This window comes from Candidatus Poriferisodalis sp. (assembly GCF_965237655.1).
GTDB lineage: Bacteria > Actinomycetota > Acidimicrobiia > Acidimicrobiales > Poriferisodalaceae > Poriferisodalis.
The window spans coordinates 511,787-568,628 of record NZ_CBDEGB010000002.1 but is presented as its reverse complement, the minus strand read 5'-3'; the positions used below and the strand labels follow the sequence as shown (position 1 = coordinate 568,628).

Annotated in this window: 53 protein-coding genes, 1 tRNA gene and 4 pseudogenes (2 of these 58 cut by a window edge); 21 read left to right on the top strand and 37 right to left on the bottom strand. The window is 66.9% G+C overall.

Annotated features, from left to right (window positions below):
- From ACPXYO_RS10670 to ACPXYO_RS10640, 7 genes are all read right to left on the bottom strand, one after another.
- A protein-coding gene (locus ACPXYO_RS10670) for a hypothetical protein (protein ID WP_420621508.1) crosses the window boundary here: on the bottom strand, positions 1–898 show its 5' portion. 179 nt of this gene lie to the left of the window's left edge; only the first 898 of its 1,077 coding nucleotides appear in the window; it begins with the start codon at positions 896–898; the stop codon falls past the left edge of the window.
- A 97-nt stretch (positions 899–995) separates the two neighbouring features.
- On the bottom strand, positions 996–1,253 hold the full coding sequence (locus ACPXYO_RS10665; RefSeq protein WP_423920042.1) for a type B 50S ribosomal protein L31: 258 nt from the start codon (positions 1,251–1,253) through the stop codon (positions 996–998).
- A gap of 72 nt (positions 1,254–1,325) precedes the next feature.
- Positions 1,326–2,732, bottom strand: coding sequence for a hypothetical protein (locus ACPXYO_RS10660; protein WP_423920039.1), 1,407 nt, complete (start codon positions 2,730–2,732; stop codon positions 1,326–1,328).
- 255 nt (positions 2,733–2,987) lie between these two features.
- Positions 2,988–5,561 carry an RCC1 domain-containing protein gene (locus tag ACPXYO_RS10655; protein ID WP_423920036.1) on the bottom strand — a complete coding sequence of 858 codons (2,574 nt, stop codon included), beginning with the start codon at positions 5,559–5,561 and terminating at the stop codon, positions 2,988–2,990.
- Positions 5,562–6,126: 565 nt separating this feature from the next.
- Positions 6,127–7,527: a threonine synthase gene (thrC, locus tag ACPXYO_RS10650; protein ID WP_423920033.1), complete on the bottom strand. Its 1,401-nt coding sequence runs from the start codon at positions 7,525–7,527 to the stop codon at positions 6,127–6,129.
- A 24-nt stretch (positions 7,528–7,551) separates the two neighbouring features.
- Positions 7,552–8,832, bottom strand: coding sequence for a homoserine dehydrogenase (locus tag ACPXYO_RS10645; protein WP_423923810.1), 1,281 nt, complete (start codon positions 8,830–8,832; stop codon positions 7,552–7,554).
- Between the two features lie 325 nt (positions 8,833–9,157).
- Positions 9,158–9,466, bottom strand: coding sequence for a glycerol-3-phosphate dehydrogenase C-terminal domain-containing protein (locus ACPXYO_RS10640; RefSeq protein WP_423920031.1), 309 nt, complete (start codon positions 9,464–9,466; stop codon positions 9,158–9,160).
- Between the two features lie 147 nt (positions 9,467–9,613).
- Between ACPXYO_RS10640 and ACPXYO_RS10635 the strand changes: the two are divergent.
- Positions 9,614–9,768: pseudogene (locus ACPXYO_RS10635) on the top strand (IS982 family transposase); the annotation flags it as partial.
- Positions 9,769–9,805: 37 nt separating this feature from the next.
- Here the strand turns inward: ACPXYO_RS10635 and lysA are convergent.
- Complete coding sequence (gene lysA, locus ACPXYO_RS10630) at positions 9,806–11,194, bottom strand: diaminopimelate decarboxylase (RefSeq protein WP_423920028.1); 1,389 nt, start codon at positions 11,192–11,194, stop codon at positions 9,806–9,808.
- A 21-nt stretch (positions 11,195–11,215) separates the two neighbouring features.
- Positions 11,216–12,925, bottom strand: coding sequence for an arginine--tRNA ligase (argS, locus tag ACPXYO_RS10625; protein WP_423920026.1), 1,710 nt, complete (start codon positions 12,923–12,925; stop codon positions 11,216–11,218).
- A 209-nt stretch (positions 12,926–13,134) separates the two neighbouring features.
- Here argS and ACPXYO_RS10620 point away from each other — a divergent pair, with 209 nt between their 5' ends.
- Positions 13,135–14,025 (top strand): ABC transporter permease, encoded by an 891-nt coding sequence (locus tag ACPXYO_RS10620; RefSeq protein WP_423920023.1) that lies wholly within the window; start codon positions 13,135–13,137, stop codon positions 14,023–14,025.
- Between the two features lie 48 nt (positions 14,026–14,073).
- Positions 14,074–14,145 (top strand) — tRNA-Arg (locus tag ACPXYO_RS10615).
- A gap of 39 nt (positions 14,146–14,184) precedes the next feature.
- Here the strand turns inward: ACPXYO_RS10615 and ACPXYO_RS10610 are convergent.
- Entirely contained in the window at positions 14,185–14,601 is a 417-nt protein-coding gene (locus ACPXYO_RS10610) for a TIGR03668 family PPOX class F420-dependent oxidoreductase (RefSeq protein ID WP_420621525.1), read from the bottom strand.
- 117 nt (positions 14,602–14,718) lie between these two features.
- On the opposite strand from ACPXYO_RS10610, the gene ACPXYO_RS10605 reads away from it, so the two are divergent.
- Positions 14,719–15,903 (top strand): Coenzyme F420 hydrogenase/dehydrogenase, beta subunit C-terminal domain, encoded by a 1,185-nt coding sequence (locus ACPXYO_RS10605; RefSeq protein WP_423920018.1) that lies wholly within the window; start codon positions 14,719–14,721, stop codon positions 15,901–15,903.
- A 23-nt stretch (positions 15,904–15,926) separates the two neighbouring features.
- Here the strand turns inward: ACPXYO_RS10605 and ACPXYO_RS10600 are convergent, their stop codons facing one another.
- Complete coding sequence (locus ACPXYO_RS10600; protein WP_423920015.1) at positions 15,927–16,562, bottom strand: hypothetical protein; 636 nt, start codon at positions 16,560–16,562, stop codon at positions 15,927–15,929.
- Entirely contained in the window at positions 16,528–17,277 is a 750-nt protein-coding gene (locus ACPXYO_RS10595) for a uracil-DNA glycosylase (RefSeq protein ID WP_423920013.1), read from the bottom strand. Before ACPXYO_RS10595 ends, ACPXYO_RS10600 begins: the two co-directional genes overlap by 35 nt.
- A gap of 84 nt (positions 17,278–17,361) precedes the next feature.
- Here ACPXYO_RS10595 and ACPXYO_RS10590 point away from each other — a divergent pair, with 84 nt between their 5' ends.
- From ACPXYO_RS10590 to ACPXYO_RS10580, 3 genes are read left to right on the top strand one after another with little or no spacing between them, the layout of a single operon-like run.
- The gene (locus tag ACPXYO_RS10590) at positions 17,362–18,000 is read left to right on the top strand and encodes an MSMEG_4193 family putative phosphomutase (protein ID WP_423920010.1); all 639 of its coding nucleotides are present in this window, start codon (positions 17,362–17,364) and stop codon (positions 17,998–18,000) included.
- Positions 17,997–18,545 (top strand): DUF3090 family protein, encoded by a 549-nt coding sequence (locus ACPXYO_RS10585; RefSeq protein ID WP_423920007.1) that lies wholly within the window; start codon positions 17,997–17,999, stop codon positions 18,543–18,545. Before ACPXYO_RS10590 ends, ACPXYO_RS10585 begins: the two co-directional genes overlap by 4 nt.
- Positions 18,546–18,554: 9 nt before the next feature.
- Entirely contained in the window at positions 18,555–19,328 is a 774-nt protein-coding gene (locus ACPXYO_RS10580; protein ID WP_423920004.1) for an SCO1664 family protein, read from the top strand.
- A gap of 30 nt (positions 19,329–19,358) precedes the next feature.
- Here ACPXYO_RS10580 and ACPXYO_RS10575 read toward each other — a convergent pair whose 3' ends face one another.
- Positions 19,359–20,321 (bottom strand): electron transfer flavoprotein subunit alpha/FixB family protein, encoded by a 963-nt coding sequence (locus ACPXYO_RS10575; protein WP_423920001.1) that lies wholly within the window; start codon positions 20,319–20,321, stop codon positions 19,359–19,361.
- 74 nt (positions 20,322–20,395) lie between these two features.
- On the bottom strand, positions 20,396–21,175 hold the full coding sequence (locus ACPXYO_RS10570) for an electron transfer flavoprotein subunit beta/FixA family protein (RefSeq protein WP_423919998.1): 780 nt from the start codon (positions 21,173–21,175) through the stop codon (positions 20,396–20,398).
- Positions 21,176–21,235: 60 nt separating this feature from the next.
- Between ACPXYO_RS10570 and ACPXYO_RS10565 the strand changes: the two genes are divergently transcribed.
- The 9 genes and pseudogenes from ACPXYO_RS10565 (at position 21,236) to ACPXYO_RS10525 (ending at position 32,593) form a co-directional block, all read left to right on the top strand.
- On the top strand, positions 21,236–22,174 hold the full coding sequence (locus ACPXYO_RS10565) for a diacylglycerol/lipid kinase family protein (RefSeq protein WP_423919996.1): 939 nt from the start codon (positions 21,236–21,238) through the stop codon (positions 22,172–22,174).
- A 454-nt stretch (positions 22,175–22,628) separates the two neighbouring features.
- On the top strand, positions 22,629–24,161 hold the full coding sequence (locus tag ACPXYO_RS10560) for a hypothetical protein (RefSeq protein ID WP_423919993.1): 1,533 nt from the start codon (positions 22,629–22,631) through the stop codon (positions 24,159–24,161).
- Positions 24,162–24,193: 32 nt separating this feature from the next.
- A complete protein-coding gene (locus ACPXYO_RS10555; protein WP_423919990.1) occupies positions 24,194–24,433 on the top strand; it encodes a hypothetical protein in 240 nt (79 codons plus the stop codon).
- A 1,016-nt stretch (positions 24,434–25,449) separates the two neighbouring features.
- Complete coding sequence (locus ACPXYO_RS10550; protein WP_423919987.1) at positions 25,450–26,670, top strand: hypothetical protein; 1,221 nt, start codon at positions 25,450–25,452, stop codon at positions 26,668–26,670.
- Positions 26,671–26,702: 32 nt separating this feature from the next.
- Entirely contained in the window at positions 26,703–27,074 is a 372-nt protein-coding gene (locus ACPXYO_RS10545) for a hypothetical protein (protein ID WP_423919984.1), read from the top strand.
- Between the two features lie 137 nt (positions 27,075–27,211).
- Positions 27,212–27,923: pseudogene (locus ACPXYO_RS10540) on the top strand (protein adenylyltransferase SelO family protein).
- A gap of 394 nt (positions 27,924–28,317) precedes the next feature.
- Entirely contained in the window at positions 28,318–30,552 is a 2,235-nt protein-coding gene (locus tag ACPXYO_RS10535; protein ID WP_423919982.1) for a hypothetical protein, read from the top strand.
- A gap of 29 nt (positions 30,553–30,581) precedes the next feature.
- On the top strand, positions 30,582–30,815 hold the full coding sequence (locus ACPXYO_RS10530; RefSeq protein WP_423919979.1) for a hypothetical protein: 234 nt from the start codon (positions 30,582–30,584) through the stop codon (positions 30,813–30,815).
- Between the two features lie 683 nt (positions 30,816–31,498).
- Positions 31,499–32,593 (top strand): IS630 family transposase, encoded by a 1,095-nt coding sequence (locus ACPXYO_RS10525; RefSeq protein ID WP_423919977.1) that lies wholly within the window; start codon positions 31,499–31,501, stop codon positions 32,591–32,593.
- Positions 32,594–32,603: 10 nt separating this feature from the next.
- Here ACPXYO_RS10525 and ACPXYO_RS10520 read toward each other — a convergent pair whose 3' ends face one another.
- From ACPXYO_RS10520 to ACPXYO_RS10495, 6 genes are all read right to left on the bottom strand, one after another.
- Entirely contained in the window at positions 32,604–32,816 is a 213-nt protein-coding gene (locus ACPXYO_RS10520; RefSeq protein ID WP_423919974.1) for a hypothetical protein, read from the bottom strand.
- Positions 32,817–32,948: 132 nt separating this feature from the next.
- Positions 32,949–33,902 (bottom strand): DDE-type integrase/transposase/recombinase, encoded by a 954-nt coding sequence (locus tag ACPXYO_RS10515; protein ID WP_423919972.1) that lies wholly within the window; start codon positions 33,900–33,902, stop codon positions 32,949–32,951.
- A gap of 104 nt (positions 33,903–34,006) precedes the next feature.
- Complete coding sequence (locus tag ACPXYO_RS10510) at positions 34,007–34,330, bottom strand: hypothetical protein (RefSeq protein ID WP_423919969.1); 324 nt, start codon at positions 34,328–34,330, stop codon at positions 34,007–34,009.
- A 74-nt stretch (positions 34,331–34,404) separates the two neighbouring features.
- Positions 34,405–35,124: a transposase gene (locus ACPXYO_RS10505; protein ID WP_423919966.1), complete on the bottom strand. Its 720-nt coding sequence runs from the start codon at positions 35,122–35,124 to the stop codon at positions 34,405–34,407.
- Positions 35,037–35,360 (bottom strand): hypothetical protein, encoded by a 324-nt coding sequence (locus ACPXYO_RS10500; RefSeq protein WP_423919963.1) that lies wholly within the window; start codon positions 35,358–35,360, stop codon positions 35,037–35,039. The genes ACPXYO_RS10505 and ACPXYO_RS10500 overlap by 88 nt, the downstream gene beginning before the upstream one ends.
- Positions 35,357–35,800, bottom strand: a complete 444-nt coding sequence (locus ACPXYO_RS10495) for a hypothetical protein (protein ID WP_423919960.1) — start codon at positions 35,798–35,800, stop codon at positions 35,357–35,359. The genes ACPXYO_RS10500 and ACPXYO_RS10495 overlap by 4 nt, the downstream gene beginning before the upstream one ends.
- Before the next feature lie 313 nt (positions 35,801–36,113).
- Between ACPXYO_RS10495 and ACPXYO_RS10490 the strand changes: the two genes are divergently transcribed.
- Positions 36,114–36,458, top strand: coding sequence for a hypothetical protein (locus ACPXYO_RS10490; RefSeq protein ID WP_423919958.1), 345 nt, complete (start codon positions 36,114–36,116; stop codon positions 36,456–36,458).
- 293 nt (positions 36,459–36,751) lie between these two features.
- Here ACPXYO_RS10490 and ACPXYO_RS10485 read toward each other — a convergent pair whose 3' ends face one another.
- Positions 36,752–38,350, bottom strand: a complete 1,599-nt coding sequence (locus tag ACPXYO_RS10485; RefSeq protein WP_423919955.1) for a sensor histidine kinase — start codon at positions 38,348–38,350, stop codon at positions 36,752–36,754.
- A 7-nt stretch (positions 38,351–38,357) separates the two neighbouring features.
- Positions 38,358–38,588 (bottom strand): DUF3107 domain-containing protein, encoded by a 231-nt coding sequence (locus ACPXYO_RS10480; RefSeq protein ID WP_419554170.1) that lies wholly within the window; start codon positions 38,586–38,588, stop codon positions 38,358–38,360.
- Positions 38,589–38,764: 176 nt separating this feature from the next.
- Between ACPXYO_RS10480 and ACPXYO_RS10475 the strand changes: the two genes are divergently transcribed.
- Entirely contained in the window at positions 38,765–39,889 is a 1,125-nt protein-coding gene (locus tag ACPXYO_RS10475; RefSeq protein WP_423919952.1) for an AAA family ATPase, read from the top strand.
- A 118-nt stretch (positions 39,890–40,007) separates the two neighbouring features.
- Positions 40,008–40,733 (top strand): recombinase family protein, encoded by a 726-nt coding sequence (locus tag ACPXYO_RS10470; RefSeq protein WP_423919949.1) that lies wholly within the window; start codon positions 40,008–40,010, stop codon positions 40,731–40,733.
- 58 nt (positions 40,734–40,791) lie between these two features.
- On the opposite strand, the gene ACPXYO_RS10465 is transcribed toward ACPXYO_RS10470, so the two are convergent.
- Together ACPXYO_RS10465 and ACPXYO_RS10460 are read right to left on the bottom strand one after the other, a co-directional pair.
- Positions 40,792–40,986: a hypothetical protein gene (locus tag ACPXYO_RS10465; protein ID WP_423919946.1), complete on the bottom strand. Its 195-nt coding sequence runs from the start codon at positions 40,984–40,986 to the stop codon at positions 40,792–40,794.
- Between the two features lie 77 nt (positions 40,987–41,063).
- Positions 41,064–41,318: a hypothetical protein gene (locus ACPXYO_RS10460; RefSeq protein WP_423919943.1), complete on the bottom strand. Its 255-nt coding sequence runs from the start codon at positions 41,316–41,318 to the stop codon at positions 41,064–41,066.
- A 325-nt stretch (positions 41,319–41,643) separates the two neighbouring features.
- Between ACPXYO_RS10460 and istA the strand changes: the two genes are divergently transcribed.
- Together istA and istB are read left to right on the top strand one after the other, a co-directional pair.
- Positions 41,644–43,128: an IS21 family transposase gene (istA, locus tag ACPXYO_RS10455; protein ID WP_423923808.1), complete on the top strand. Its 1,485-nt coding sequence runs from the start codon at positions 41,644–41,646 to the stop codon at positions 43,126–43,128.
- The gene (gene istB, locus ACPXYO_RS10450; RefSeq protein WP_423916039.1) at positions 43,125–43,889 is read left to right on the top strand and encodes an IS21-like element helper ATPase IstB; all 765 of its coding nucleotides are present in this window, start codon (positions 43,125–43,127) and stop codon (positions 43,887–43,889) included. The genes istA and istB overlap by 4 nt, the downstream gene beginning before the upstream one ends.
- 820 nt (positions 43,890–44,709) lie before the next feature.
- Here istB and ACPXYO_RS10445 read toward each other — a convergent pair.
- The 13 genes and pseudogenes from ACPXYO_RS10445 to ACPXYO_RS10385 all read right to left on the bottom strand — a co-directional run.
- Positions 44,710–44,961, bottom strand: a complete 252-nt coding sequence (locus tag ACPXYO_RS10445; protein ID WP_423919940.1) for a hypothetical protein — start codon at positions 44,959–44,961, stop codon at positions 44,710–44,712.
- A gap of 566 nt (positions 44,962–45,527) precedes the next feature.
- Positions 45,528–45,809 carry a hypothetical protein gene (locus tag ACPXYO_RS10440; protein WP_423919938.1) on the bottom strand — a complete coding sequence of 94 codons (282 nt, stop codon included), beginning with the start codon at positions 45,807–45,809 and terminating at the stop codon, positions 45,528–45,530.
- 32 nt (positions 45,810–45,841) lie between these two features.
- On the bottom strand, positions 45,842–48,022 hold the full coding sequence (locus ACPXYO_RS10435; protein ID WP_423919935.1) for a hypothetical protein: 2,181 nt from the start codon (positions 48,020–48,022) through the stop codon (positions 45,842–45,844).
- Between the two features lie 439 nt (positions 48,023–48,461).
- Positions 48,462–49,604: an ATP-binding protein gene (locus ACPXYO_RS10430; protein ID WP_423919933.1), complete on the bottom strand. Its 1,143-nt coding sequence runs from the start codon at positions 49,602–49,604 to the stop codon at positions 48,462–48,464.
- A 191-nt stretch (positions 49,605–49,795) separates the two neighbouring features.
- A pseudogene (locus tag ACPXYO_RS10425) lies at positions 49,796–50,014 on the bottom strand (hypothetical protein); the annotation flags it as partial.
- Positions 50,008–50,145: a hypothetical protein gene (locus tag ACPXYO_RS10420; protein WP_423923931.1), complete on the bottom strand. Its 138-nt coding sequence runs from the start codon at positions 50,143–50,145 to the stop codon at positions 50,008–50,010. The gene ACPXYO_RS10420 and the pseudogene ACPXYO_RS10425, both read right to left, overlap by 7 nt.
- Before the next feature lie 29 nt (positions 50,146–50,174).
- Complete coding sequence (locus tag ACPXYO_RS10415) at positions 50,175–51,356, bottom strand: hypothetical protein (protein WP_423919930.1); 1,182 nt, start codon at positions 51,354–51,356, stop codon at positions 50,175–50,177.
- Positions 51,357–51,960: 604 nt separating this feature from the next.
- Positions 51,961–53,319: a hypothetical protein gene (locus ACPXYO_RS10410; RefSeq protein ID WP_423919927.1), complete on the bottom strand. Its 1,359-nt coding sequence runs from the start codon at positions 53,317–53,319 to the stop codon at positions 51,961–51,963.
- A 157-nt stretch (positions 53,320–53,476) separates the two neighbouring features.
- Positions 53,477–53,734, bottom strand: a complete 258-nt coding sequence (locus tag ACPXYO_RS10405) for a hypothetical protein (RefSeq protein WP_423919924.1) — start codon at positions 53,732–53,734, stop codon at positions 53,477–53,479.
- Positions 53,735–54,133: 399 nt separating this feature from the next.
- Positions 54,134–54,478 (bottom strand): hypothetical protein, encoded by a 345-nt coding sequence (locus ACPXYO_RS10400; protein WP_423919921.1) that lies wholly within the window; start codon positions 54,476–54,478, stop codon positions 54,134–54,136.
- Positions 54,479–55,385: 907 nt separating this feature from the next.
- Positions 55,386–55,889, bottom strand: coding sequence for a hypothetical protein (locus ACPXYO_RS10395; protein ID WP_423919919.1), 504 nt, complete (start codon positions 55,887–55,889; stop codon positions 55,386–55,388).
- A 96-nt stretch (positions 55,890–55,985) separates the two neighbouring features.
- Positions 55,986–56,471, bottom strand: a pseudogene (locus ACPXYO_RS10390) (transposase); the annotation flags it as partial.
- A gap of 86 nt (positions 56,472–56,557) precedes the next feature.
- A protein-coding gene (locus ACPXYO_RS10385) for an IS110 family transposase (RefSeq protein WP_423919916.1) crosses the window boundary here: on the bottom strand, positions 56,558–56,842 show its 3' portion. It continues 906 nt past the right edge of the window; the window shows 285 of its 1,191 coding nt (coding positions 907–1,191); its start codon lies beyond the right edge, outside the window — the gene reads right to left on this strand; it ends in the stop codon at positions 56,558–56,560.

Here is a 56,842-nt window from a genome sequence, read left to right as displayed (position 1 = left end):
CGTCCAGGTCGATGCCGACGCACACCACCACCACCAAGCGGCGGCCGTCGGGCGTCAGGCCGTAGGCCACAGCGGGCGCCGGGTCCTTTGGACCCCCTCGAGGCAGCGGCGACGACGCCGCTCGCAGCCTGCCTGCACCCACGAGATCCGGTCGCCGTATCAGCAGCGAGCGAAGCCAGCGAGCCGCACCCATGCGGTTGAGCGGGTGGGGAGACGCTCCCGGCGTGCGATGGCTCCGCACTATGTCGGCGACGCGACGGATGGCCTCGGTTGTCGGCTCATCTGCGTGCAGCAACGAGAAGGCCTCGCGATCGTGAGCACCAACTCCGACCTCGATCTGCCACTCCGCCGAGGTTTCGCGTACATCGCCCGAATCGCCGTCGTCGTCGCTGGCTCCCGTGTCGCCGCTGGAGGGCACAGCGACGATGCGGGCCACTTCGAGACCCTCCACCTCGCCCGTGATCACGCCGTGCTCGACCGTGACCTCGACACCGGCAGCGCCGAGCAGCGCTACCAGCTCAGGCGCACGCGGAGGTGGGGGCTCGGTCGACCGCGGCGCCGCCTCGGCGATGGTGGCACCGGACCCTTCGATCTGCCACACGATCGGTGCTGGGACAAAGCACGCTGCCCGCCGAGCGAGCACGTCGCTGTGGTTCTCAGCAAAGACATGCACGCCGTCGCAACCAGAGCGCACCGCCAGCGCCAACGCGCCACCCAACGCTCGCTGCGTTCGCTCCTGGGCAAGGCACACCACTGCCGGCTCGGCATCGGAGGCAACGGCCAGGGCTCCGTCATCGGTGCCCGAGACCTCAGCCAGATCCACGTCAAGCACGGCACGGGCCAGGGCTCGCAGCTTCGCCGCGTGAAGGGCCCGGATGCGATCAGCGTCGAGCGCCATGGTGGCTGCCGTCAGGCGTGGGGCGTTTCGAGACTGCGGTGCCGGCCCATCGGTGATGCTCGTAGCACCCGCCGGCCGCGCCGAACCGGTGGCCCGTTCAGCTCCGCCGCTTCCGTTGGCCGTAGCGGCGCTCGAAGCGCTCCACGCGGCCCGCCGTGTCGACGATCTTCATCTGCCCGGTGAAGAAGGGGTGGCTGGCGCTGGACAGCTCAACGTGGGCCAGCGGGTAGGTGTTGCCATCGGTCCACTCGATCGTGTCGTTGGTCTCGACCGTGGACTGGGTGAGGAACGCGAAGTCGGCGCTGGCGTCGCGGAACACCACGGGCCGGTAGTTCGGATGGATGTCGCTCTTCATCGTGTTCCCTGATTCGAAGGTTCCGGGGCAATCAGTCTAAGGCGCCGGGGGTGCAACCGCATCGAGTGCAGATCAACGGTGCTCACCGAGGCTGAAGCTGCGGTCGCGGTCCAAGGAGATCTCGCCGGCCTCCAGATCAGCGACTCCGGGCAGGCCCCCAGTGAGCGCTATCTCGAGGTTCGCCGCCTCGCGCAGCCGCGCCGCAACCAGGTCGTCGACCTGGTTGCCCGTTGACGTACGCACCGTTGCCACCATGGTGATGGAGCCGGCGTCTTCCAGGTTCCGGGCGCCTCCGAAAAACCGCAGCGTCGACGTGATGGCTGCGCCCACGGTGTCGGCGGGCTGGTGTCGCCCATTCCCACCTGCCGCGTAGGCACGTGCAAGCCGCGTCAATCCCTTGAAGAGGATCACGACGTCGTCTCCAGACTCCGCCATGCGCTTCGTGCGCTCCAGCGTGAGCTCCGCCACGGCGAGGTGCTCTTCGGGCGGCCGGTCGAACGTAGATGCCAGAACCTCGCCCGAGGTCTCCAGCCGGCGGGTCAACTCGGTGACGTCCTCGGGCCGCTCCTCGATGAGCAGCACGATCAGGTGGATGTCTGGATGTTGGTCGCCAATGGCAGCGGCCATTGCCGCCACCAGTGGTGATGCAGAGCGCGTCCCGCTCGCCGTGATCAGGCCGCGAGAGCCCATTCCGATCAGGGCGAGGTCGTCGATGGCCGCAAGCGTTCCTGCGCTCTGTCCGCCCGCGAGCGGCAATGCGTCCGTGGGCAGCACCGGCGTGAGGTCATCAAACAGCGGTCGGTCAGGTTTTTCGGGCGGCGACTCGCCATTGAGCGTGTCGAGACGCAGCAGCGCAGGGTTGCGCTCGCTGCGGGCCGCTGGACGGCTGACGCCGGTGATCCGGTCGCCGCGTCGCAGGTCGTGCTGACGCACTTGCCGGGCCGCGACATAGACATCGTCGGCCGAAGGCAGCGGACCGTTGGTGCGCAGGAAGCCGTAGCCCTCGTCTCGCAGGTCCAGCAGGCCATCGCAATGCACGGTCTCGCCGACAATCGGTGCGTCGTCGCGGCCTCGACCGCGGCGGCGGCTGCGGCGATTGCCCTCCTCGGCCACCGGCACATCGGGCCCGGATCCCTCATCGTCGGGCTGCGTATCGCTGGCATCCGCTGCTGGCGCGCCCCGATCATCGACGGCCGGTGGCGAATCGGCATCGGCATCGGCGCCGGCATCGCTCGAAGCGACAGGTTCGGGCGGCGGTGTTGGGGTACGGGTGCGTGTCGTGACCACGGGAGCTTCGGCGTCGGCGTCGGCGGGATCCTCTGTCTCGTCTCCGCCAGCATCGCTGGCACCTTCGGGCGCAAGGATGGCGCTGATGATCGTGCTCTTGTGGGCACGGGGTGTTACCTCGATGCCGAGCGCCGCGGCGATCTGAAGCAGTTCGTCCCGTTCTTTGGCCTCCAGCAAGGCACGATCCGGCATGTCCGACATGGCTACCTCAGAAGCTCCGGCCTGCTTTCGCGACGCCGCTCGGGCCGCGAAATGAGTCTGCGTTTCCTGTGCCGGGCCTTGGCGCCCGACACAGCGATCCGGTCCCGTGACGCCCGAGCGAGCCCTGCACTGAGGAACCGTCGATCAGTGCTGACGCTACCGGCGACGATTCCCGACGGCTACCAGTGGCTGTTGGAGGCAATGCAGTCGTTTGGATTGCCACCTCGGGCAGAAGCGGTGCGGGGGCTATGAGAACCCTTTGCCCCAGCACACGGCAGATCTGTCGGCTTGCAGTGCGCACGTGCGGTCACCCATGGACGCCAGTGCAATGAAATTGCCGCTGGGCGCCTTGGTCTGTCCTTGGTCGTTGTCGCCCCAGCACACCAGCGTTCGATTCGGCCTCAGACCGCAGGTGTGATCCTGCCCAGCAGCAATCGCGATCAAACGGTCGTCCGGCGGGCGCCCTCTTGGGAACGACCCGTTGCCCCAGCACTCGGCGTCGCCTGTTGCTCGCAGCGCGCAGACGTGATTCCGGCCGATGGCGAGCTGCGTATAGCGACCGTAAGGAACCCTGGTCCGGCTGAAATGGTCATCACCCCAACAGGCGACGGTCTGATTCTCGCGGATGCCGCACGCCAGAACTCCGTCCGGTCCGACCGAGACTGTCGTAAACGGTCCCGCCGGTGGGTTGACCTGATTGAGGCCATTCTCCGTCGACAGGTAATCCCAGCAATCCACCGAACCGTCGTCACGAATCCCGCAGCCAGATTGGTGCCCGACCGTGACGAAGACGAAGGTGCCGCCGGGCGCGGCGATGTGAGATCCCCGATCCTCACGGGTCCAGCAGGCGACCCCGCGGTCGACGCCAAGCGCACACAGCATGGACGTCCCGGCCGAGATCGACCGGTAGCGACGACCTCCGCCGTCGAAGGCGATCTCGCTGAGCGCTCCCGTGCACGTCATGGCGCCATTGGCGCGCAGGCCACAGGAGAACCCGTCGCCTACCGCCAGCGTCGAGAACTGCGATGACGGCGGCTGAGCATCGACGTTTCCCCAGCACGTCATCGTTCCGTCACCGTCCAGCCCGCAGGCATGGGTGAGACTGACATCTATCAGCGCGCGTGCGCCGGTCAGTGTCGTTGCCGACGCTGCAGCCTCTTGGGCGGGCGCGAATCTGCCGCGACCGCCGTTGCCCCAGCACTCCGCGGTGCCCTGCGGGCGCATCGCACATGCGAAATTACGGCCAATCGCGAGATGAGCGAAGTTCCCTTCTGGCGCCTCGAGTTCTCCGTCGTTGTTGTCGCCCCAGCACACGATTCCGCCGTCGGGGCGGAGGGCGCATGCGTGCCAAGCTCCTGCAACTACCTGGGTGAAGTGACCCGCGGGCGCGTTCGTCTGTCCCCATTGGTTCCAGCCCCAGCAGGTCACGGTGTGGTCGGTGCGCAACCCGCACGACAGCCCTTCGCCCGCAGACACCGACGAGAACTGCCCCGAAGGCGGCTCGGCTTGGCCGCGGTCATTGAAGTCCCAGCACTCAATCTCGCCAGCGGTCAAGACTCCGCACGAATGCCCCGCGCCGACGGAAATGGACGAGAATTGCTTCGAGGGCGCGTCCACCGGGCCCCTATCGTCCCAACACAGGACCGTCCCACTGGCGCGAAGGCCGCACGCGCGGCTACCTCCAGAGTCGAGAGAGTCAAACGATTCCTCCGGGCTGTAGTAGCCGGGGGCTTCTGGAGTGCCGAACTCGCCCCAGCAGGTGGCGCTTCCCTGAACAGTCAGCGCGCACGTGTGGTAGCTGCCGCCGCTGACCGAGGTGAAGTGGCCTTCGGGCACATTGAGTTGTCGTGCAAAGTTCCACCCCCAGCACTCGACTGCGCCGCCGTCACGTACTCCGCAAGCGTGCCAGTCGCCTGTGCCGATCGACTTGAACCTGCCCCCAGGCGCGATATCGCGGCGGTCGTAGCCCGCGCCCCAACACACAGCTGCACCATCGATGCGCAGGCCGCAGTTCTGGTCCCACCGGGAAGTGACGTCGGTGAACTGCCCGGCCGGAGGCTGGGCCTGGGACTCCTTCACATTCCCCCAGCAGAAGACGGCTCCGTCCACGCGCACAGCACATGAATGATCGTTGCCCACGGTGATCGCCTTGAACCGTCCTGCCGGTGCTGAGGCTTGGCCAAGGTCGTCGTCGCCCCAGCAGTTGACCGTGCCGTCGACACGGAGCCCGCACGCATGAAATCCGCTCGCCTCGATCGTGGTGAACTCCCCCGATGGCGGGTTCGAGACGCTCGCGTAGTCGCGACCCCAGCACTCTGCCGTGCCGTCGTCGCGCACTCCGCAAGCCACACCGCCGTCATCACTGACCGACATGACTGAGAACGGCCCGGCGGGTGCCCCCCTCCGCCCGATGAAGTTGCCTCCCCAGCACTCAATCTCGCCGCGGATGGTCAGGCCGCACGTTGCGTCCCAGACGGCCTCAACGGCTGTGAATCGTCCGACTGGCGCGTCCGCCTCGCCACTGTCGTTGTCGCCCCAGCATCCGACCGTGCCATCGACTCGCAAGCCGCAGGAGTGTGCAGGGCCTGAGGACACGGTGGCAAACGCACCATCGGGAGGTTCCGATTGGCCCTGCTTGTTCCAACCCCAGCACGCGAGGGTGCCGTTAGTGCGAACGGCGCACGTGTGACTGCCGCCTGAAGCGAGCGACCGGAACGTGCCTAACGGAGCATCGGTCTGGCCGACACCGCTCGAACCCCAGCAGCCGATCGTCCCCTCGACTTGCAGGCCGCAGGCATGCGAGCCGCCAGGCGCCAGCATGATGTACTTCGCGGTTGCGGGGTCGGGTCTGCACGGGTTAGGCGCGTGTGTGCCGTCAGATCGATGAGTACGGCAATCATCGTTCTCAACCGTGTGATCGTTATGGCACCACGCACTGCCCGTGTAAATGTGCGTATGGCGGCCGTCCGCATGGGTGCCGTCAGGCCGATGAATACGGCAGTCACCGTTCTCGGCTGTGTGATCGCTATGGCACCACGGGCTGCCCGTGTAGGTGTGCTCGTGCTGATCGTCCGGACACGCGAACGAAGGAACTGTGTTCGACGGCGACGTTGAAGTTCGGCGACGTTGAAGTCTCCGGCGCAGGACCACTGTCGGATTGAGCGCCCGACGCCACCGGCATCAGCACACCCAGCGCCACGAACAACACCCCAACTCCAAACCCGAGCCTTCGCATCGCACACCCTCTCTCTCGCAGGCACCCCACGATCGAAGCGAGCATCACGCTATTTCATGAATCTCCCACGGCCTCCGTGGCTTCTTCATCGCCATCACAACCCCGTCAAATCTCCGCAGAAGCCAGCAGTTCCGCCGATTCCGAGCACCATCAAGGTGTGCAGCGGGCGGTGACGAAATCGCGGAGGGTGGCGAGGTCGTTCGGGAGGGCGGTGAGGTGCTCGTCTCGGTCGGCAAGGGCGGCCAGCGACGGTGGCAGCTCGGGTTGCCGGCCGGTGGCTTCGACTACCGCCTCGCCGAACTTGGCCGGATGGGCGGTGGACATGACGGCGATCGGAGTGGTCCATCCGCCGGGCGGAGCGTCACGGCGCGCCACCGTGAGTGCCACTGCGGTGTGCGGGTCGATGAGCCGGCCGTCGGTTTCGTCGACGGCGGCAATCGTGGCCGCCACCTCGTCCTCGCTCGCGGAGCCGGCATCGAAGCCCGCACGCAGGCCAGCAAGTACATCAGGCGCCAATGCCAAGGAATCCTTTGCACGGAAGTGAGCCATGTCGGCTGCGAGTGCAGCGCCGCGGCGGCCGCCCAGCTCAAACAGCAGTCGTTCGAAGTTGCTGGACACTCCGATGTCCATGGCCGGGCTGGTGGAGGGCCGCACCTCGCTGATGGCCATATCGCCGGTGCGGTGGGTGCGAGCCAGGATGTCGTTGTGGTTGGTGGCAACCACGAGCCGGTCGATCGGGACGCCCATGCGGCGGGCCACGTCGCCCGCAAGAACGTTGCCGAAGTTGCCGGTCGGAACGCAGAACGACACGGCCCGTTCGGGTGCGCCCAGTCTCACCGCAGTGGTCACGTAATAAACGGTCTGCGCAGCCACGCGGGCCCAGTTGATGCTGTTCACCGCTCCGAGCCGCATCCGCTCGCGCAACGGTCGGTCGCCAAACAGCGCCTTCACCAAGTCCTGGCAATCGTCGAAAGTGCCGTCGATGGCCACGTTGTGAATGTTCGGGCTGTCCACCGTGGTCATCTGGCACCGCTGGATCTCGGTGACCCGGCCAGCCGGATGCAGCATCACCAGCTCGATGCCCTCACGATCGCGGCACGCATCGATGGCTGCCGATCCGGTGTCTCCTGAGGTGGCGCCCACGATCGTCATGGTCGTGCTGCGCCGGGCGAGCTCGTGTTCGAACAGACGGCCCAGCAGCGCCAGCGCTACATCCTTGAACGACAGCGTCGGCCCCCAATACAGCTCCACGAGGTATTCACCCGCCGCCAACCGGCTGTTCGGCACTACGTCGGGATGGGTGAAGGTGGAGTACGCGTCGAGGGTCAGTGCGGCCAGATCATCGACACTGAGTGACGGCGCTACGAACGGAGCCAGCACCCGTGCTGCCACCTCGTGGTACTCCAGACCTGCAAAGTCGGCCAAGTCGCTCGCGTTGATCGCCGGCAGTTCAACGGGCACATACAGCCCGCCGTCGGAGGCCAGGCCCTCGAGCAGCACATCGCCGAATTCCAGGATCGGGGCGTCGCCCCGGGTGCTGATGTAACGCATGCTTAGGCCAGTCAATCCCGCCGGCTACTCGCCGATCACACGGATCGCGTTGCCGATGCTCCGTACGGCGTCGAGGTTGCGCACGTCGCGCAGCGTTGACGCCACGTCGGCTTCGCGAGCGCGGTGGGTGATGAACTCCAAGTGCGCGATGCCGTCGGCGGCACCGCCCCGTGTGGTCTGCTCGACCGAGCGGATTGACACCCCGTGCTGGCCGAAGACGCCAGCCACCGCGGCAAGCACACCGGGCTTGTCGGTCACGTCGAACTGCAGGTGATACGCGGTGTAGGTCTCGTCGATGGGCCGCAGCCGCGCCGCGGCCAGCGGGCCGAAGCCATCGCAGACACCCCGGCGCAGGTTCTGCGACACCGTGATGAGGTCGCCCAGCATGGCGCTGGCGGTCGGGAAGCCGCCCGCTCCCCGCCCGTAGAGCATGAGATCTTCGACGGCTTCGCCCTCGAGGAAGACTGCGTTGAAGGCGTCACGCACCGAGGCCAGCGGATGGTCGATCGGCACCATCGCCGGATGCACTCGCACAGCGATCTCGCCGTTCTGACGCTCAGCGACTGCAAGCAGCTTGATGACATGGCCCATCCGGGCCGCCGCGGCGATGTCATCCTTGCCGATCCCGCTGATGCCCTCGGCGTAGACGTCGCCGGCCACGACCTTGGCGCCGAATGCTGTCATCGCCAGGATCGCCGCCTTGGCACCGGCATCGAATCCCTCGACGTCAGCCGTCGGGTCGGCCTCGGCATAGCCCAGGCGCTGCGCCTCGCCCAGGACCTCCGCGTAGTCGGCCCCGTCCTCGGTCATCCGGGTGAGGATGTAGTTGGTCGTCCCGTTGACGATGCCCATCACCCGGGTGATGCGCTCGCCCACGAGCGAGTTGCGCAGCACGCCGATGAGCGGGATCCCGCCCGCTACGGCCGCTTCGAACGCCAAGTCCACGCCGTTGGCCGCGGCCGCGGCGAACAGCTCCTCACCGACATTGGCGATGAGCTCCTTGTTGGCGGACACGACGGGCTTGCCCGCATTGAGGGCGGCGGCAACCAGGTGCCGGGCAGGCTCGATGCCGCCCATCGCCTCGACAACCACATCCACGTCATCGGCCACCACCAGCGATTCGCTGTCGCGGGTCAGCACTCCAGCGGGCAGTTCCACCGATCGCTCGGCACTGAGATTGCGAACTGCTACCCGGGTGACCTCGAAGCCCAGCGACGTGCGGCCAACGAGATGGTCGGCGTCGCGCTGCAGCAGCGACACCAGCGCTGCCCCGACATTGCCGCAGCCCAAGATGCCGACGCGCAGCGGGTGCGGCGCGCCCGGATCATCGGCGGGAGTGGTGCATGGGCTCGGCGGCTGTTTCGGGCACGGCCGAAACGGTACCGGCAGTGTGCGTGCGCTCCCGCAGCATTTTCGGCTCTGGAGCTCCCGGCGTGGCGCTCCCTGCCCTGCACATCCGGCCTCGCAAGCATCGCCCTCAGTCACGTGTGAGGCCTATTTCACGATTGAGCCTTATGTAGCTAAGGCCTAATCGCACGGTGGCCACGTCCCTACCGCGATTGGCGGGCGACTACCTACGCTGCAATGCCTTAGGTCGGTGGGCTAACGGCTGACGGCTCATCGGTCGTTCTCAGGCGTCGTTGTCAGCGGCCCGAGAGAATTCCAACTCTCCGGCGAATCGTTGCTGGACGGAATGAACCTGTTCTTCGCGCTGCTGGGGGCTCCACGCCAGCAATTCCGTCATGCGATCGGCGACGGCTGCAGCCAGTTCAGCTCGGTGATGCGGCTGGAACCAGGCGGCCAGTGTCCTGCGGTAGATGACGTCTTCCACCGTCATGGCGGCCTCGACGCCTACCGCCCAGTCGACCTCCCCGGAGAGCACCGGTGCGCCGTCGACCAGCCGTCCGGCGCCCACTCGCAGTTCGGCCTCGCGTGACATGGAGACCGACTTGCGCGAGCGACGCCTCGCCCCGCCGCGACGACACAGGGCTCACCGCACCGGAATGGCTGCCCGTCGTCGTCGCTGTCGCGAGCCCCTGCCGCCTCCGCAGCGGGCGCACCTCCGATGCGACCCCTACGCCATCGTCTCGAATGCGGCCGCAGCCGCGACACCGCCAAGCGCTCCGATCTCGCGGGATGGGCACAATACGGTTACTGCTGGTCCCACTCGCGCTGTTCCTGGGGGCTGCGACTGCACCTGCTCGCCACCCCGCAGAACTTCCGGCCGCGTTCGCGCTCACTCGTCGCATACGACCGCCAAACCCTTGGAACCAATCATCTAGTGGATGTCCAGCGCCACCATGTCGTCGATGGTCTCTCGGCGGACAACCAGCCGGGCATCGCCGTCGGCTACGAACACCACGGCGGGTCGGCCGATGCGGTTGTACGGGGCACCCATCGAGTAGCCGTAGGCACCCGTGACCGGCGTGGCCACCAGGTCGCCCGCAACCAATCCCGCCGGCATCGGGGCAGAGCGCACGATCACGTCGCCCGATTCGCAGTGCTTTCCCACCAGGCGCACGCGGTCGGGGCGATGCTCGGCGGCCCGGGCGGGCATGAACGCCGTGTAGTCGCTGCCGTAGAGCATCGGGCGCGGGTTGTCGCCATAGCCGCCGTCGACCGCCGCGTACGTCCGGACGCCCGGCACTTCCTTGAGCGCGCCCACGGTGTAGAGCGTCACTGCAGCCGCCGCGGCGATGGCGCGTCCGGGTTCGGCCACCAGTCGCGCGTCGAGGCCGTGCCGCTGGCTGAGCGCAGCCCACCTGCTCGACAGGGCAGCTCCCCATTCGGTGATCGTGGGTGCGCGTTCGGATTCCACATACGCGACACCGAGGCCGCCGCCCATCGACAGCTCGTCGAGGCGTCCCGCAGCCGGCCCCGAGCTGCCGAACAGCGGAGCCGCGAATTCGGCGACGACGTCCAGCGCCTTTGCCAAGCTCTCCACGCGGAACACTTGGCTGCCGATGTGGCAATGGATGCCAGTGAGCTCGATCGACGACATCGCTGCCGCCCGCTCGACGGCAGCCGCCGCGATGCCCTGGCCGATGCCGAAGCCGAACTTTGAGTCGGCCTGCCCGGTCGAGATGTACTCGTGTGTCTCAGCCCGCACGCCGGGCGTGACCCGCAGCAACACCCGCTGCACCATCCCGTCGGCACGGTGCAGCTCGTCGAGACGGTCCAGCTCGTCCGCCGAATCGACGACGATGCGGCCCACACCTGCTGCGCGAGCCATCCCCAGCTCCGCGACTGACTTGTTGTTGCCGTGCAGCACGATCCGCTGCGCCAGGCTCTCGGCGGTGTCGCCATCGAACGCCCGCAGCACGGTCGCCAGCTCACCACCGCTCGACACGTCGATGTCCATGCCTTCGGAGATCGCCAACCGCGCCATGGCCGCGCACAAGAACGCTTTGGCGGCATACGCCGCTCCCCCATCGAAGGCCGATACGGCCTCGCGGCAGCGCGCACGCAGGTGCGCTTCGTCATAGACGAACAGTGGCGTGCCGAACTGAGCTGCCAGGTCGACCAGGTCGCAGCCACCAACACGCAGGCGCCCCTCCTCGGAGACCTCGGAGGTCTGCGGCAGCAGCCGGAACGGGATCGGGTCGCTGGGATCGTCGGTGGGCGCATCGGTGCCACCGGCTGCGGTGCTGGGTGAATCAGGGCTCATGGCCGGACCGTCACTTCCTGCTCACATCGCCGACGGCGCGTCCACGCCGAGGAGGTCCAACCCGATCGCCAAGCCGATGCGCGTGCCCTCAGTCAGGCAAAGCCGAGCGTCGCGAACCTCCGGCGGCACGTCGCGGAGCAGGATCGGGCAGTCGTGGTAGAAGCCGTGGAAGGCGCCAGCCAGGTCGCGCACCCATGTCGTCACCTTGTGGGGCGCCCGCTCTCGCTGCGCGATCTCCACCACTGAGGGCAGCACCTCGAGCGCTCGCAACAGCGCCAGCTCGCGCTCGCCGTCGAGCGGCGACAGATCAGTGCCGGCAGGCGGTACGGGCGCGACCCCATCCGATTCAGCCCGTCGAGCCACCGACGCGATCCGAGCGTGGGCGTACTGCACGTAGAAGACCGGGTTCTCCGAGGCCTGCGCCGACAGCAAGTCGATATCGATGGTCTGACGCGAGTCGATCGACTGCAGCAGAAAGGCGAAGCGCGCCACGTCGGGCCCCACCGCGTCGATGAGCTCGCGCACTTCCACCATCGTGCCGGTGCGCTTGGACAGCTCGATGACCTGGCCGTCACGCATGAGCGTCACGTTCTGGCCGACGATCGCCTCGTAGGAATCGGGCGGGTGCCCGAGCATCTGCATCGCAGCGGCGATGCGAGGTACGTAGCCGTGGTGGTCGGCACCCAGGACGTCGATGACGTGACTGCCGCGGCTGAACTTGGCGTCGTGGTAGGCGATGTCGGGCACGAAGTAGGTGGGTTCGCCGTCGCTGCGGTACAGCACCCGGTCCTTGTCGTCACCGTGCTCGCTGGTCGCCAGCCAGACAGCCCCGTCTTCCTCATACACCCACCCGGCATCGCGAAGCCGCCCCATGGCGTCGTCCATGGCTCCGGAGTCCACGAGCGCGGCCTCGCTCTGCCAGCGGTCGAAGCTGACGTTCATGGCCGACAGCGACTCGCCAATGTCGCGCAGGGCGCGCCTCATGCCCGATTTCGCAGCGAATTGAACTTCGATGGGGGTTCCGACAGGAATCGGCGCATGCCCCGCCTCGAGCGCCGCTTTCCGCAACAACTGCGCGACATCGGCTTCTGCCTCCAAACCTGAACGCAGTTCGGCTGTTAGTTCGCTTGCCCACTCACCGACGTAATCGCCGTGGTAGCCGTCGTCGGGCACGGGTTCGCCGGTCATGCGTGCCACCAGCGATTGTCCAAAGAGCTGCACTTGCACGCCGAGGTCGTTCACGTAGTACTCGGTGACGGTCTCGTAGCCGCAGCGACGGAACAGGCGGGCAAGGCTGTCGCCGTACGCACCCCACCGCCCTCCGCCGGCATGCAGCGGTCCGGTTGGGTTGGCGGAGACGAACTCCAGGATCACGGTCTGGGACTGGCCGATGTCGGGGCAGGCGTAGCCCTCGGTCCCCTCGCGCAGGACCGAGACCAGCAGCTCGTGCAGCCACGACGGCGCCAGGTGCAGGTTGACGAATCCTGGGCCGGCGACCTCGGCGCGTTCGAGGTGCGGCAGGTCCGCGAGCTCGAGCTGGGCCACGACGCGTTCCGCCAGCTCGCGCGGAGCCATCTTTGCCGCCTTTGCGTACACCATGGCAGCGTTCGACGACCAATCGCCGTGATCGGCTCGCGATGGACGTTCCAAACGGAGACGTGACCCGTCGGCGTCGATGCCAAGACCCGCAAGGGCACCTGCGATCGCGCCGGTGAGCGCCTGCTCTATCACCGTTGCGAAGCTACCCCTGCTGGACGCTGATCCCGGGTTCAATTGCGGCCGAACAGCCGTGGTTTGTCGTTGCCTTCTCGCCGGCACCGACGATGTACGAGCCTCCAGCGCACCCGGCTCTCGGCGCGGTGTAATTCGCCGCACGGGGTGTCCCCGAACATTCGGCGGCGTGAATGCCGCGCGATTCGGCGGCGTGACAACCTCGCGCTATGGATCTCGACCTGACGTGGGTAAACGTTGCCGCCAGCCTGACTCTGGTGGCCGCTGTCGTAGTGCTATCGGCATGGCTGCGCCTCGGCATCACGCGAGGTGTCGTCGTGGCGGCAGCACGGGCAGCGGTCCAGCTCTCGGTCGTGGGCGGCGTGCTCATCGTGGTGCTGCGACCCGAGGCCGCCCTCGTGTGGTCGTGGTTGTGGGTGGCCGCCATGGTGGTGCTGGCGACCGGTGTGGTGCGGCGCCGCACACGGCGCCTCAAGCCGTTCCAGCCCTCAACCATCTTGATCGTGACGGCCGTGCTTGTGCCGCTGAGCGTCTGCCTCGCAGTGACGTTCGGGCTGGGTGTATTCGACCTGACGCCGACAGCGCTGGTGCCCGTCGCCGGCATCCTGCTCGGCAATTCGTTGCCGACAACGATTGCTGCAGCCGCACGTATTGAGGAACTGCTGTCCGACGAACGCGGTCAAATCGACGCCATGCTCGCCCTGGGCTTTGACGGCAGCTCGGCAATCCGCCCGCAGGTTCGCAAGGCGATCCGATCAGCGCTCGTCCCTCAGGTGGAACGCACCAGCGTGGTGGGCCTGGTGGCATTGCCCGGCGCGATGACCGGCATGATCCTGGCGGGCGCCGACCCGCTCGACGCCGTCGCCGCACAGATGATCGTGATGTTCCTGATCTTGGGGGGCGTCGCGTTCACGGTCGCTGTCGTGGTGCTCGGGACCGCACGCAGGGTGATGACGCCCGACGGTCGCGTGGCACGGCCGCTGTACGCCCAAGCCGTGCCCGACGGCTCGTCGGCGAACCCTCGCAGCCGGCGCGCCAACCTTGTGCGGCGTTGGCGGCTGGACGTCTTCGCCAGAGCGGGGCGCGACAGCGGTCGGTAGCTTTGCCGGACATTGAGTCCGGACATTCGAGTTCAGCCCGGACCTTCAGCCCTCGTAGCTCAGGGGATAGAGCATTGGCCTCCGGAGCCATGTGCGCAGGTTCGAATCCTGCCGAGGGCGCTGCGCCGGCTCCATGCTGGCCGAGGGCGCTGCGCCGGCTCAGCTGTCCGCTGACCACCCGGTCAACTCGGTGCGCTGGATGACGATGGCAGCGCCGACCGGCGGCTGCGTGGCGTACTGGGGATAGCGCTCGCACAGCAGCTTGATCGCATGTCGGTGCTGCGCACCCTCGGTGTGCACCACAGCGCGGCCGCGCAGGCGCACCCACCACAGGCGCTCCCAGTTCATGTCGTCGTAGTGCTCGATCAACATCGTGACCTCGGGAAAGCGTCGAACATTGTCGAGCCGCTTGAGGTCCATGGTCGTCTTGGGCTTGTGGTCGACGGCTGTCACCACGACGTCGTCCTCGAATGCGTACGTGCACGGCACGAGATCGACGCGCCCGTCGGCACGGATCGTCGCTAGCGTCGCCACCCGACCCTCACACAGCAGCGCCAGCAGTTCGGCCTCGGTCACGGCGGGCCACCCTAAAGCACCGCGGCGTCGATCCAGCACTTGAGCGCCAATGTTCCCACGGTCTCCGAACCAGGTCGTCCCGGACCGTCCGCGAGGCACCTGCCATAGTCTTGGGCCATGGCAATGACTGGGGCAACGACTGGGGCTCCCCCGGCATCGGGCGGCGCGCCGCCACGCTGGACCTTCCAGTGGAAGGAGCTGTACGACGAGGTCATCACCACAGGGCTGTGCACGGGCTGTGCCGGCTGCGTGATCTCCTGCCCGCACGACGTCATCGGCTACGAGCACGTCCAGGGCGGCTTCATGCCGTTCCACCTCGAATCCGAACTCGGGCTCGAAGACTGCGGCCACGGCCAGAAAGGCTGCACAAGCTGCACCCGCGCCTGCCCCCGCTTCCGCACTTGGGAAGACGAAGCCGACGACTTCATGTTCGGCCGACACCGCACGGGCGAAGAGCCTTCGGGCGTGTTCAAGGACATCATCCTGACAAGGGCCTCTGACGACTTCGTCCACGAGATCGGCCAGGACGGCGGGCTGGTTTCGGCGATCCTCATCTGGGCGCTCGACCACGGCTACATCGACGCCGCCCTGACGTCCTATGTCGGCGAGGGCGAGGGCAACCAGTGGACAGCCTCGCCGGGCGTCGCCTTCAACCGCGACGACGTGCTGCGTGGCGCTGGCAGCCGCTACACCTATTCGGCCAACACGCTCGCTTACAACGAGGCGATCGAGGCCGGCGCTCAGAAGCTCGCTCTGGTCGGCATGAGCTGCCAGAGCTCGATCGTGCCGGTCGCCAAGTCCCGCAAGGTGGGCAAGGTCGGCAACCGGTTCGTGCTGAACATCGGGCTGCTGTGCTCGAAGTCGTTCGACGAGGCCATCTTCGAGGAGCTGTTCGAGCAGAAGTACGGGCTCGACCGCCATCTCATCCGCAAGACGAACATCAAGGGCGTCTTCCAGATCTGGACGCACGACGGCGGTTACTACGAGATCAACCTCAAGGAATGCCACGCTTGGACCCGCGAGGGATGCAACCACTGCCCCGATTTCGCCGCCGAGCACGCTGACATCTCGACCGGCGGCATCGGCAAGTACAGCGACTGGACCCTCACCATCGTCCGGACCGACATCGGCCGCGAGATCATCATGAAGATGCTTGCGGACGGCTCGCTCATCGGGCGTCCTGGCGACGAAGACCCGGGCGCTATCGCACTCATGCACAAGCTCAGCGAGAAGTCGCGGGCACGCTGGCCGAAGTTCGCCTGGGACAAGCCTGCGCTGCTGCCCGAGCCCACAAAGAGGTAGCCCCCGCCGCAGCCGGCGTCAGCTCACAGGCAGAGGTTGATGAAGTCGACGATGTCGGGTCGGACCTCGGTGCTGGCCATGAAGTGGTTCAGCCGGTGGGCCGGCACCACATCCTGCGCTCGGGCCAGCGAGCAAGCACACAAGCTGCGCAAGCGGTCCGAGCCAGCAGAACACTCGTTGAGGTAGGCCTGCTGCTGGGCCTCGGTCCACTGCGCCGGCGGTCCAGCCTCACGGCAGTCGACGAGCGCTGCGGCAAGATCGGGAGAGAATTCCAGGGCGCCCGACATGCGATCCTCAAAGACCTCGAGATCGATGACAGTGAGGTTGCCCTCCATGCGGTCGGCGGCGCAGTGGCACGGTCCCACGAGCCCAGCGTCGGCGACGCACGCATCCATGAAGGCGATCAGCGGCTCGATTGCGAGCACCCCGGGAGCGCCGTCGCCGGGAACGGTCGGCGGGGCAAGCGTGCCGGGGTTGCCGAGGGGCGCGTCGGAATCCGTTGCGCCATTTCGGGTGGTCGCCGGCGCCACCTCAATCACGGTCGTTGAGCATGCGACAACGCCCGCCAACGCCAACACCGCTGCGACCCGACGCGCGCCCCGCAGCAGCAGAGGCCGCCATGCCTCAGGCGGATCGAAGATTCGCCAGCCGGCGCGCATCGCGAAGCACCGTATCGGCCATGTCGGCGGTGAGGCGGCCGGTGAACGTGTTCTGCTGACTGGGGTGGAACGAGCACACGATGCGGGCGATCCCGCCCAACGCTTCCGAGCCGCTCGATCCTCCGACAGCGGACACCTCGGCGGTCACGCCGTGGCCGAATCGGGGCCGAGGCCGCACACCACCAAGCGTGCACAGCACGCCGTAGGCGAAGGCGCCGAGGGCGACCGCAACGCGGGCATTGACGAGCAGCGCCAGCTCGCGTTCGAGGAACGGCCGGCAGGCATCTCGTTCAGCCGGGGTGGGCTTGTTCGCTGGCGGCGCGCAGCGAACCGCAGCGGTGATGTACGCATCACGCAGCTCCAGTCCGTCGCCTGCGCGCTCAGAGGTCGGCTGATTTGCGAAGCCGCAGCGGTGCAGGGCCGCGTACAGGAAGTCGCCAGAACGGTCGCCGGTGAACATCCGACCGGTGCGGTTCGCGCCATGTGCAGCCGGCGCCAGCCCGACGAACACAATCGCTGCCGCCGGATCTCCGAAGCCGGGCACGCCTCGCCCCCAGTAGTCCTCGTCGGCGAATGCTGCTCGCTTGTCGGCAGCGGTCTGCTCGCGCCACGCCACGAGCCGGTCGCAGCGCCTGCACGCCGCGACCTCGTCGTTCAGCAAGCGCAGCGCTGCGCCGCCAGAGGCGTTACCGGACGAAGGGGATGCGACGCTCATCGCTGCGAGTGTGCCAGTCGCCGGCGCTACGCGCGTGCCGTCTGGCGCCGCTGCGCGGCGACCCAGACAAGTAGCTTCGGCACGGTGCCAGCCCGACCTCGACCCACGCTGCTGCTGTTCGTTCGCCACGGTCTCACCCCGACGACCGGCGTCGAGCTGTACGGCCGTCGTCCGGGAGTGCACCTGTCCGACGCCGGCACCCAGCAGGCGCAGCATGCCGCCGAGCGCATTGCGGCGGGGGGACGCCGCGTCGCGGCGGTGTATGCCAGCCCGCTGGAACGGGCCCAGGAGACCGCCGCCCCGATTGGTGCGGCCCTCGGACGCAGCGTGCGTATACACGACGGCCTCAACGAACTCGACATGGGCCGCTGGACAGGTCGCAAGCTCAGCCAGTTGCGCAAGTTGGCCGCGTGGTCACAGGTGCAGCACTATCCCAGCGGCTTCCGCTTCCCCGACGGCGAGACGTTCCGCCAGATGCAGGCGCGCATCGCTGCGACTGCAGGTGAGCTGGCAGCCCGCCATCGTGGCGCGACGGTTGTCGCCGTCAGCCACGCCGACCCCATACGGGCATTGGTGGCTGACGCCATGGGAACCCATCTCGACCTCTTCCAGCGGATCGTCGTGTCGCCGTGCTCGGTGACTGCGATCCTGTACAGCAATGACGGCCCCGTGGTGCTGGCTACCAACAGCACTGCAGACCTCGCGGCACTCTCACCGGCATGACTGACGACTTCGACCTGCGCAATCCGGACGCCTTCGTGGCGGGAACGGTCGGGCCGGCTGGCCAGCGGATCTTCTTCCTGCAGGCCACAGAAGCCGATCACGTCGTCTCGCTGAAGCTGGAAAAGGGGCAGGTCTGGGCGCTGGCAAACCTGCTCAGCGAACTTCTCGAAGGCGAGAGCTACGAGGGTCCTGCGGCAACCTTTGGCCAGTTGGTCGAGCCGGTGACCGCCGCATGGACGGTCGGCCGTCTCGCGACGGGCATGGACACCGAAGGCAAGGTCATCGTGGTCATTGCCGACGAGCTCGATGACAGCGACGACAACAGCGACGAGCTCGATGACAGCGACGACAACAGCGACGATCCCGACGACGACGAAGATTCGGTCGGCGAGGAACTGGCTGATGACGACGAGCGCACTGGCGGTCGCGCTCGCTTCCACCTCGACTATGCGATGGCGCTCGGATTCGCGCAGCAAGCGCTGCTGCTGGTCTCCGAAGGCCGCGACTTCGGCCAGCGCAATGGGCACCGCCCGCCCCGAGATTGATTGGCCGGCGTGAGCGAACTGGCCCCGCATCACCTGCTGCCGAAGAACGAAGACGGCACACAACTCGAATTGCCGGTCATCTGGGACGCGTCCGTGGCGGATGCCCTGGGTGTGCTGCGCACGGGCGACATCTCGGTGCTGGGGCGGATGCCCTACAGCAGCAACGCCACGTTCCTGGTGCGAATCGACCACCCCACGATGCCGACCGCAGCGATCTACAAGCCCGAGCGGGGAGAGCGTCCGCTTTGGGATTTCCCCTCCGGGTTGTACCGGCGGGAGATTGCCGCGTTCGAGCTGTCGGAGGCGCTTGGCTGGCACGTCATTCCGCCCACCGTCGAGCGGGACGGGCCCTTTGGCGTGGGCTCGATCCAGCTGTTCATCGACGCCAACTTCGAAGAGCATTACTTCACCCTGGTCAACGAAGATCGGCACCATGCCGACCTTCGGCGGATCTGCGCCTTCGACCTCATCGCCAACAACACCGACCGCAAGTCGGGGCACTGCCTGGCGTCGCGCTGGGGACCGATCTACGGCATCGATCAGGGTCTGTGCTTCGCAAGCGATTTCAAGCTGCGGACGGTCATCTGGGACTTCGGCGGCGAACCGTTCGACGACGATCTCGCCGAGGCCATCGGATCGGCAGCGCAGCCGACGCCCGCGCTGTCGCAATGGCTGCGGCCCGACGAGTTCAGCGCGCTGGCGGAGCGAGCCGAGTGGCTCGCCAACTTCGGCAAGTTCCCCGACGACGACGGCGGCCGTCGCTGGCCCTGGCCGCTGGTCTAACCAGCGAGAATTCGACAGCCGCTGGTCTAGCTAGCGGGACTTGAGCGCCTCGATCAACGCCGGCATCACCTTGTGCACGTCGCCGACAATGCCCAAGTCGGCCACGCCGAAGATCGGTGCCTCAGGGTCCTTGTTGATCGCAACGATGTTCTTGGAGCCCTTCATGCCAACCAGGTGCTGCGTGGCCCCCGAGATGCCGCAGGCGATGTAGACGTTCGGCTTCACGACCTTGCCGGTCTGCCCAACCTGCTTGGCGTAGGGAACCCAGCCGGCGTCCACGATGGCGCGTGAGGCGCCCGACGCTGCTCCGAGCAGCCCTGCCAACTCGTCGACCATCGAGTACGCCTCGGGCTGACCCAGCCCGCGACCGCCGGACACCACGACGGCAGCGTCGTCGAGCTGTGGGCCCGAGCGCTCCTCAGCGTGGCGGCCCGTCACGACGGCTCGGCCTGCTTCGCCCGGGTCGACTGCCCCCACGGCCTCGACGCCAGCCGCGCCGCCGCCGCTTGGCTCGGCCTCGAAGCTCTTCGGGCGGAACATCGCCAATGCGGGCGCCGGCGCACGGTAGGCGGTGAAGATGTTCTGCGTCCCGCCGAAGATCGGCTCCTCGGTGACAATTGCCCCGTCGACAACTTGAACGCCCACGTTGTTGGTGGACACCGGACGATCTGCCAGCACCGCGAGCCGGGCGGCGGTGTCGCGCCCGTCGGCGGTCTGGCCGAAGAACACGGCATCAGGCGAGGTGGCTTCGATGTGGCCTGCGAGCGCGGCCGCAGCATGAACGCCGACCAGCCCGTCGCCGAGTCCTTCGAGTGCATACACGGTGGACACGCCGTGCGCGCCCAGCTCGGCGGCCATGGCCTCGCCGTGCACCGGGGCGAACGCGGTCACGGAATCGGCCAGTGTTCGGGCCTTGGTGGCCAACTCGAGCGTGAGGCCCGAGGGTCCGTCGGCGTCGCCTTCAGCGAGAAGCAGAATCTGTGCAAGCGTCATTGCGAGTGGTTCCTGTGGGGTTCGTAGGTCAGTAGTTCGGGTAGCGGGCGAGCCGGTTGGGAACGACGGTCAGGTCAGATGATCTTCAGCTCGGTGAGGAACTCGACGATGTTGGTGTGCGCATCGCCGTCATCGGTGATGATCTCGCCGGCCTCACGCTCGGCCGCATCGGTCACCTCGACCGTTTCCTGGCGGGCGCCTGCCACACCGACTGCGCTCGCATCGATGCCCAGCGCGGCGAGATCCTTCGCATCGACCGGCTTCTTCTTGGCCGCCATGATCCCCTTGAACGACGGGTAGCGAGGCTCCACCACGCCTGCGGTCACTGAGACCACCGCTGGAAGCGCGCATTCCACCTGGTCGTAGCCGGCTTCGGTCTGGCGCTGGACGCTCGCGATGCCGTCGGTGATCTCGATGTGCTTCGCGAACGTGACCGACGGCATTCCCATGACGCCGGCCACCATCTCGGGAACGGTGCCGGTGTAGCCGTCGCTGGACTCGGTGCCGGCCAGTACGAGGTCGGCATCGAGCTCGCCGATAGCTGCACCCAGCACTTTGGCGGTGGCGAGTGCGTCGCTGCCGGCTAGCGCGTCGTCGCTGATCAGCACCGCGTCGTCGGCGCCCATCGCTAGCGCAGTCCGCAACCCGCTGGTCTCAGAGCGGGGCGCCATCGACACCAGCGTCACCTGGCCGCCACCGGCAGCCTCTACGAGCTGCAGCGCCATCTCGACGCCGTAGGAGTCGGATTCGTCCAGAATCAGCTTGTCGTCCCGGTTCAGCGTCCGGGTATCGGACTGGAGCTGTCCCGGGATAGCCGGGTCTGGGATCTGCTTGACGCACACAACGACCTTCATGAACCGAGAGTCTGCCGATTTGTGGCAGGTCTTCCACTCCGCATCGGTGAGACTTGCGCCGTGCGCGTCCTGCTGCTGGTCAACGACTCGGCGTCGTCAACGACTGCTCGCACGCGAGTGTTGATTCACACTGTGCTCTCGGAGCGCCACGACACCGAGGTGGCGTTCACCAACCGCCGCGGGCACGCCGCTCGCCTCGCACGCGGTGCCGCGACGACCGGCACCGATGCAGTGGTGGTGCTCGGCGGCGACGGCACGCTGAACGAGGCGGCCAACGGCGTGGCCGGAACCGACTGCGTGCTTGCCGCGCTGCCGGGCGGCTCGACCAACGTGTTCGCACGAACCATTGGGACGCCCGACGATCCGCTCGTTGCGACCGAGGCAGTCCTCGACGCACTCGAAGCAGGCAGCATCACCTCGGCCGGGCTCGGTCGCACATCGGGCCGCTTCTTCTTGTTCCACTGCGGCATGGGACTCGATGCCGCGATCGTGGAGCGGGTCGAGCGCCACCCCACCCTCAAGCGCTACCTGGGCCATCCGCTGTTCCTGCTCGCGGGTGTCGACACGCTGCTGCGTCACTACGACCGGCGCACCGGGACGTTGACCGCCCGCACTGCGGGGCCAGAGTCGACGCAGGTGGACGGCTGTTTCGTCATCGTGGTGGCGAACACCGACCCCTACACGTTTCTCGGCAGCCGACCAGTGCATATCGCCCCAGCGGCAACCCTGCACAACGGGTTGTCGGTGGTGGGTTTGCGATCGCTGCGCCTGGCCGACTCGTTCGACGTGCTCTCAGCGGTATTCCGCGCAAGTGGCAGCCTCGGCGCTATGGATCCGAGCGTGGTGCAGCGCATCGACGACGTGCGCGATCTCACCGTGACGGGGATCCGTCCGTTCGGTCACCAGCTCGACGGCGACCACCTCGGAGCCGTCGATGAACTCCGCATCGAGTGGGTGCCCGACGTGCTCCGCCTCGCTATTCCGGTCGCCGCGCCCTGACATCAGCGACCAAGAGACGCTGAGAACTCAGTCGGAGAATCCCGATTCTCGGCGACAAGCGGGGACTCTGAAGCTCATTGAAATGGTCCAAAACCGCTGGTCAGAGGCGGTTTCTTGGGTGTACTTGAAACGTTCGTATTGCTAGCGCGCTAGCGAGGGCCTGTCAAGTCATTCCGATACGGCGCCTGCGCGAGTGCGCCAGAACGGCTGCGATAGCCGCATTCCCGCATAGCCGCTGAGTCTCCGCCGTTCCGCGCACCTGACACGGGCGGCACTGCTCGGCGCCGCCGAAGCGCCCTTTCGGGCTCGATTCCCGCGTTCACAAAACGAAGGAATCCCCTACCCGAAAGAGCCCGCGATGACTATTCCCGTTCCGTGCCGAGCCGTTCGCTCCGAGCGACCGCGTCGAAATCGACCCGCGAAGCGACCGAGACGTCTGCTCGGCGGTGTTGCCATGTTCCTGGTCATCGTGAGCACGCTGGTCATAGTGCCACTGGCCCAGACCGACGAGCCTGCCGCAGCGCACACCCAGACCGAGGAGCGCTGCGACTACGACCCCTTCTCAGGCCTGCCGTTCAACTGCCGCGACGTGCCCGTGTCCCATACCCACCCTTGCCCCACCGGCCAGCACCGCCACGGCTCCAGCGGATGCCACACCTCGACGCCGAGCGATCACCACTGCAGCTCCAGCGAGCACTTTCACGGCTCCAACGGGTGCCACACCAAGACGCCGACGGATCACCACTGCAGCAGCAGGGAGCACGCCCACGGCACCAACGGGTGCCACAGCCGCACGCCGACCTACCACCACTGCAGTTCGGGCACTCACGCGCACCACAGCCACCAGACCTGCCACGCGAACACCGCGACCGGCCACCACTGCTACGCCGGGGCGCATTCCCACGGCTCCAACGGGTGCCACACCAAGACGCCGACGGATCACCACTGCAGCAGCAGGGAGCACGCCCACGGCACCAACGGGTGCCACAGCCGCACGCCGACCTACCACCACTGCAGTTCGGGCACTCACGCGCACCACAGCCACCAGACCTGCCACGCGAACACCGCGACCGGCCACCACTGCTACGCCGGGGCGCATTCCCACGGCACCGCCAGCTGCCACACCTCCACGCCGGCCAATCACCACTCCGACGACGGCGACTCCGACGACGGCACCTGTCTCAGCGGCACCTTCGTCAGCGGCGACTGCCAGCCCAGGCCTGCCGACGACGACGACGCCGACGACGCCGACGATGCCGACGATGCCGACGATGCCGACGACTCGGGAAGGCCGGACCGGTGCGATACGCACCCGCCACTCGCCGGCTGCCCCCAGCAAGGCGACGGCGACAACGAGGACGACGAAGGGGGCGATGTCGACCTCGATGAGGCGGAGGCTTTGATCGCAACTGCCGGGTGCGAGTTCCTTGCGCAACTTGACACGACCGGCCGCGTCGATCTTGTCTGCGGAGTGACCACAATCGCCACGAGCTACACCGTCGACGCCATCGAGGGGGAGGACATCGAGCTGACCGATGTCGCGGAGGACGCCATCGGCCTCGCCGGATGCACCTACATCACAACCGTCAGCAGAGGCCTCGGCCTGTTCTGCGCCGGTGTCGTTTACTCCGTGCCCTACATCGAGAGCGCCATCGTCACCGTCGTGGGCCGCATCATCAGCCCCGACGATGATCCCGGAAGCCGCGGCAACATGGTCCCCCCATCGGACGACTCCGACGATTCGGACGACGCGGCTCCGCCCACAGGCACCACCACACCCGAGGCCGACGACTCCGACGATTCGGACGACTCCGACGACTCGACGGCGTACTGCTCGGCATGGAGGTCGTTAGGGAGAACCGCTCCGAATGGCGACGCGATCGGAGAGGTCGTGCTCTACGAGAACGGCGCCCGCCTTATATCCATCCAAGGCTCGCAGGAGTGGACGACGGCGTACTGCCAGAGCGTTCTGGCCCGTCGCGGCTGATGGCCGGCACCGGCCGGAGATACGATCACCCCATGCGGCTCAACCAGACCCGTCGCCAAAAAACCTTCGGAATTGCCCTAGTCAGCGGGCCAATGCTCGCCGGAATGTTCGTGAACTACGTCCTCGGCGGCTCCCGCCACTGGTTCTTGGCGTTCTACGCCGTAGCCATCGTGGCCTACCTCATCGACCGTCGTATCACCCGCACGGCGCATCAGCAGGCCGACGACCTCAGAGACGTCACGCCTAGCAGGCGCCCGGCAGCGCCGCGCTAGGGCGGCGGCACTCGCTGGCGGCTGGCGGCGACCTCTGAGGGCCGCGGCGTCGGCCAGCTCCCCGCCGTCGAGCTGAGCGGCCGCCCAGGCAGGAGGTACGGTCGCCCCATGACCGCAAACGAGGCAGAGGCGGCAACGTCGCCGGAGTCTGAGCCGAAGCGGGCCAAGAGTTTCCGTTTCCGGACCCGGCTGTTATTCGTTGCGGTCCTTGTGCCCCTCCTGCCCTTGCTGCGCTGGGGACCGGACGCGGTCCCCCAGGTGATAATGGCCGTGTGCGCCGTCGGCGTAGCCGCCCTGCTCCTCTCAGAGCTCACACCTTCGGCGAGGCGTCGCAGGGCCGAAGCGTCGGCCAGCCCCCCGCAGTCGGCTTGACACAGCCGCTTGGCGGTATCCCCGGTACCGGCGAAACGCCGAAAATTGCCCGAAACCGTGCACATTGCGGCGCTGCGGGGCCGCTCCGGACGTCTAAGGGCCCCGGCACGCGACGAAGTGCGCCGGGGCCCTCCGAATGGCGACGCGATCGGGGAGGTCGTGCTCTACGAGAACGGCGCCCGCCTTATGTCCATCCAGGGCTCACAGGAGTGGACGACATCGTTCTGCCAGAGTGTTCTCGCCTCCCGCGGCCAATGATCGCCACGAGCGAGAGGAATGATCCCGCCATAGCCGCGAACGAGACCGGGGCAGCACCGCGGCGGAGCTGTACTTGGCGCACTCGACGGCGTGCACCTAGGCCGACACCGACGACGATGACGGCAGCGACTGGATTGAGCGAATATGAGCCGCAGGACTTGGACTTCTAGGATCTGGCTGGGCCGCCTGCGTGATTGGCGCGAGCGCGCCGGTCTGGTCGTGGCACTCACCGGCGCCATCATCCTCACCGGAGCCTTCGACCCCAGCTGGGCGGGCATCCTCGGCTACTACGCACTTGCCTATGTGGCGCTGCTCGTTTGGATTCGGCTGCGGACGCCCAAGCTTCGCCGGGCGAGGGAGCCTCGCCCGCCGATGCCCCCTAAGCAATGGCGCTACACGCCCCCCCCCGGCGGGCCTGCGGCCGGACCTTCGCAAGTCGAGCGCGACCGAGACTGCCTGAGAGGCTCGGGGCCGCGCCCCGGGCCTTCTCGTTCGCGACCCGCGGCTGCCACACCCGCGCCGACGAGCACTGTCCCAGCGGCGAGCACGAGCACACTCACGGCGCGGGCGACTGCCACACCTCGACCCCGGCCGATCACCACTGCGACGGCACCGAGCACAAGCACGGCACCTATAACTGCCACACCTCGACCCCGGACAATCACCACTGCGAGACGGGCGAGCACGAGCACACTCACGGCTCAGACGGCTGCCACACCTCGACCCCGGACAACCACCACGACGTCACAGAAGACGGGTGCCCCGTCCAGTGGTTCCCCAGAGGCGCTGGCTGGCTGCAAACGCACCGCCACTCCAACGCCTACGGCGGCGCCATGTCGTCCTGCCACAGGCCCAGCGTGTTGCACTGCGCCGAGGACCACCACGAGCACGTCCACGGCTCAGGGGCCTGCCACCTCAACAACCTCAACACCCCGAGCACGGAACTGCACTGCCCCGACGGCCACCACGAGCACGAGCACGGCTCCGGAACGTGCCACCAACGCACGGACCCCCACTGTGAGGGCGGCACCCACCACCACCCGCTGCGCAGCGATCCCGACAGCACGTGGTGCCACCTTGAGGGATTGTTGCATTGTGACAGCGGCGAGCACTTCCACGACGGGCTCGGCTGCCATACATTCGGCGTCAACGCATGCACCGGCGACCTTCATGAGCACCCGGAGTGGTCCGGTTGCCACGATCCCGACCTCCAGCACCATCACCAAATCTCACAAATCGAAAGAGCGATCTGGGACGGCAGCTCAATACTCATCTGCGGCGGTCTGCAGTTGATCCCTAGCTGGCTGACCCAGGGTCTAGGCGCGCTTTGCCCCCGCGCGATGGACGCCTACTCGGATGCGGTCGAAGCGGAGATCCAGGCCCGCATCGACGCGCACGACGCAATCAGCGACCCGCCCACCACCGAGCCCGACACCTCGACGAGCAACTACTGCTCAGAATGGAGCGGATTCGGATTCTTGAATGGGGATGGCGACGAGATCGGGGAGGTCGTGCTCTACGAGAATGGCGAGGGTGCTAACTCCTACCAAGGCACGCGACCATGGGCCGAGAACAGGTGCCAGATCGCTCTCACCGCCCTCGACTGATGGCGGTGCCAGCGGTAAAATACGATCACACTATGACTGCCACCGATACCGAGACAGCACCCAAGCCGAGTCTCTGGGCGAAGCTCTTTCGGCGACAGACCCGCGCCGAGTACGCAATCGGGCTCATCTGCGGTCTGGCAGTCCTCGCGCTTACACGCACTGTGGGGTTCCCGGTGGGGCTGGTATACGGCAGCGCGCTATTCGTGTTTTGGCCCGTGTGGATGCTTGCCCGTCCTATGCCACCGGCAGACCGTTTGATCGGGCGGCGCAAGCGAAGCACTCTGGCGACCGAAGACAACTCGGAGCGCTGCCGTTGGTGCGGGCTGCGGCCTCGCGCTGTCCTGTGCGGCGGCCGCTCCGGCGGCGGGCCCTGCGAATCCACCGCAGCGAGCGACGGCGCCTAGCGTCCCGTTCAACGAGTGCGGAGCCCGTCCCTGTGCCGCTGCTCGGGGGCGGGCTCTGCCGCGTCACAGTGCGACGCAATCAGGGGCGGCGGTGCCCCGACGATGGTGCTTCGACAGCTACGAACGCTGCTCCCCGGATGCTGGGCGTGCAACGACGGCCGACTGTGATCGACCAGATGGTGGTGCCCACCCACCGAGGCGCACGGTGTGCGGTGCATGTCGATGGGCTTCTTCGCCCGAGAGGACCAGCCGGTCATCTGGCGCGGCCCGGTGCTGCACGAGGCGCTGGAGCAGTTCCTCACCGACGTCTTCTGGGACGAGCCCGATCACCTGCTGTGGACCTGCCGCCCGGCACCGACAACATGTCGATTCTGGGTCTCACCATCGACTACGGCCCGTATGGCTGGCTCGACGACTACGACCCCGACTGGACTCCCAACACCACCGACGCAGCCCACCGCCGCTACCGGTTCGGCACCCAGCCCCACATCGCCCAGTGGAATCTCATGCAGCTCGCCAACGCGCTGTGCCCGCTGATCGGCGAGCACCGCTCGGCAACCGGCGAGTTCGTCGAGCGCTATGCGGCAAGGCTGCGGGCACTGGGCATCGCCGACGAGGCTCGGGCCGAGGCAATGAAGCGGGTCAACCCCAAGTACGTGCTGCGGAACTACTTGGCGCAGCTGGCCATCGACAGCGCCACCGAGGGACGGCCCGAAGCCATCGGCGAGCTGCTCGACGTCATGCGCCGTCCCTACGACCCCCAGCCCGAGCCGGGAGTCCTACGCGGCGCTGCGTCCGGACTGGGCCCGCACCCGCGTCGGCTGCAGCCAGCTTTCGTGCAGTTCCTGAAACGCCGACGCTGAAGCTCTGCGATCTCCTAAAGCCGCTGGTCAGAGGCGGTTTTCGGGTGTGCGTGAAACGTTCGTATTCCTAGCGCGGCCGCGCGTGCCTGTCAAGTCATTCCGATACGGCGCCTGCGCGAGTGCGCCAGAACGGCTGCGATAGCCGCATTCCCGCATAGCCGCTGAGTCTCCGCCGTTCCGCGCACCTGACACGGGCGGCACTGCTCGGCGCCGCCGAAGCGCCCTTTCGGGCTCGATTCCCGCGTTCACAAAACGAAGGAATCCCCTACCCGAAAGAGCCCGCGATGACTATTCCCGTTCCGTGCCGAGCCGTTCGCTCCGAGCGACCGCGTCGAAATCGACCCGCGAAGCGACCGAGACGTCTGCTCGGCGGTGTTGCCATGTTCCTGGTCATCGTGAGCACGCTGGTCATAGTGCCACTGGCCCAGACCGACGAGCCTGCCGCAGCGCACACCCAGACCGAGGAGCGCTGCGACTACGACCCCATCACGGGGCTGCCGTTCAACTGCCGCGACGTGCCCGTGTCCCATACCCACCCGTGCCCCACCGGCCAGCACCGCCACGGCAGCCAAAGCTGTCACCCTTCCACGCCGTCGGATCATCACTGCACCTCGACCGAGCACATGCACGGCACGCACGGCTGTCATTCGGCGACGCCGCCGGACCATCACGGCGGCACAACCAACCCTGGCTGCGACGGCAACAACCACGAGCACGGCAGCCACGGCTGCCACGCCTCGTCGCCGTCGGACCACCATTGCTCGACAGGTGAGCACAAGCACGGCAGCGTGGGCTGTCACGCGTCGACGCCGTCGGATCATCACTGCAGCTCGACTGAGCACATGCACGGCACCCATGGCTGTCATTCGGCGACGCCGCTGGACCATCACGGCGGCACAACCAACCCTGGCTGCGACGGCAACAACCACGAACACGACAGCCACGGCTGCCACGCCTCGTCGCCGTCGGACCACCATTGCTCGACAGGTGAGCACTACCACGGAAACACTGGCTGCCACACCTCCACCCCAGCCGACCACCACTGCAGCTCCACCGAGCACAAGCACGGCACCGCCGGCTGCCACACATACTCGCCGGCCGATCATCACTGCAGCTCGACTGAGCACAAGCACGGCAACGTCGGCTGCCACACATCGACCCCGGCGAATCACCACTGCAGCACCGGCGAGCATCAGCACACTCACGGCTCGGGCGGCTGCCACAGCTCGACGCCAGCAGATCACCACTGCGACGGCAACAACCACGAGCACGGCAACTACGGCTGCCACTCCACCAGCATCGTGCACTGCCCCAGCGGCCAGCACGGCCACTTCGCCCACACCAGCTGCCACGCGTCGACCCCGGTCGACCACCACTGCAGTACGGGCGAGCACTTCCACGGCACCACCGGCTGCCACACATCGACCCCGGAGAACCACCACTGCGACACGGGCGAGCACCAGCACACTCACGGCTCAAGCCGTTGCCACGTGTCGACCCCGGCTGATCACCACTGCAGCACCAGCGAGCACTTCCACGGCACCACCGGCTGCCACGACAAGACGCCGGAGAACCACCACTGCGCCTCGGGCGAGCACCAGCACACTCACGGCTCAAGCCCCTGCCACGTGTCGACCCCGGCAGACCACCACGGCAGTGACCCTGAGTGCTCGCAGGTGAGCCATTCGGTGCATGGCGGCATGGTGGACGCGCACCGTCACCTGCTCGGAGCGCAGCTCAACCAAGGCGGCGGCACCATGTCGGACTGCCACTGGGTCAGCCGCTCGCACTGCAACACGGGCCAGCACGAGCACACTCACGGCTCGCAGGAATGCCACGACCCCGGAGGCACGCGCTACAGCCACGTCGCCAACCACAGCGGCCATACCTACCACTGCGCCTCTGGCCAGCACGAGCACACTCACGGCTCGGGCGACTGCCACGAAGAGGACACCATCCACTGCCACGCCCACTCGGTGCCGTGGAATCCCGAAGGCGACCAATGCCACGATGCGGACCTGCCGCACTGCGAGGGCTCCGAGCACTACCACGACGACCACGGCTGCCACGACGAGACGCCGGAGAATCACCACTGCGCCTCGGGCGAGCACCAGCACACTCACGGCTCAAGCCCCTGCCACGTGTCGACCCCGGCAGACCACCACGAGCCTGACCCGCTGCCTGGGGAGTGCTCGCCGCTGACAGGCGACCAGCGTGACGAGAACGGCGCCTGCCTCATCGACTACGCGGAATGCGATCAGGAGTGCGCCGACAGAGCGATGCAGATCAACCCCGCACTCGCGCCGGACTGGGTCGCCAGCGTGCTGCTCGGTGGTGTGTGCTTGGCACCGGCACCGTGGCAGGTGAAACTGGCGTGTCTCCTGCTCGCTGCTGAAGAGGTGCCCGAGACGTTGGACGAGATCACTGGTGACGAGCCTGAGGCCTCGACCGCGTACTGCTCAGCATGGGAGAGCTTCGGGTTCACCAATTCGAGTGGCAAGGAGATCGGGGAGGTCGTGCTCTACGAGAACGGCGTCGGCAACACCTCCTTCCAAGGGAGGCAGTCGTGGACAACGGCACGATGCGCGGCTGCTCTGGCCGCTCTCGGCCAATGACCGGCACAGGCGAGTAGTACGGTCCCGCCATGACCGCGGACGAGGCCGAGGCGGCACCGGCGGCGTGGAAGCCTCGCGGGTTTCGCAGCAGGCGCGAGTTCGCGGCGTTCCTAGTGACCATGGCTGTGACGCTGGCGGTGCATCAGTCGCTGGTGAGCATCGAACGCGTCGGTGTCACGGCGTACTTGGTGCTCACCGCCCTCTGGGCGGTTGCGCTCGGTGTCGGCTGGAGACTCTGGCGGCGGCGGCTCGCCCGACACTGAGGGCCGTTGCCGTTGGTGCGGGCTGCGGCCCCGCGCTGCCCCCTGCGGCGGCCGCTCCGATGGCGGGCCCTGCGAATCCACCGTAGCGAACAACTGTCCCGCCCCACGAGTACAGAGCCCGCCCCTGTGCCACAACACAGGGGCGGGCTCTGCCGCGTCACAGTGCGATGCAATCAGGGGCGGCGGTGCCCCGACGATGGTGCTTCGACAGCTACGAAAACTGTCGGCACCGTTCGTGCCGTTCAGCATTTCACGCGAGCCGCCCCGATGGCACGAGGGGTAGCAGAGGTGTGACCGGATCGGGAATATGGCGCCGACCTGCGGGTTCCTGTGCACGCCCTCGGGCACCACTTCACGAAATCTGAGCTTGCCCCATGCGGCTGCCGCCCCCACGCACACTCAGCAGAAGCAGCGCTGCGACTACGACCGCATTTCGGGGCAGAACTACAACTGCCGCCTGGTCGACGTCTCCCCAGCCGCAGTCGAGCGACTGGGGCCTCTAGCAGGGTACTGAAGAAGTGCCGAATCTCCGATCTTGGGGACAAGAAGCCGCAGGTCAGAGGCTTGCGCATCGCGTCGAAGGGGACTTTTTCAACACCCTGCTAGTGTCCTGTTTGGGGAATTCGTCGCGTTAGTGTGGTGGGGCGGCGGGGCTGTGCTCGCCTGGGTGATCGGAGGCGGCGATGGGTGCACGGCGGGGACGTCCGACGTCGGTGGTGGAGCTGAGCGGCGAGGAGCGCGAGACGCTGGAGCGGTGGGCGCGGCGGCCCAAGTCGTCGCAGGCGCTGGCGCTGCGGTGCAAGATCGTGCTCGCAGCGGCCCAAGGGCGTCACAACAACGAGATCGCGGCGGCGCTGGGATGCCACGCGGCGACGGTGTCGAAGTGGCGCAACCGGTTCGCGTCGCGGCGCCTGGACGGGCTGAGCGACGACCCGCGGCCGGGGCCGCCGCGCAAGATCACCGACGCGAAGGTCGAGGAGGTGATCGTGAAGACCCTCGAGTCGGCGCCGCGGGACGCGACGCACTGGTCGACGCGGTCGATGGCCGCCGAGGCGGGCATCTCTGCGTGGTCGGTGCATGCCATCTGGACCGCGTTCGGGCTCAAGCCGCATCTGGTGCACGAGTTCAAGGTGTCCCCGGACCCGCAGTTCATCGACAAGATCCGCGACATCGCGGGCCTGTACCTGAACCCGCCCGAGGCCGCGGTCGTGCTGTGCGTGGACGAAAAGACCCAGGCCCGGGCCCTGGACCGCACCGCCCCGATCCTGCCGCTCATGCCCGGCGCCCCCCAGCGGCGCACCCACGACTACCGCCGCCACGGCACCACCAACCTGTTCGCCGCGCTCGACACCGCCTCGGGAAAAGTCATCACCGCGATGTCAGCGCGGCACCGCGTCGAGGAGTTCCGCAAATTCCTGAACCTCATCGACAAAGAAGTCCCCGACCACCTCGACGTGCACATCGTCCTGGACAACGTCTCCACCCACAAGACCCCGACCATCAAGCGCTGGGCAGTGCGCCACCCCCGCTTCACGTTCCACTTCACCCCCACCTACAGCTCCTGGACAAACCTCGTCGAGCGCTGGTTCTCAGAGCTCACCACAAAATGGCTGCGACGCGGCACCCACACCAGCGTGCGCGACCTCCAGGACTCCATCAACGCCTGGATCGACAACTGGAACAACGACCCCAAACCGTTCACCTGGCACAAGACCGCAGACCAGATACTCGACACCCTCGCCTCATATCTACACCGAATTCCCCAAACAGGACACTAGAGGGTGCGACTCAGTTCGATGAGTGCTGCTCGACGTGTCGCCGCCAGCGGAGTTCCAACAGGGTGAAAAGCGCAATGCCGACAACGCCGACCCCCCAGTACCACACCTGTGAGCCTCCGACGAGCTGAGAGATGATGGCGAGCTTGACCACGAGCAGGCCGGCAGCGAGACCGAACATGTTGTGGAACCTGCGCTGCTCGCGGTTCCCCTTCACCCAGTCCATGACTGGACGCTACAACGACCGGCGTACCGCGGCGCACGCTGGCACGCCCAGCACCGAGACTGTCAGACGCTCCCTTGTCAAGCTGAGGTGTGTCTGACTCTTCCGCGGAGATCGGCTCAGAAATGAACCAAGTCATGCCGTGTTCTCAGGTTTGTTGGCAGCGGTCCGGCGGTTGTGTTCGAGCCGTCGTGTTCGGGCTCGCTGGAGGCCCCGCCGGCGGGCCTCGCGGATCGTTTCTCCTCGTTGGTGGTGTTCGTCGTTGGGGGTGACGCAGCCGATCGCTTCGTGCAGTCGGACTTCGTTGTAGTCGATCCGGACGCGCGCCGGCTCGATGCCGGGCAGCGCCGGGTCTGTGATCGAGCACAGGTGGGGCCATTCGTGGGTGATGTGCCCGAAGAAGCTCTCGATCCAGGCTTGGTCGGTGGGGGTGCGGGGCCGGCCGTGGTGCTGGGCGATGGCCGTCATCGCCATGCAGGCGCGGGTGTCGTGGCTGGTCATGGCCGGGCCGTTGTCGGACACGGCGAGCAGGATGGGCCGGTCGGGGTCGTCGACGTCGAGATCGAGGCGGTCGTCGGCGGGCAGCTCGTCGAGGCCTTGGGCCACCAGCGCCTGGTCGAACACGGCACGCACTTGGGTGGAGGTCTCCTCGGTCGAGACCAGCGTGGCGGTCCAGCAGCGCGAGACCATGTCGACGATCGCGAACACGCAGCGCCGGGCCCGCCCGAGGCGGGTCACGTCCCAGACCCGGATCCGGTTCGGTTCCCAGACCAGCCAGTGCGGCCACGGTGTCCTCGGCCGCTTCGGCGCCGGTGCCCGCTCGGGCAGCACAAGCCCGTGAGCAGCGAGAACACGCCGCAACGTCGAGGGTGCCACCCACACCCTGTCCACATAGGAGCCACGGTGGGCGAGCTTGCGGTGTGATCGGTCGATTGGCCCCCACTCCTCGGCGACGACGAGGATCTCCGCGACCTCATCGGCCAGCAAGGCGTGCACCGGCGCGCCTGCGGGGGCCAGATCGCACAGGGTGCCCAGCTCCCGCCGGCGGGCCCGCCAGCGGTGCACCCGGTCGTCGCAGACCTGCCACACGCCCGCAGCCCAAGTGTGTGAGAACCCGGCGGCAACGGCGTCGTCGACGGTGTTGAGGACCAGCTCTTTAGCCTCGGCGGGGACTCCTGCGGGGACCGGCCCGCTCAGTCCCAGCCGGATTTTCCCCGCACGATGGCCAACTCGATCGCTTGGGCCTTGACCGCCTCGGCGAGCCGGCCGATCTCCGCCTGGGCTTCTTCGAGCTCCCAGTTCCGCTCGGCAGCCGGCCGGCCCGGCCTGCGGGCCAGCGCCGCCAGCGCCGCGTCCTTCACCGTGCGGCCGATGGTGATCACCGTCGACACATCGACCCCCCACCTCCGGGCAGCGTCGGCCTGGGCGACCGCTCCGCTCGTGACCTGCAAGCAGATCTCCCACTTCGTCTCCGCGGACAGCCTCTTGGGTCGACGCCGACCCTCGCTGATCGTCATCAGATGCTCCTTCACGCGTCAGCGAGAACACAACCAGACTTGGATCATTTATCAACCAACTCTCCGCGGCGAAATCAGACGCAACGCACTGCGACGAAGCGTTCGGGGTGGGCGGCGAACGCCTGGTTCAGGACTTGGGTGCGGTGTTGGCGGATCTCGGCGACGGTGCGGTAGTAGACGCTGGCGGGAGTGCGGTAGCCGATGCCGGAGTGGCGGTGCTGGTAGTTGTGCCATCCGAAGAAGCCGACGCTGAAGGCTCGGGCGTCGTCGATGCCGGCGAACCTGCCGGGGAACTGTGGCCGGTATTTCATGGTGCGGAACTGCGATTCGGAGTACGGGTTGTCGTTGGGGGTGCGGGGCCGGGTCACCGATCTGGTGATCTCCAGGGTGGCGAGCAGCTGAGCGACTGGTTTCGCGGCGGGGACGCCTCGGTCGGAATGGATCGTCAACGCCTTGGGGTCGACGTCGTGGCGGGCGACGGTCTCGTCGATGAGGCGGCGGGCGAGTTGGGCGTTCTCGACGGTGGCGAGCATCCAGCCCGGCACGTAGCGCGAGAACAGGTCCAACAGCACGCAGAGGTAGAAGAAGTTCCGTTTGGCGGGGCCGCGCAGCCCGGTGATGTCCCATGACCAGATGTCGTTGGGGGCCTGCGCGGCGAGCTCGGGGCGGGACCTCGGCGGGTGGGCGGCCTGGCGGCGGCACTCGATCACGGTGCCATGGGCGGCTCGCAGGAGCCAGTACATCGTGGCCGGCGACGCCAGATACGTGCCCTCGTCGCGGGCAGAGTCGCCCACACCGTGGTCGGGGACTCGTCCACGAACCGGTCCGAGTGCAAGACCTCGAGCACCTCGGCCCGCTCGTCGTCGCTGAGCGCTCGGGGATGGGCTGCCCGGCGCCGCTCGATGACCGCGGCCGAGTCCGGTTCGGGTCGGCGTCGCCGGCACTGCGTCGCCCGGGACCGGCCCAGCACAGCACACGCCGCCGTTGTCGCCATGTGCGCTTCGAGCTCAGCAACGGCGGGCGCGATCACGGCTTCGACCTCGGATCGGTGTCCGCGCTCTTGGAGAGCTCTTCGGAGAGCGCCGAGACTTTTCCCTGCGCCTCGATCACCTTCTCGGCGGTCCCCAGACGCTGCCGGCCACGCTCATTGTCGGCCTCCAACGCGGCAATGCGATGATCCCTGGCGTCGGGACCGGACCGGCCGCGCTTGTTGCTGAGCCCCTCGACCGCGCCACCAGCAGCCTGCTTGCGCCACTCCGAGATCAACGACCAATACAAGCCCTCCCGGCGCAACAACGCGCCCTTCTCCCCATCGGGGAGCCGCTCGTACTCAGCCAGGATCCTCGCCTTGTACTCCGCCGCGAACCGGCGCCGCGACGCCCTCGGCGACACCTCCAAGTCCGGAGTCTCGTCACCATCCATCACGCCAGCGGACTCGATCGAGCCATGCAACGCAACCATCGCAGTCATCTTCCCTCCCCGCCCCCGGGGCTCAGTGATTCACAGCCATCAGCTGTCTCACACCACATTGACAGAGGGGGAATCGAGGCAGCACCGGCGTCGGTTTCGAAGCCTCCGCGGTTTCGCAGCGGCCGCGAGCGTGCGGCGTACTTGGTGATCCACTACGCGACGCTGTTGGTGCCGATGTGGCTGCTGCTCGTAACGGGCATCAGTGTCACGGCGTTTCTCGCGCTTAGCCTCGTCTCGTGGGTGACGTTCGAACTCTGCTGGCGACTCTGGCGGCGGCGGCCCGCCCGACACTGAGGGCCGTTGCTGACACACCATGACTGCCACCGAAACCGGGACAGCACCCAAGCCGAGCCTTTGGGCGAAGCTCTCTCGGCGACAGACCCGCGCCGAGTACGCAATCGGGCTCATCTGCGGTCTGACAATCCTCGCGCTCACCCGCACCGTGGGGCTGATCTACGGCAGCGCGCTACCCGTGTTTTGGCCAGTGTGGATGCTCGCCCGTCCCATACCACCGGCTGACCGTCTGGTCGGGCGGCGCAAGCGAAGCACCCCTGCGTCCAAGTACGACTCAGAGCGCTGCCGTTGGTGCGGGCTGCGGCCCCGCGCTGTGCTGTGCGGCGGCCGCTCCGACGGCGGCCCCTGTGCCATCGACCGCTGAGGGAACCGAAACGGACGGACCTGTAGCGCCGCGCCCGAGACGACGGCGGCAGAGTGGCTGCGACGGCGGCTCAGGTCAACGACTTCGTTGCTCGGCCGCGTAGCGGGCGGCGTCGGTTTCGGCTTCCTGATCAAGTCGGGCGGTTCGCAGGAGTGGGTCCAGGCGGTCTTGCCCGTGGAGGTCTGCGGCCCGGTCTCCGTGAGCGCTGGGGCGAACTTACGCAAGCTCGGGCACATCACCTGCGCAGCTATAACATGTTTCGTGACGGTCAGGCATCCACGACCGCCGTTCGTTCAGGCGATCGTTCGCAGCGGGATCTGCACGACCGCCTCGGAACCCGGCGGGGGCGTCCGACGCCTGACCTCGAAGGTGCCGCCGAGATCGGTCCCGCACAGTGCGCGCACGATCGAGGTGCCCAAGCCGCCGGAACGCTGAGTGTCGTACTCGTCTGGGATGCCGATGCCGTCGTCGCGCACGACCATCGACAGCACGTCCGTCGACGGCCGGGTGATCTCGACCTCCACGCTCCCGATGGGGCTCTCGTCGAGTCCCGGCGCGGCTTCTAGCGTGTGATCCTCGATCTCCCACAACCGGGGGAACGCATGGTCGACAGCGTTCTGCAATAACTCGTTGAGCACCACCGCCAGCGATGTCGCAGTCTGCGACCGCAGCATCCCCGCCTCGCAGGTGACGCTGAAGTCGATTGGTCGTTCGGGGAAGGTGATGCTCTGGCGCATCGTCTCGGTCAGCGTCTCGGCGACATCGCAGAAATCGACATCGTCGGTGGTCTCGCTCGACAGCGTCTGGTGGACAAGGGCGATGGCACGGATGCGCCGTACCGCCTCGTCGAGCGCCCGGTTTGCCTCGCGGGACTCCAGGCGGCGGGCCTGGATGCGCAGCAGCGACGAGACCGTCTGCAGGTTGTTCGTCACCCGGTGGTGAATCTCGCGAATGGTGGCGTCCTTGGAGATGAGCAGCCGGTCGCGGCGGCGCAGCTCGGTGACGTCGCGCAGCAGCACTAGGGCATTGCGCACGGGGGTATCGGTCAGCGGCAGCGCCTGCAATTGCACGGTCACGGATCGGTGCTCGACCTCGCCCACGACCGGGATGCCGCCGCTCATGGCGCGCCCCACCACGTCCGGGCCGAGATCGAGATCTCGCACGCGCCGTCCTTGCACGTTGCCCCCGACGCCGATGCGGTGCAAGGCGCTCACGGCATTCGGCGACACGAATCCGATGCGAGTCGTGTCGTCGGTGAGGAACAGGCCATCGCCGACTCGCGGCGCCTCTTCGTCGGCGACATCGGCGTCGCGGTAGGGGAACAGGCCTGCGGCAAGCATTCGGGCCAGCCGGCCGAACGTGGCGATGTAGGTCCGCTCCAGCTCGCCGGGGTCGCGGATGTCGGTGAAGCGCGGCGTCACTTCGCTGCTCATCACAGCAATCGTCACGCCATCGAACGTCACCGGCACCGCAGTGATGCGTGCCCGCCGGTCCCCAGGCACCCGCAGGCCCTCGCCAGTCACGATCACCCCACGGGCGAAGGCCTCCGACACCAGCGGCCGTTCGCTGGCGGCAACGCAGAGCCCGATGTGGTCGTCGCGGTACAGCGTGCGGCCGGTGGTGGGCCGGATCTGACCGATCACGGTCAAAGGAGCATCGGGGCCGAGACGCCGCCAGGGACGGGGCGTGCTGGTGTCGTCGTGCGGTTCAGGGTCCGATACGTCGTCGGGCAGCTCGTCGAGCGACGTCACCTGCCCGGGCGCGAACAGCAGCAAGTCCGAGAACGACAGGTCGGCCAGCAGCGACCACCACGCCATGAGGCGTCGCAGGTGCTCACGCGGGCTGTCGCGCACGTTCGCTGCGGGGCGCGGCCGGTCGGCGGGCGCCCGCATAGGAGCCTCAGTCCGCGGCGAAGCCGATGCGCCGGTCGCCGGTCGGGCCCAACTCGAGAAATGCGAGCTTGTCGATGGGCACTCCGACGCGGCGTCCGCTGCGATCATTCAGCCAAAGCACCGATTCGTCGCCGCTCAATGCGGCTTCGAGCGCTGCAGCCGCATCTGCCGCGGCATCATCGTCGATCTCGACATTGAGCTCCCGACCACCGTGCGTGATGCCGATCCGGATGTCCATGGCCGCAGGCTACCGGTGGTACCCGCGACCCCTGCCGAACTAGAGATCCGCTCTAGGTGGCTGCCGCGCAGAATTCCGGCGATTCAAGATTTGCAAAGATTGCAAACGCAACAAATGTTGCAAAGGCGACAAATCTCACAAAACTGCTGCGAGTGGATCCCGAGTACGCTGAGTCCGTGGCCAAGAACAACCCGTTCTCGCCGACTTTCGGCACCTCGCCTCCTGCGCTGGCAGGGCGAGACGCAATCTTGGAAGACCTCGACGAGGCGTTCGAGACTGGACCGTCACACCCGGACTACACCGTGCTGTTCATCGGCATTCGCGGTACCGGCAAAACGGCGATGCTCAATGCCGCCGAGGACATGGTCCGCAAGCGAGGCTGGCTCGTGGTCGCTGAACAAGGCAACCCCAGCGGCCTCATTGAACGCCTGCGAGATGGTGCCGCACGTTTGCTCGCCGAGTTCGACAACGAGCCTTCGCGCCGTGTCAGCGGGCTGCAGGCGGCCGGTGTCGGCATCGCCTTCGAGCACCGCTCCTCGTCGCAAGGACCGCAGAACCTTCGCAGCATTCTCGGCAGCCTCGGCGACCGGCTCGCGCAGACTGGCAGCGGTTTGCTCATCACCGTTGACGAGTTGCATGCAGCCGATTTCGGCGAAGTGCGCGAACTCGGCGGCATCCTCCAGCATGTCACTCGCCGCGAGGGCCGACCCATCGCTTTCGCTGGTGCAGCACTGCCGTACATCGAGGACGAGCTCTTACGGGGCCAGCTGGCCACATTCCTGCAGCGGTGCTCCCGCTACGACATCGGGCCGCTCGACGCCGCCGCCACGCGGAACGCCCTCGAGACTCCGATGATCCGGTCAGCGGCGACGATCGAGGACCGTGCCCTCGGGCGCGCCGTCGAGGCCGCCGACGGCTACCCGTTCATGGTGCAACTCGTCGGCTTCTACACATGGAAAGCCGCCCACGATCCAGCGGCAGGGATCAATGACGCCGACGTCACAGTCGGCATCAACCGCGCCGAGAGCAGAATCGGCCGCCTGGTCATTGCGCCGACGTGGAACGAACTCTCCAACACCGATCGGCGCTTCCTTGCGGCCATGACCGAGGACACCGGCGATTCCACGCTCGCCGCCATTGCACAGCGAATGGGCGTCTCCACCAACTACGCCCACGTCTACCGGCGTCGGCTGGAACGCGCCGGCATGATCGTTACCACCGCGAGGAACACCGTCACGTTCGGGTACCCCACTGCAAGGGCCTGGGTATCGCAGCGCACCGTGCAGCTCCCACCGCAATAGCGCACCGACGAGGCCGGCCGGCAGTGCCGGTCCGCATCGAGCGTGCATGAGCCCAATGCTTGAATAATAGTCAGTAATTGTGTTGAATCGTTTGTTCGCAGCTACTATGCTACGCCCGATGAATGAACAAGTGTATGTATCCGAAGTGAAGCGCGTCATCTCCTACGCGCGTGTCTCTACTGGCGCCCAGGCAGCCTCCGGGCTGGGCATCGAAGCGCAACGCCGCGCCGTTCGAGCCGCAGCGGCCGAGAGGGGCTGGCAGATCATCGATACCTACACCGACGATGCGGTGTCAGCCACCGTCGAACCCCGGCAGCGCCCCCAGCTGGGAGCAGCGCTCGCGCGGCTCGATGCCGGCGAAGCCGACGTCATCGCCGCGGCGCGCCTTGGCCGCTTCGTCCGTTCAATGCGAGACCTGCAGATCTTGCTGGACCTCTCAGCCGACGGCGGTTGGGAATTCGTCAGCCTTGATGTCCCCGTCAACTCCGACTTGCCGGTCGGCTCGTTCCTGCGCACCGTGGTCGGCGCGTTCAACGAACTCGAACGCGCCCTCATCAGCGAACGCACCACAGCGGCCCTGGAAGTCGCCCGAAGCCGAGGCACGCGACTCGGGCGCCCCAGCCGCCAGCCCCAGGAAACCAAAGAACTCGCCGTGGCGATGCGCTCCGACGGTGAGAGTCTGCGGAAGATCGCCGCCGCGCTCACTGAGTCCGGTATCCGCACCGCCACCGGCAAGCCCAACTGGTACCCGTCAACTGTGAAGGCGCTCCTGCGCACCGTTGAGCTCGACCGCCAAGCCGAGGCCAACTCCGCCCGCTACGCCGCCAAGCAAGTTGGCCACTGATTCCAGAGGCAACCTCAACCGCACTGCCGCCGAGTCTCAGCCTCCGCAAGAATCATCGTCACCCACAGGCTGCGCTTGCCTTGGCTGTGGCAACGATCACCGCCGCCCGGGCCTCGAGCAGCAGCGAGTGCTCGCCGTCGTGGGCCGCCGACGACTGGGCGTCGGCACCCTCGCGCAGCGCCTCGTCAGCTTCAGCATGCTCCTGCAGCGCGGTACCCCAAGCGTCCTCGGCGGCGGCTTGCTCTAGAGCCAACTCCTGACAGGCCACTCCGCCCGCAGAACACGAAACTGCGAGAGCATTGATCGCGGCAAGTGTGAGCAGTCTGAGTGTCAACACCTGACGGACACATCGTTGCGAGCATCGCCCCGATGTGACAGCCCGGACTGACGCGCCTGACGAAGGCGCCGTGTGACGAAATCTGCGATCAGCCCTGCGACGACGACTGAAGTCAGCCACCAGCCGAAGGCCAACTCCTCGAACACGAGGCCCAACACCGCCACAGCCACAATCGCAATGAAGACAGGGGCATTGGCAACCAAACGGTTTCGCCGCACTACCAGCTTCTGAGTTGTTGTGAACTTCACGCCAACCACACGATACTCGGTAATGACTTGCATACGTAGTGGCCTGCGAGGCCACCAGCAGCCGCGCCGGCAGCCGCGGCAGTACCCCCGCTTCCCGTGCCGACAATAGCCGTACCAGCGACGATGCCTGCTTGTCGGCGGCCATGAGATCCTGCCCAGTGGCGGCCATGTAGCTGCCCGCTGGCGGCCGACGGTTCTGCCCAGCGGCGGCCAACAGAACTGCCCGCGTTGAAGTCCATTTCCCGTCGGGGTGCACCGCGGCGGGGTGCTCCTCCTACTCGAATAGCCGGTCACCACAACCGTGACCATCGAGCAGGAGGAGCAAGTGAAGTCTCGCGAGGAAATCATGAACATGTTGGAAGCGTTCGACCTGACTGGGTCGTTCCGGGATGCCGGCGAGCTGGCCGGTTGTTCGCATCACACCGTCGCCGCGTATGTGGCTGAGCGCGACGAGGGTCGGCTGGGGGGTGTGGGCCCGGTGCGGCGGAAACGGATCATCGATCCGTGGCTGCCGAAGATCGAGGAGTGGGTGGAGCGCTCCTGTGGCAAGATCCGCGCCGATCGTTGCCACGCCAAGCTGAAAGCGTTGGGGTTCGAGGGTTCGGATCGCACGGTGCGCCGAGCAGTGGCGGAGGCCAAGAAGAGCTTCCGGGCGGGTCGGCGGCGGGTGTATCGGCCGTGGATCCCCGAGCCGGGCATGTGGGCGCAGTGGGACTGGGGCGCGGGCCCGGTCATCGCCGGGCGGCGGACGAATCTGTTTTGCGCGTGGCTGGCGTGGTCGAGGTTCCGGGTGGTGATCGCGACCTGGGACCGCACCCTGCCCACGGTGATCGCCTGTGTGGATCGGGCGATGCGAGCCTTTGGCGGCGCTGCGACGTATTGGCTCACCGACAACGAGCGCACGGTCACGATCGACCACGTCGCCGGGATCGCCGTGCGCCATCCGGAGATCGTTGCGGTCGGCGGCCACTACGGCGTGACGGTCGCGACGTGTGTGCCGGCGGACCCTGAATCCAAAGGCGGCAGCGAGGCGACGGTGCGGGTCGCCAAGGCCGACTTGGTGCCAACCGACGCGAACCTGCGCGGCGACTACGCCAGTTGGGCCGAGCTGGTCGAGGCCTGCGAGGCGTTCACCGCTGAGGTGAACGAGCGGGTCCATCGGGTGACCCGGCGGGCGCCGGTGGAGATGCTCACCGAGGAACGGCACCGGCTGCACGCGCTGCCCGAACGCCCATACACGGCAGCGCTCGGGGAGACCCGGAAAGTCTCTTGGAGCTCCACGGTCAGCTTCGGCGGCGTGACCTACTCGGTCCCGCACACCCTCGCCGATGAGACGGTGTGGGTGCGCGTCGACGGTGACCAGGTCGTCGTCACCCACTGCGCACCGTCAGGCCCAATCGAGGTCGCCCGCCACCAGAGTTCGACACCCGGGCATCCGATGATCGACGACGCCCACTACCCGCCACGCCCGGCTGGGCCACTGGCGCGGCGTCCGAAGCCGACGAGCGCGGCCGAGACCGAGTTCCTCGCCATCGGAGACGGCGCCCGCACCTGGCTCGTTGAAGCAGCCGCCGCGGGCACGACCCGCATGAAGGTCAAGATGGCCCAAGCCGTCACCCTTGCCCGCCTCCACGGCCAGGTCCGCGTTGATTGGGCGCTCGGCCACTCCGCGACCTTCGGCCGCTTCGCAGACGGCGACCTGGCCTCGATCCTGGCTGCTGACCCGCCCGGACAACCCCGGCGCGCCGATGACGCGCACTCGCTGCAGCCCGGCACCGCCGCTTGGGGTCGCCTCGGAGGCGACCGATGAACCCAGCGCCGATCGACGAGGTCGTCGACTTGCTCCGCGCCCTGCGCCTGCCCCACATGCGCGCCGCAGCACCGGACCTGTTGGCCACCGCCAAGGCACAACGCTGGGAACCGGCCGAAGCAATGAGGGCACTGCTGGCCGAGGAGCTCGCCGGCCGCCAAGCATCCTCAATCCGGGCCCGGCGCAAAGCGGCCGGGTTCCCCACCGGCAAGACCTTCGACATCTGGGACGGAACCGTCAGCTCGATCCCGGCGCCGACCCAGCGGGCGCTACGCACCCTGGAGTGGATCCACCGCCACGAGAACCTCGTCGTGTGCGGACCATCAGGCACAGGCAAGACGCACTTCCTTGAAGCGCTCGGCCAGGCCGCCGTCGATGCCGGCCACAAGGTGTCCTGGTTCAGTCTCGAGCACCTCGGCGCGCTCGTGCGCCGCCACAGCGCCGACGACACCGCCGCCAAGGCCATCCGGCGGATCATGCGCTCCGACGTCATCGTGATCGACGACATCGGCCTGCTCCCAGTCACCACCGAGACCGCCGAGGCGCTCTACCGGGTCGTCGACGCCGCTTACGAGAAACGCTCCATCGCCCTGTCGAGCAACCTTCACCCCGCCGGGTTCGACGAACTCATGCCCAAGACCATCGCCAACGCCACCGTCGACCGGCTGCTCCACCACGCCCACGTCGTCATGACCGCCGGCGACAGCATCCGCCTCACCCAAGCCACCGCCGGCAAGGGGGTGACGCCACTGACCAACTGACCCACGGGCAGAACACCTGGCCACCACCGGGCAGTTCTGTTGGCCACCAACGGGCAGTCCTGCTGTCCGCCACTGGGCAGATCCCACTGGCCCTTGACACCTGCTGCCTCTATCCACCTACATGTCGTGTCGGTCACGTGCAGGTGGGCACGGTTGACGGTGTACACAGTGGGTACCCACGAGCAGACTTCACGCAGCTCGTTCTTGTAGGTGTACGTGATCCTGTTGCCTCTGCCGGCGGTGCTGCGGTTAGTAGCGACCCGCACTTGTACCCACTCGGTCGTGCAGACCTGCTTCTGTCCGGTGACTTGCTTGGTAGCCGAATGGGCTCCGGCTCCTGGCACAGCCACGCTGAACGACACCGCGCCCAGCAGCAGCGCCGTTGCCAGCGCAGCCAGTTTCTTTCGCACCCGAACAACGCTGAGCGCGCCGAGTCTCTCTCGAACATTGAGGATCATGAGGGAATCCGTCCTTTCTGTCGGAGATTCCTTCGTTTCTTGAACGCGGGAATCGGGCCCCGAAGGGCGCGAGGGCGGCTGTCGCGCCGCTGCGCGGCGTCAGGTGCGCTGGCTGTCGGAAAGCCAGCGGCTATGCGGGTTCGCGGCTATGTGGAGCGCCCTGGCGGGCCCGCGTCGGTTCCGTGCCGAATTGGCTTGACAGGCACGCGCGGCCGCGCTAAGAATACGAACGTTTCAAGTACACCCAAGAAACCGCCTCTGACCAGCGGTTTTGGACCATTTCAATGAGCTTCAGAGTCCCCGCTTGTCGCCGAGAATCGGGATTCTCCGACTGAGTTCTCAGCGTCTCTTGGTCGCTGATGTCAGGGCGCGGCGACCGGAATAGCGAGGCGGAGCACGTCGGGCACCCACTCGATGCGGAGTTCATCGACGGCTCCGAGGTGGTCGCCGTCGAGCTGGTGACCGAACGGACGGATCCCCGTCACGGTGAGATCGCGCACGTCGTCGATGCGCTGCACCACGCTCGGATCTGTCTCGCTCAGGCTGCGGTTGGCACGGAATACCGCAGCGAGTACGTCGAGTGAGTCGGTGAATCGGAGCGACCGCAAACCCACCACCGACAAACCGTTGTGCAGGGTTGCCGCTGGGGCGATCTGTACCGGTCGGCTGCCGAGGAACGTGTAGGGGTCGGTAGTGCCAACACCTGCAAGCCCAGTCGATCAACGACTCCCAGCCATCAGCTGTCTCACACCACGTTGACAGAGGGGGTCCGCCGCCGCAACGCCCGGCAGATCTGTCAACGACGCCGCCACGTCGTCGGTTTGGAAAACTTCCCCGGACCACAGCGGGTCCACATCGACGACCGGTGGGTTGTCGTCCAAACGCGCTGGCCCCTGTGTTCTGCGTCTGACTTCGCCGCGGCAAAGCCCCCCTGATTGCGTCGCACTGTGACGCGACAGAGCCCGCTCCTGACTAGTGGCACAGGAGCGGACTCCGTTCTCGTTGGGCGGGACGCTTGGCGCTGTCGTTCGCTGCGTTGGATTCGCAAAGCCCGCCGAATTGAAGAACCCGAACCCGCTCCATGCCGAGCAGTACGTGGTCGCAGTTTCGGCCGCGTCGTCATCGGCCTCGGCCACGAACGTCAAAGCCCGAGCCTGCAGGCTCGTCCGCCTCGGCTCCCTCAGTCGTCGACGTCGGGAGGGCCGCCGTCGGAGCGGCCGCCGCGGCTCTCAGCGTCGGTCGGCATGGGCCGGATGAGCCTCCACGCCACATCACAGCTCACGAATATCGCGACTGGGATGAACCATTTCGCTGCCGAATCCATGCTCTGGAGCAGCACCCAGCCCGCAAACGCGACGATGGCGCCGATCCAGTACTCGGCTCTTGTGCGGCGTCGGGTGAGCTTCGCCCACAGACCCTGCTCGCTAGCCGCCGCGTGCGCTTCGGTTTCGGTGGCGGTCATGGCGTGATCGTACTTCACCGTCGGTGCCGCCCTCACTCCTGGGCGGCGAGAGCGGCCTGGCATGTTGCCGTCGTCCACTCCTGGGTGCCTTGGTAGGAGGTGTTGCCCTCGCCGTTCTCGTAGAGCACGACCTCCCCGATCTCCTCGCCGTTCGCATTGAAGAACCCGAACCCGGTCCATGGTCCGCAGTAGTTGAGCGCAGTCTGGGCAGGCCCGTCGCCGGCGTCATCGGTCTCAGCGGTGGCGTCGGCGGCCTCGTCGTGCAGTCGGTTCAGCTCGGCGATGTGCCGTTCCTGCTCTCGCCCAGCCCATGCCACCAGTTCCGCACAACCCTCGCCCAGGACTAAGCCCAGGACGGTCCAACGGGCGGGAAGGAGATTGATCGGGCCGCACGTGGTCCATCGCAAGAAGTCATAGTCGAACTCGTTGAACTCGTAATGCACAAGCGAGGGGGAGTGGCAGCCCAAGGGCACCGTTTCGACGTGCTCGTGCAGGCCGCCGGTGCACACGTTGATGCTGACTGAATGACAGTTGAGCCCGTCGTGCGCGTGCTCGTTAAGGCCGCAGTGCAGCAGGTCCGCATCGTGGCATTGGTCGCCTTCGGGATTCCACGGCACCGAGTGGGCGTGGCAGTGGATGGTGTCCTCTTCGTGGCAGTCGCCCGAGCCGTGAGTGTGCTCGTGCTGGCCAGAGGCGCAGTGGTAGGTATGGCCGCTGTGGTTGGCGACGTGGCTGTAGCGCGTGCCTCCGGGGTCGTGGCATTCCTGCGAGCCGTGAGTGTGCTCGTGCTGGCCCGTGTTGCAGTGCGAGCGGCTGACCCAGTGGCAGTCCGACATGGTGCCGCCGCCTTGGTTGAGCTGCGCTCCGAGCAGGTGACGGTGCGCGTCCACCATGCCGCCATGCACCGAATGGCTCACCTGCGAGCACTCAGGGTCACTGCCGTGGTGGTCTGCCGGGGTCGACACGTGGCAGGGGCTTGAGCCGTGAGTGTGCTGGTGCTCGCCCGAGGCGCAGTGGTGGTTCTCCGGCGTCTTGTCGTGGCAGCCGGTGGTGCCGTGGAAGTGCTCGCTGGTGCTGCAGTGGTGATCAGCCGGGGTCGACACGTGGCAACGGCTTGAGCCGTGAGTGTGCTGGTGCTCGCCCGTGTCGCAGTGGTGGTTCTCCGGGGTCGATGTGTGGCAGCCGGTGGTGCCGTGGAAGTGCTCGCCCGTACTGCAGTGGTGGTCGACCGGGGTCGACGCGTGGCAGCTGGTGTGGGCGAAGTGGCCGTGCTGGCCGCTGGGGCAGTGCACGATGCTGGTGGAGTGGCAGCCGTAGTTGCCGTGCTCGTGGTTGTTGCCGTCGCAGTGGTGATCTGCTGGCGTCGAGCTGTGGCAGCCGCCCGAGCCGTGAGTGTGCTGATGCTCGCCGGTGCTGCAGTGGTGATTCGCCGGGGTCGATGTGTGGCAGCCGACGTTGCCGTGCTTGTGCTCAGTCGAGCTGCAGTGATGATCGGCCGGCGAGTATGTGTGGCAGCCGGCGGTGCCGTGCTTGTGCTCGGTGGAGCTGCAGTGGTGGTCGGCTGGGGTGGAGGTGTGGCAGCCAGTGTTTCCGTGGTAGTGCTCACCTGTCGAGCAATGGTGGTCCGACGGCGACGAGGCGTGGCAGCCGTGGCTGTCGTGTTCGTGGTTGTTGCCGTCGCAGCCAGGGTTGGTTGTGCCGCCGTGATGGTCCAGCGGCGTCGCCGAATGACAGCCATGGGTGCCGTGCATGTGCTCAGTCGAGCTGCAGTGATGATCCGACGGCGTCGACGCGTGACAGCCCACGCTGCCGTGCTTGTGCTCACCTGTCGAGCAATGGTGGTCCGACGGCGACGAGGCGTGGCAGCCGTGGCTGCCGTGCTCGTGGTTGTTGCCGTCGCAGCCAGGGTTGGTTGTGCCGCCGTGATGGTCCGGCGGCGTCGCCGAATGACAGCCGTGCGTGCCGTGCATGTGCTCGGTCGAGGTGCAGTGATGATCCGGCGGCGTGGAAGGGTGACAGCTTTGGCTGCCGTGGCGGTGCTGGCCGGTGGGGCACGGGTGGGTATGGGACACGGGCACGTCGCGGCAGTTGAACGGCAGCCCCGTGATGGGGTCGTAGTCGCAGCGCTCCTCGGTCTGGGTGTGCGCTGCGGCAGGCTCGTCGGTCTGGGCCAGTGGCACTATGACCAGCGTGCTCACGATGACCAGGAACATGGCAACACCGCCGAGCAGACGTCTCGGTCGCTTCGCGGGTCGATTTCGACGCGGTCGCTCGGAGCGAACGGCTCGGCACGGAACGGGAATAGTCATCGCGGGCTCTTTCGGGTAGGGGATTCCTTCGTTTTGTGAACGCGGGAATCGAGCCCGAAAGGGCGCGAGGGCGGCTGTCGCGCCGCTGCGCGGTGTCAGGTGCGCTGGCTGTCGGAAAGCCAGCGGCTATGCGGGTTTGCGGCTATGTGGAGCGCCCTGGCGGGCCCGCGTCGGTTCCGTGCCGAATTGGCTTGACAGGCACGCGCGGCCGCGCTAAGAATACGAACGTTTCACGCACACCAAAAAACCGCCTCTGACCAGCAGTTTTAGGTGACTGCGGAGCGTTGGGATCCGAGAGTTGGGAACTGCGGGAGGGTTTGCTGCTACTAGCGCGGACTCGTCGTCAGTCGAACGACGGTGACGGCAGCTCTCTGGGGTCAAGCGGCATGTCTCGGATCCACGCACGTGCTGCGTGGTGGGCGAGGTCGACGCGGCCGCGTGTGGTCGCCACGATCATGCCAGCGCGAATGAGCCGCCGTCTGTACACGCCTGCGTAGTTGACGTCTACGCCCAGACGCTGCGCTATGTCCGCAAGGCGCGACTCGCCGGCATCGGCTGCCATCGCTCGCAGGAAACGCCGATCGATCGGCGAGAAGTCCCGCCAGATCGGCGCCAGAACGAGACGGCTCACGCGTCGGTTCGCCTCGGCGATGCCGGATTCGACATGCTCGCGAGCAAGCGATGACAACCCGGGCGGTGCTGCGGCCCAGCTGTAGAAGCCGACGAGTTGCACCATGAACGCATAGCCCGAGGTCGCGAGGCTTGCTGCTTCGAGCGCTTCGTCATCGATCGTGCGGCCCTGCTGCTGAATGGGCACCGAGAGCGCCAAGCGGGTGTCGGCGTGATTGAGCTGGCCGATGTCGTGGCGTGAACAGCGATGCAGAAACGCGGACTGGTCCTCGGTCTCGATGTACTCCTCGAATGGCGGCAACGCTGCGCCCGCAAAAGCAATCGGCCGTTGCTCGCGTCGGCACACATGCTGCATGACCGAGCCGAATTCCCGGATCTCGTTCCGATCTGCGCTGAGCAATTCGTCAACCGTGATCATGAGACCAGTGCCCTCGCCGGCGAGAAGATCGCCTAGTTCGCTGAGCGCTTCGCGCAGACTCTCGGCGGCGTCAGGCGGTGGCGCATCCCCGAAGTCCGCTCCAAGGCTGAACGCCTGCACCGAGCGGACACGGCGCTTCGGCGGTCCGGCCAGTGTACGAATGTGACGGATCGCCGCCCGCTCGATCCGTGCAATCAGGCCGGATCTGCTGGCGTCCTCGGAGATCGTCAGCCAACCCTGCTCACGGGCGACATCTTCAGCAGCATTGAGCATGACCGTCTTGCCTGCGCCACGAACACCGAAGAAGATCGTGGTGTAGTCGGGGTGAGTCGTCCCGGTGACGAGCGCTTCATAGATCGTGTCCAAAATGTCATCGCGGCCGGCCATGACCGGCGGCACGCTTCCGAAGGTCGGCGCGAACGGGTTGGGTGCATTCATGGCCGAGACCACCTCCTTGGTCGGGGTGCGGTCGTGAGCGCCTGTTTGTGCTGTTTAGTGTATTTGAAATATTTAGTGTATTTGCGACCTTTGTCCTACGGGCAATCGGGTGCAGGCAGATTCGACTTCAACGTCGCGGACCCCGCCGGGATGCTGAGCCTCTGCAATGTCTGTTCTGCCGAGATGTTCCGTCAGGAACTGCAGGAGAGCTGGCTGCAGCCGACGCGGGTGCGCGCCCAGTCCGGGCGCAGCGCGGCGTAGGACTCCCGTTCAGGCTGTTCGTCGTAGGGACGGCGCACGACGTCGAGCAGCTCGCCGGTGGCATCGGGCCGTCCCTGCGTTGCGCTGTCGATGGCCAGCTGCGCCAAGTAGTTCCGCAGCACGTACTTGGGGTTGACCTGGTTCATTCGATGCTCACCAGCGACTGATGCACCGCCAGCGTCACAGCCAACATGACTAGGCCCGCCGCGAACTCGCGCCTGCTGCGAAACCCGCGAGGCTTCCACGCCGCCGGTGCCGCCTCGGGCGGGTTCGCGGTCATGGCGGGATCGTACAACTCGCCTTTGCGGGTCATTGGCCGAGAGCGGCCAGCGCAGCCGGGCATCGGGCCGTGGCCCATGCCTGCGAGCCCTGAATCGAGGTGGTGCCGACGCCGTTCTCGTAGAGCACGACCTCACCGTGATGAGGGAGCCCCATGAACGCGAACGATGTCCATGCTGAGCAGTAGGTGCCCGTCGAAGTGTCGGCGTCGTCAGCCTCTTCGACGTCAGTGTCGGCGTTGTCGGCCTCTTCGTCGTCTGTGTCGACGTCGTCGTCGGAGCCGCTGGAGTCGTCGTCAGCCGAAGGCTGCGTGTAGTACTGCTGAATCTCAAAGGCCGTCGCGCAAACCAAGCCGAACCCAATCGCGCCGGGCAGCCCGCCGCCTACAAAGAAACCGATGCCGGAGCAGACACCTCCGACGACAATGCTCTGTGCCGGTTCCGGGAGAGCGTTCCACAGATCGGCTATCCCCTGCGCCTCGGCGGCGTACAGGTGGCCCGCCAGAGGGTGCCCCGGCCGGACGCCCGACTCGCCCATGTCGCGGAACGCTTCGCTGAGGGCATCGACCACCGCCCTGACTTGTTCCTTTTGCACCTCGCCCAGCGCTTCGTACGCCTCGGACTGCGCGATCTGAGCTTCCCCGGACGCCTCAAGCGCGCTCTTGAGCGATCCCCACGCTGCCGCGACCGGGTCGGTGGTGCCGCCCGAGTCGTCGGAGTCGCTGCCTTGCTGGCTGCACCCGGTTTGTGGCGGGTTCGTATCGCACCGGCCCGGACGGCCCGAGTCGCTGCCGGCCTGTTCGTCGTCGTCGCCGGCCTCTTCACCGTCGCCGTTGCCTGAGCCACTGCCGTCCTCGTCGTCGTCGGATCCGTCGTCGTTGTGGTGGTCGGCCGGGGTCGAGCTGTGGCAGGTGCCCGAGCCGTGAGGATGCTGGTGCTCGCCCGTGCTGCAGTGGTGATTCGTCAGCGTCGAGGTGTGGCAGCCGTAGGTGCCGTGCTTGTGCTCGCTGCTGCTGCAGTGATGATCCGACGGGGTGCGGCTGTGGCACCCGTTGGAACCGTGGACGTGCTCGCTGGCGCTGCAGTGGTGATTGGCCGGCGTGGAGGTGTGGCAGTTGGTGGTGCCGTGCCAGTGCGCGCCGGTTGTGCAGTGGTGGTCGGTCGCGGTGTTCGCGCGGCGTCGACGTCCACAGCTTCTCAGCGTAAACCCCATTCACGGACCGGGGCCCGCCGCCGCCGAGAACGCGAAAGCCCGCGCCGTCGACGCCATGACGCCGCCCCCAAACACGCCCCCGAGACGGTTACTCCACGGCTCAGCGCACCTTGGTAACTGCCATGCAGCCCGCTACTGCCACCCGCAGAGTTGCAATCGGGTTCCGCGTACATCGGGGGTTCCATGCTCCTCGAGCGACGCCCACCTGGTCGAGCTGCAGCCGCTCCGGACCGCCCCCACTAAGGCGGTGCCTCGGTCATGGCGTGAGCGTACTTATTGCAGGTCTAGCGGGCAGGCGCAGAGCTAGCCGACGCTGCGGCCCTGCGCCGGAGCGCCCAATGCGCGAGGACGTAGCCCCAAGCGAGCAACAGAGCGCCGAAAACGACCGCATTTCCCGGTCTCAAGAACGGCAGCCACGCAAAGGCCGCCAGGCTGAGGCAGAAGAACACGGGCAGCTTCGCCCGATGGAACCAAGGGCTCCCGCGCCATCCGTGCGCTTGCTGCGGCGTCTAGGTGCGGGTGCTCATGGTCTGAGGCTAGTTCGCGGCGCTCGTGGCCGTCGTCTCAGCACGAGCCCGGGTTCTGCTGGCACTGGTAGCGGTCGTCAGTCGACAGCGGCCAGGGCGGCCGCGCAGCGTGCTGTGGCCCATTGCCGGCTGCCCTGGTACTGGATGGTTGACACGCCGTTGACGTAGAGGTCGACCTTGCCGAGATTGGGGAGCCCGTAGGCCGCGAACGATGACCACGCCGAGCAGTAGTTGCCCGTCGAAGTGACGGCATCGTCGTTGCCGGAGATGTCGGAGCTGCCGTCGCTGTCGGAGCCGCCGTCGCTGTCGTCGGGGTCGCTGTCATCGATCGTGATCCCTGCGATGTAGTTCGCGCATCCCAATGCAGCGACGGCCTGCGTCCAACCCGGAGCCGTCGCAGCCTTGCCCTTGCTCTTGACAAAGACGTAGCCAAGGCCAGCGCAGGTAGCGACATCGATGGTCGTGTCGAGGTTGTCGTTGAGTTCGCTGAGGGCCGGAATCTCGTAGTCCCAAGCGTCCCTTATCGCCTCGCGAAGCTCCGCGTACGCCTGACGCCTGGCCTCGGAGTTCTCGATGCGGCGGTCCCCCATGCTGGCGAAGAAATCGCCCAGGCCGTCAATGACATCCTGAGTCGAAATCTCGCAATCGTCCGGTGCAGGGGTGACGTTGTAGGAGCCGTCAGCGTTGAGGTTGTTGAGCCCGTCGCGGGTGGCAGTCACCCATGCATCGCAGGCGTTCGGGGTCGAGTCGACGGGTCGGGGCTGGCAGTCGCCGCTGACGAAGGTTCCGCTCAGGCAGGTGCCGTCGTCAGGATCGGTGCCGTGCGAATGGGCGCCGGAGTAGCAGTGGTGCCCGGTCGCTGTGTTCGCATGGCACGACTGGTGGCTGTGGTGAGCGTGCGTGCCGGATGAGCAACGGTGATAGGTCGGCGTACGGCTGTGGCAGCCGTAGGAGCCGTGCTTGTGCTCGCTGCTGCTGCAATGGTGGTCGCTCGGCGTCGAGGTGTGGCAGCTCGTGGTGCCGTGGGAATGCGCCCCGGAGTAACAGTGGTGGCCGGTCGCTGTGTTCGCGTGGCACGACTGGTGGCTGTGGTGGGCATGAGTGCCGGATGAGCAATGGTGGTACATCGGCGTCTTCGAGTGGCACCCGTAGCTGCCGTGGTAGTGCTCGCCGTTGCCGCAGTGAAGCTGCGAGGCCGAGTGGCAGGTGCCCAGGGCGTGGGAGTGCTGACCGGCGGGGCAGTGCATCTCGATGGCGAGGTGGCAGCCGTGGCCGCCGTGGTCGTGCTCGCCGGTCGGACACGGGTGCGTGTGGGCGACGTTCACCGTGCGGCAGTTGTAGGGCTGGTTCGAGACGGGGTCGTAGTCGCAGCGCTCCTCAGTCTGAGTGTCCGCGGCGGCCTCCTCGATGGTGGCCGCGGACACTGTCACCAGCACCGTGGCAAAGATGAGGCCTGCCTGCCACTCGGCGGCTTGGTCGGCGGCCTGGCGTGCCGCCTGCGGGGTTGTGGGGGCACCTCGGCGCTCCTGGGCGGTCTTGGCTACGTGACCAGCCCGGGCAGAGCGCCTGGCAGTTCGCAGGGTCGTAGGCGTCCTAGGAGGGATCGGAGTCGAGAGAGACGATGTGATCGCATTCGAGCGGCCCGGCTTTACAGCAGTTGTGCACGGTGACTGATCCTGCAGGGCCGCCGAGGTACACCATCTGATCGAGATCCAGAGCAGCGACGTCCGCTTCGTTCATGGACCCCGCCCATTTCCCGTCCGGTGCGTACTGGTCGTACAGCGGGCCGCGGTGGCTGCCGGGCAGCACACCCATCGGGGACATCTCAGCATCGACGTCTTCGAGATACACCCCGATGGTGAGGGGGGGTGAAATCGGTGTGGGGCCAGAACTGGATGTCCTGATGCCACTTCACCTCCCTCGCCGCCACTCGACCATTTGAAGTTGAGCTTCGAGTGGTGATACCGGACCGGTCCCCCCAGCAATGCTGAGGCGAGTTGTGCCGGAGGGCCCTCGAAGGTGAACTGCGCATAGGTCGGGTGCTGATCGACCGGGGAGACGAGACGCCGCAGCCTTGGATGCGCTGCGGTGTGTGCGGGCTCGAGGTCGAAGACCTTGCCCGATGCAGTCTCCGACCGGCTGGCCTCGACGAAGTCGTTTGTCACGGCGCGAAGCTCGTCGAGCCATGCCGCTCCCACGAAGCCCCCCAAGCACAGGTAGCCGTTCGCCTCGTACTCGGCGCGCCGACTCTCAGAGATCAGATCGTCTGCAACTGGGGGAGCTTGCGCAAGCGTCATGACCGAAACCGTACCGGGCCGTGCGGCTTCGCTCCGGTGAGCAGCTCGAGCCGGACAGATCGTCCCTGCGGCCGTCGGCACGGCGGGTTGCCCGCTTGCCCTGCTCTTGCGCGGCTTCGTAGTTGTCGACGCGGGCAATGATCTTGTCCCACTCGGCGGCAATCTTGTCGACCTCGGCATTGATGGCGTCGACGGTCTTCTGCCAATCCTTGGCCGCTCGCTCCTGCCGTCGCTGACGCTCCCGGCTCGAAGCCGCTACCGCCCGCCCTATCTGATTCACGTATCGCCCGAAGCTCATCTCTTGCCCCTCTCGCGTGTTCGGCGGCGACACCAGGCGAGCGGGCTCAGGCCGGTTCGAGCACCGGGCTCGGAGCAATCTGGTAGCACGGAGGAGCCACCCCTACGGTCCCCGCGCAGACGCTCAGGAATCGGCGCAGGGGTCCCCTCCTGCGCATCCTCGCTGCCAATGCGAAGGGCCGAGGCACAAAGCCCCGACCCCTCGTGTTGTGTTCAGATTGCGAGGTCTAGCCGTTAGGTGCAGAGGTGGTCTTAGCTTCGGCCCTGCGGCGGCGGATGCGTGCCGCCCCTGTGCAGGCCAGGCCAGCAAACAGGAGGCCGAGAACGACCATACGTCCCTGTGATTGCGAAAGCGACAGCCACTCAAGGGCCGCCAGACAGAAGCAGAAGAGCACGGCCAGCTTCGCCCGGTTAAGCCAAGGGCTCTCGCGCCATCCGTGCGCTTGGTGCGACGTCTCGGTGCGGGCGCTCATGGTCTCAGGGTAGTTCGCGGCGCGCGTGTGGCCGTTCAGGAGCCGAGGAACGGCCCGGAAGGAGTCCCCTCCGCCGCACCCTCGCCGACAATGCGAAAGGCCGAGGCACAAAGCTTCGGCCCCTCCCGTTTGTGTTCAGATTGAGGTTCTAGCCGTCAGACGCACGACTGGCCGACGCCTCGGCCTCGCTGCGAGCAGCCACGCGGCTCCGCCTGCCCCATGCGTAGACCAGAACGAGCGCTGAGATGCCCGCTGCTGGTGCCCAGAGCACCCACCAAGGCCAAGGCCAGAGCCGTTGCACGATATTGAGCAGCACAATCGCGGCAATGAACGAGGGCGTCCAAACCCGAGCACTGGCTCTCTCTCGCGACGGGGCTGGTTTCCCTATGTTGTCGCCCATGTTGTCAGGGTAATTCGCGGGGCTCATGGCCGTCGTCAATCGAGAGCGGCCAGTGCAGCCGCGCAGCGTGCTGTGGCCCATTGCCGGCTGCCCTGGTACTGGGTGATCGACGTGCCGTCGACGTAAAGGTCGACACTGCCGATATTGGGGAGCCCCCAGGCTGCGAACGACTCCCACGGCGCGCAGTAGGTGCCCGTCGAAGTGTCGGAGTCATCGTCTGAGCTGCCGCTCGGCGGGTCCGGCGTGGTGGTGCTGGTGCCGCTGCTGCCGCCGGATTCGCAGCCGGTGCCGGAGTCGGAGTCGCAGTTGGCACCGTCACCGGGCACGGTCGTGTCGGGCTCGTAAAAGGTGCGGTCCGCCCAGTCTGTGAGGTCATCCCATAGCTGATCGCAGGGGTGCTCAATGGTCGCCTCGATGGCAAGTCTGGTGACGATTTGCGCTGCTTCGCTGACGCCTCTCAGAATGGCGTTCACGACTCTGGTCGCGGCACCCCCAGCCACGAACGCGCAGATGATCTCTCCCTCGACATCCACGACCACGCGGCCCGCATCTTGCAAGAACCGGACATCGCCAGCCAGCTCACATAGCTGCCGATGGGCCTGTCAGATTTTTTGTGTATCTGGCTGTGGTGGTGTTCATCGGATGTGGTCGGCGATCCGGTCGCCGTAGTGGACGGTGAGTGTGTTGAGGATGGTTTTCCAGCCGTTGGTCTTGCCGATCAGGTTGCCTCCGGTTTTGCGTCGGGCGGTGGCGACAAGGTAGAGGATCTTCATCGCGGCCTGTTCGTTGGGGAAGTGCCCTCGGTGTCTCACGGCTCTTCTGAATCTGGCGTTGAGCGACTCGACGGCGTTGGTGGTGTACACGACGCGGCGCAGCTCGGGCGGGAACTCCAGGAACGGCACGAACTCGTCCCATGCCTGGCGCCAGGAGCGGATCATGGCGGGGTAGGTGTTCTCCCAGTCGTCGGCGAACGCCTCGAAGCGTGCCTCGGCGGCGGCGACGGTGGGCGCGGTGTAGATCTCGCGCATGGCCTTGGTGATCTGGCCCCAGTGCTTCTTTGACGCGTAGCGGAGGCTGTTGCGGACCATGTGCACAACGCAGACTCCTGTTGTCAACCTTGGGCCTGACGCTGGTTGTTTGGGGGCAGGCGCGCTGGCGGGGCCGACGTCGTTTCGGTCGGCGACGGAGCGAGGGTTGTGGCGTCAGGTCAGCGGGGCGTCTGGGGTCGGTGGATCGCCGGGTCGTAGAGAGTGCGGTCTTGCCAGCAGCGCCACAGGACGCGCATCCAGCTCGAGGCGACGGCACGCAGGGCAGTGTGCTTGGTGGCGCCGCGTTGGCAGGCCCGGGCGTAGCGATCTGCTGAGATGGGGTCGATTCGCTTGAGCACGTAGGCCCAGCTCGTGGTGGTTGCTCGCAGTCGGCGGTTGCAGGCTCGCCGGATCCGGACCCGTTCGATCTTGCCCGACGACAGCGTCACCGGTGCTGCGCCGGC

Bases quoted from the DNA above. Each gene is read 5' to 3' on its own strand.
- lysA (WP_423920028.1), bottom strand. From the start codon at position 11,194: ATGAGCCCTGATTCACCCAGCACCGCAGCCGGTGGCACCGATGCGCCC.
- ACPXYO_RS10655 (WP_423920036.1), bottom strand. From the start codon at position 5,561: ATGCTGGCGCCTGGCGGCTCGCATGCCTGCGGCCTGCAAGTCGAGGGG.
- ACPXYO_RS10420 (WP_423923931.1), bottom strand. From the start codon at position 50,145: ATGACCGCGAACCCGCCCGAGGCGGCACCGGCGGCGTGGAAGCCTCGC.
- ACPXYO_RS10525 (WP_423919977.1), top strand. From the start codon at position 31,499: ATGGGTGCACGGCGGGGACGTCCGACGTCGGTGGTGGAGCTGAGCGGC.
- ACPXYO_RS10665 (WP_423920042.1), bottom strand. From the start codon at position 1,253: ATGAAGAGCGACATCCATCCGAACTACCGGCCCGTGGTGTTCCGCGAC.
- ACPXYO_RS10485 (WP_423919955.1), bottom strand. From the start codon at position 38,350: ATGCGGGCGCCCGCCGACCGGCCGCGCCCCGCAGCGAACGTGCGCGAC.
- ACPXYO_RS10400 (WP_423919921.1), bottom strand. From the start codon at position 54,478: ATGAGCTTCGGGCGATACGTGAATCAGATAGGGCGGGCGGTAGCGGCT.
- ACPXYO_RS10430 (WP_423919933.1), bottom strand. From the start codon at position 49,604: ATGAATGCACCCAACCCGTTCGCGCCGACCTTCGGAAGCGTGCCGCCG.
- ACPXYO_RS10560 (WP_423919993.1), top strand. From the start codon at position 22,629: ATGTTCCTGGTCATCGTGAGCACGCTGGTCATAGTGCCACTGGCCCAG.
- ACPXYO_RS10440 (WP_423919938.1), bottom strand. From the start codon at position 45,809: ATGACCGCCACCGAAACCGAAGCGCACGCGGCGGCTAGCGAGCAGGGT.
- ACPXYO_RS10480 (WP_419554170.1), bottom strand. From the start codon at position 38,588: ATGGACATCCGGATCGGCATCACGCACGGTGGTCGGGAGCTCAATGTC.
- ACPXYO_RS10415 (WP_423919930.1), bottom strand. From the start codon at position 51,356: ATGGGGTTTACGCTGAGAAGCTGTGGACGTCGACGCCGCGCGAACACC.
- ACPXYO_RS10585 (WP_423920007.1), top strand. From the start codon at position 17,997: ATGACTGACGACTTCGACCTGCGCAATCCGGACGCCTTCGTGGCGGGA.
- ACPXYO_RS10555 (WP_423919990.1), top strand. From the start codon at position 24,194: ATGCGGCTCAACCAGACCCGTCGCCAAAAAACCTTCGGAATTGCCCTA.
- ACPXYO_RS10470 (WP_423919949.1), top strand. From the start codon at position 40,008: ATGAATGAACAAGTGTATGTATCCGAAGTGAAGCGCGTCATCTCCTAC.
- ACPXYO_RS10495 (WP_423919960.1), bottom strand. From the start codon at position 35,800: ATGACTGCGATGGTTGCGTTGCATGGCTCGATCGAGTCCGCTGGCGTG.
- ACPXYO_RS10600 (WP_423920015.1), bottom strand. From the start codon at position 16,562: ATGCGCGCCGGCTGGCGAATCTTCGATCCGCCTGAGGCATGGCGGCCT.
- ACPXYO_RS10640 (WP_423920031.1), bottom strand. From the start codon at position 9,466: ATGTCACGCGAGGCCGAACTGCGAGTGGGCGCCGGACGGCTGGTCGAC.
- ACPXYO_RS10435 (WP_423919935.1), bottom strand. From the start codon at position 48,022: ATGTTCCTGGTCATCGTGAGCACGCTGGTCATAGTGCCACTGGCCCAG.
- ACPXYO_RS10575 (WP_423920001.1), bottom strand. From the start codon at position 20,321: ATGACGCTTGCACAGATTCTGCTTCTCGCTGAAGGCGACGCCGACGGA.
- ACPXYO_RS10570 (WP_423919998.1), bottom strand. From the start codon at position 21,175: ATGAAGGTCGTTGTGTGCGTCAAGCAGATCCCAGACCCGGCTATCCCG.
- ACPXYO_RS10490 (WP_423919958.1), top strand. From the start codon at position 36,114: ATGACTGCCACCGAAACCGGGACAGCACCCAAGCCGAGCCTTTGGGCG.
- ACPXYO_RS10550 (WP_423919987.1), top strand. From the start codon at position 25,450: ATGGCGCTACACGCCCCCCCCCGGCGGGCCTGCGGCCGGACCTTCGCA.
- ACPXYO_RS10620 (WP_423920023.1), top strand. From the start codon at position 13,135: ATGGATCTCGACCTGACGTGGGTAAACGTTGCCGCCAGCCTGACTCTG.
- ACPXYO_RS10595 (WP_423920013.1), bottom strand. From the start codon at position 17,277: ATGAGCGTCGCATCCCCTTCGTCCGGTAACGCCTCTGGCGGCGCAGCG.
- thrC (WP_423920033.1), bottom strand. From the start codon at position 7,527: ATGCGTTACATCAGCACCCGGGGCGACGCCCCGATCCTGGAATTCGGC.
- ACPXYO_RS10510 (WP_423919969.1), bottom strand. From the start codon at position 34,330: ATGACGATCAGCGAGGGTCGGCGTCGACCCAAGAGGCTGTCCGCGGAG.
- ACPXYO_RS10605 (WP_423920018.1), top strand. From the start codon at position 14,719: ATGGCAATGACTGGGGCAACGACTGGGGCTCCCCCGGCATCGGGCGGC.
- ACPXYO_RS10660 (WP_423920039.1), bottom strand. From the start codon at position 2,732: ATGCCGGATCGTGCCTTGCTGGAGGCCAAAGAACGGGACGAACTGCTT.
- istB (WP_423916039.1), top strand. From the start codon at position 43,125: ATGAACCCAGCGCCGATCGACGAGGTCGTCGACTTGCTCCGCGCCCTG.
- ACPXYO_RS10535 (WP_423919982.1), top strand. From the start codon at position 28,318: ATGTTCCTGGTCATCGTGAGCACGCTGGTCATAGTGCCACTGGCCCAG.
- ACPXYO_RS10530 (WP_423919979.1), top strand. From the start codon at position 30,582: ATGACCGCGGACGAGGCCGAGGCGGCACCGGCGGCGTGGAAGCCTCGC.
- ACPXYO_RS10520 (WP_423919974.1), bottom strand. From the start codon at position 32,816: ATGGACTGGGTGAAGGGGAACCGCGAGCAGCGCAGGTTCCACAACATG.
- ACPXYO_RS10545 (WP_423919984.1), top strand. From the start codon at position 26,703: ATGACTGCCACCGATACCGAGACAGCACCCAAGCCGAGTCTCTGGGCG.